We start from the raw sequence: 57671 nt of genomic DNA, 5'->3' as shown, positions 1-57671 counted from the left end.
CAACTCTTACTCGCCTGTTGATGGTTATGCCGATTTAAAGGAAGCCATCATCACTAAATTCAAACGTGATAACAATTTAACCTACACCCTTGCTCAAATTGTAGTGTCTACAGGAGCAAAACAAGCGCTAGCCAACATTGCTGGTGTGATGTTAAACAATGGCGATGAAGTTATTTTACCTTGTCCTTACTGGGTAAGTTACTCTGATATTGTAAAATTAAATGACGGTGTACCTGTAGAAGTAAAAACGACTATTGATACCGACTTTAAAATGACTCCAGAGCAACTTGAAGCAGCGATTACGCCTCAAACAAAAATGATTTGGTTCAGTTCGCCTTGTAACCCAAGTGGATCGGTTTATAGTAAATCGGAATTAAGAGCTTTAGCTGATGTACTTGTAAAGCACCCAAATATTTACGTGGTTTCAGATGAAATTTACGAACACATCAACTACGGTGAAGGTCATGCTAGTATCGCTGAGTTTGAAGATATGTATAACAATACCATTACTGTTAATGGAGTTTCTAAAGCCTTTGCCATGACAGGATGGCGTGTTGGATACATTGGTGCTCCAGAGAAAATTGCTCGTGCTTGTAACAAACTACAAGGACAAATAACAAGTGGTACAAACTGTATTGCACAACGCGCCGTAATTACAGCTTTAAACGAGCCACCAACTCGTGTACAATACATGATTGACGAATTTAAAGTACGTCGTGATTTAATCTTAGACCTTTTAAATGATGTTGAAGGTTTTAAAACAAACACTCCTGAAGGTGCTTTTTATGTTTTCCCTAACGTAACACATTACTTCGGAAAGACCTTAAGAGGAAAGAAAATTAACAACGCTACAGATTTCTCTTTATACCTATTAGAGGAAGCGCTTGTAGCTACTGTTGCAGGTGAAGCTTTTGGAAATCCAGATTGTATCCGAATTTCTTATGCTGCTTCTCAAGATCAAATCATTGAAGCGATTAAAAGAATAAAAGCTGCGGTAAGCAAATAAAACACTTACCCATTTTATAAAACAAAAAAGCTACTGTTAGAAATTCAGTAGCTTTTTTTTATGCACATTTTTCAGTGCTATAAATGTATGATTTGCAATTTACGATGAAAAAACATTAACGATTTCTCCAAAAGAAAGGTGTAAACAAAATAAGCACGGTAAACAACTCGAGTCTACCTATTAACATTAAAAACGAAGCCCACCATTTCCCCAAATCAGGTAATAACGCATAGTTATTAACAGGTCCGAAATCGCCAAATGCAGGCCCTACGTTTCCTAAAGTAGATGCCGCTAAACCAATAGCCGATTTAAACTCTAAGCCAAACATAGAGAACACTAAGGCTCCAATAATAAAGGACAACATATAAAGAATAAAAAAGGCTAAAACGTTAAACACAATAAATCGGTTAATCGCCTTTCCGTTATACCTTACTGGTACGATAGCATTTGGATGCAGGGTGCGTTTAAATTCTAAAAATCCGTTTTTAATTAAGATGAGATGACGTACCACTTTAACGCCACCTGAAGTACTTCCCGCAGAACCACCTAAAAACATGAGTCCGAAAAAGAAAACCACCAAAAATGGTGTCCATAAAGTATAATCGGCTGAAACAAAACCTGTTGTTGTAACTATCGAAAGTACCTGAAAAAGAGCATGCCTAAAGGCACTTTCTGCCTGTCCCCAAACAATAGGATGATGTATGGAGGAGATACTCAAATCGGCATGAAAATAAATGATAACTGCAGCAATTAAGGTAAAAATGGAGATGAATTTAAAGTACAATTTAAACTCTTCATCATGTAATATTTTCTGAAACCTCCCTTTAAAGGCAAAATAACTCAATACGAAATTGGAACCTGCTAGAAACATAAATAAGCAAATAATGTATTGTATAATAGGCTGATGATTCCAGTAAGCCACACTAGCGTTTTTAGTTGAAAACCCTCCCGTAGACAAAGTACACATCGCATGGTTAATCGCATCAAAAAACGACATTCCTGCTAAATTTAACAGAATAGTTTCTGCTGCCGTATAGCTAAAATAAATAAGCCATAAACGCTTCGCTGTATCCGTTATACGCGGGTGTAATTTATCACCACTCGGCCCTGGCGCTTCGGCTGCAAAAAGTTGCATCCCTCCAATACCTAACAACGGAAGTATTGCAATAGCCAAAACGATAATCCCCATACCGCCAATCCAGTGTGTTAAACTCCTCCAAAACAAGATACCTTTAGGAATGACTTCAATATCATTTAAGATAGAAGCCCCTGTAGTAGTATAACCCGACATGGTTTCAAAAAAAGCATCGGTAAAACTCGGAATACTTTCCGTTATCACATAAGGTAAGGTTCCCGAAAGCGACATGATTACCCATCCAAACGCTACCACAATATACCCTTCTCGCTTATTCATGACTTTCTCGTGGTTTCTTGTAAAAAACATTACGATAGCGCCAAGAACCATAGTTAATAGACCTGCTATGAATATTTGTGAAGTAACCCCGTCTTTGTAAAGTAAGCTAACCAAAGAAGAAACTAGCATAAAACCGCCATTAAACAATAATAGCAATCCTAAAAAGTGAAAGATAATTTTAAAATTGAGTTTCAAAATGAGTACCGATTAATAGGTCAAATTTAAATAAATAATTTTTCAACGCGTTTTATAGATTTCAATAAACAACAAACCACCACGCGATCTCCGGCTTGAATTTTAAAATTACCCAAAGCAATCATACCTACACCGTTTCTTATAACCCCTCCTATAATAGCCGATCTAGGAAAATCGATAGATTTAATAGATTTATTACAAACTGCAGAACTACTTTTAACCTCAAACTCCAATAGCTCAGCATTCAAATTACTCAGTTTGGTCATGGCTACCACTTCCCCACGTCGAATATATCTAAAGATATTATTGGCTGCTAATAACTTTTTATTGATTAAAGTGTCAATACCTATTGAATGTGACAGATCGAAATAATCCATATTTTCAACTAAAGCGATGGTTTTTTTAACCCCTTTAGATTTAGCGACTAAACAGGACATGATATTGGTTTCCGAATTTGGACCCACCGCAATAAAGGCATCCATATCACCAATATTTTCTTCATCTAACAAATCGGCATTACGCCCATCACTATTAATTACAAGTACTTTGGTTAATACGTCGGCTAAATCGAAGGCACGGTCTCTATCCCCTTCAAGTAATTTTACATTAAAACCTTTGGAGCTCAAATCGCGAGCCGTTTTAAAACCAATTTGTCCCCCGCCTAAAATCATAACATCTTTAATCTCTCGATTTACCTTTCCAGAGAGTTTACAAAGCTCTTCAGCACCACCTTCAGAAGTTATAAAAACCACACTATCGCCACGCTTAAAAACAGTATCGCCACGAGGAATGGTAGTATACTGAGTTCCAAAACGCTGAATAGCAATGGGTACAAAATGAATTTCAGGAAATATTTCAGCAGCTTCCTTTACTGTTTTTCCAACAAAATTAGCCGAACTCGACAGGGTTAATCCCGCCATGGTAAGTGCGCCTTCTTCAAACTCGTATGTTTCATTAAACGACGATTGTTTTAAAGATAATTCAATCTCGGATGCGGCTAAGGCTTCGGGAGAGATTAACTCGTCAATTCCAAATTTGGTAAATCCTACCTCATCTTTAAAATGAATAAACTCCGTATTAGAAATTCTGGCAATGGTACGATTGGCTCCTAATTGTTTGGCCAATACACAAACAGTAATATTAGTGGTTTCGCTGGAGGTTACGGCTATAAACAAATCACATGAATCGACACGCGCTTCTCTTAAAATAGCTATCGAAGTAGCATCTCCTTTAACAACACGAATGTCTAATTGATTATCGGCGTGTGCTAAACTTTTTTTATTTGGGTCTATTAAAGTTATTTCTTGAGATTCGTAAGACAATAATTTTGCCAAATGAAATCCAACTTCACCTGCACCCGCAATTATTATTTTCATTTTTCTGTTATCATAAAAAAGTAACACAAATATAGTATAAAATATAGGGCACCACATAAAATTGAAACAATATAATTATTTGGTTAGCTATTGTGTAAACCTTTACTAAAAGTTTATATTTGTCAAAAAAAAATTCAACTTGTCAAAAGTAAAACCATACAAAAACAGCGCTTTAGGTAAAAAAGAACAGGTCACTAAAATGTTTGATAATATTTCCAGTGATTATGATGGCTTAAACCGCGTGATTTCCTTCGGAATTGACATAAAATGGCGTCAAAAAGTAGTTAAAATCGTAAAAAACAGTAATCCAGATAGCATTTTAGACATTGCTACCGGCACTGGAGATTTAGCCATTAACCTTGCTGAAACAGATGCTACAAAAATTGTAGGATTAGACATTAGCAGCGGTATGTTGGAAATTGGCAAGGAAAAAGTTAAAAAGAAGGGCTTAGAGTCTAAAATTGAAATGGTTTTAGGCGATAGTGAAAATTTGCCTTTTAAAAATGATACTTTCGATGCTATTACCGTAGCTTTTGGTGTTAGAAATTTTGAAACTTTAGAAAACGGACTCAAAGAAATTTACCGCGTTTTAAAACCTAATGGAACTTTTGTGATTTTAGAAACCTCTGTTCCTACAAAAACACCATTTAAACAAGGGTACCGTTTATATACTAAAAATATTCTACCCCTAATTGGAAAAATATTTTCTAAAGACCGAAGTGCCTACAAATATTTATCGGAATCGGCTTCTGTTTTTCCTCATGGTGAAGCTTTAAACAATATTTTAAGAAAAATTGGGTTTATTAATGTTGAAGATTTTCCACAAACTTTGGGCGTGGCAACTATTTACAAATCATCTAAGTAAACATATGAAGCATTTTTTTGCACTAATCGCCTTCCTACTCATATTTCAAACTTCAAACGCTCAGCTTTTTAGCCGAGAAAAAGTGCCCTATGACGCCAATCAAGGGCGAGGATCTACTGACTACGATTTATTACGATGGGGCTATTATTTAGGAATGAACAGCTACGATTTTAATTTCGATTATCACGAAGACCTCACCGATATTTATGTTAAAAGAGAGCCTGGTTTTAGTGTGGGTTTAATTGGAAACTTACGCATCAATAAATTTATCGATCTACGTTTAGAGCCTGGACTTAATATTACAACTCGAGAATTACGTTATAGCGAAGATTATTTTGATGGCATGAGTTATACCGATGCAGACTTAGTTAGAGAAGTAAAATCGACATACATACACGTTCCTTTATTGATTAAAGTTTCTACAAAACGTATTAATAACTTTAAACCTTTTGTTGTGGGTGGTTTTTCTACAGCCATTAACTTATCAAGTAATCAAGATAACCCTGAAGACAATTCTAGCGGGCAATTTAGAACCAAAACATCCCCTTTATTTTATGAACTAGGCTTCGGAATTGATTTTTACTTATATAATTTCAAATTCACACCTTCGGTACGTGGTATTTTTGCGATTAGCGATGAATTGGTTAGAGATGAAGACCCTAACAGCCCTTGGACAAGCAATATTGCCAGTATGAAAACCCGCGGGGTATTTTTAAACTTTACATTTCAGTAAGATTGACTCTTGACTCTTGACTCTTGACTCTTGACTCTTGACTCTAAAGATGTTTTTTTTTCAATTTAACCTGCAATCATTTTTTACACCAATTAGCTCGAAAAGCCCTATAATCTAAACCTACAAACTTTATTTTGCACGCTTAAATTCACTTAAAAGAATAGCTGTTGCTGTGGCAACATTTAAACTTTCAGTCGCCTGTAAATCGCCAAATCTAGGAATCGACACTTTTTTAGTGATCACATTTTCAATGGCTTCAGAAATACCGTTAGCCTCGTTACCCATTACCAATACACCCTGTTCTGGGAGCGCGCTGGAATAAACATTTTCTCCTTCCATAAAAGCGCCAAAAACAGGCATGGTTTGATTTTCCAGAAAACGCTCTAAATCCAAATAACTCACATTAACACGAGTTATGGAGCCCATGGTCGCTTGTATAACCTTCGGATTGAAGCAATCGACAGTGTTTTTACTGCAAACCAATTCTTTAACACCAAACCAATCACACAACCGTATAATGGTTCCTAAATTCCCTGGATCTCTAACATCATCCAGTGCTACCACCAATCCGTTGGTTTGTATAGCTTTAATTTTAGGAATTTTAAAAAGCGCTAGAGCCTTATTAGGAGTAGTTAAGAAACTAATCTTTTTTAATTCGGCAGCTGTAATTAAAACTTCCTTTTCTGATTTGTCTTCAAAAGATTCTGTGGTATAGAGTTGGTAAAGTTCCAATTCAGAATTTAACAATTCAGCAATCCCTTTAAGGCCTTCAACAACAAAAAAACCATGTTGAAGCCTATATTTTTTTTGCTTTAAACTCGTTATTAATTTAATCTGACTCTTAGAAAGCATAATCTTTTTATAATTTCTATAAAGAAAAGAAAATAATTAAAAATTTTACTTAGTCCCGAATTAAATAAATACATTTTTTAGCTTAAATACCTTATTTTTGAAACATCATTAGCTTCAAAAACCAAAATCATTTAAAAACTCTAAATTAACAATTTTCATTTGAAAAACCAGCATTTTAAAATATTCATTTTAACATTATTTACAGGACTAATTTTTTCGTGCGACACTGTAAAGAGAGTTAATGAAGGAGCGCTGTTGTTAACAGAAAACGAAGTGTTTGTTAATGATAAAAAAGACAAGTCGGAAACCATTGAAAACCTACTCTACCAACATCCAAACCGAAATACTTTAGGCGTTCCTCTGCGCTTACATTTATATAATACGGCACGCCCCAATCGCGATTCTATATTTGAAGCTTGGTTAGACAAAAAACCGAAACGACCTGAACGTTTAAAAAAAATGTATTCACAAAAACAGGTAGACAATTTAAAAAAATCGGCACTTAACTTTAACAATTGGCTTAAAGAAAAAGGGGAAGCACCAGTAATTGTTAATGAAGCAAAATCAAAAAAATCGACTAATCGTTTGGAAGCCTACTATATTAACAATGGTTGGTTTAACGCAGAGGCGCAATACGAAGTTATAAAAAAGGAAAACAAGCGTGCCGAAATTAAATATAACGTTCAAACAGGAACCGCATTTATAATTGATTCGATTTCTGAAATCATTAAATCTCCTAAAGTCAAAACGCTTTATGAGCAATACAAATCGAAATCCTTATTAAAAACGAACGAACAATATAAAACCTCAAATTTCGACGAGGAGCGCAGTCGAATTTCTACCAGCCTAAGAAATTCTGGAGTATATCATTTTAATCAAGACTATATTACTTTTGAAATTGATACCATTGGTACGAACAAAAAAGTTAATGTTGGACTTACCATTCTAGATCGATCTATAAGGGATCACGACTCTGTTATTCGCCAACCTTTTGAAGTTTACACCATTAGAGATGTAAACGTAATTACCGATTACAGCTATGAAAACCGCGGAAAACCTTTTCAGGATTCCACTTCTTTTAATGGGTATAAATTCTATAGTTATAACAAAATGCGCCACAGCCCAAAAGCGATTGCCAATGCCATTTTTATAAAACCTGGAGATGTTTTTAGAGACCGCGATATGATAAGCACTTATAGGCACTTAAAAGAATTAAGAACGTTTAGATACCCAAATATTGAAGTTACCGAAAGACTAGATAACACCATTACAGATACCATTTTACTAACACCACTAAAGCGATTTAGTTTGGGGTTTAGCACCGACGTATCCACTAGTAACATTCAAACACTAGGCTTTTCTTTGAACCCGAGTTTGCTTATGAGAAACCTTTTTAGAGGTGCCGAAACCTTAGAAATTGCAGGAAAAGGCTCTGTTGGTTCCTCAAAAGACAAAAACAATCCGAATGATGCTTTTTTCGATATTATCGAATATGGTGTCGATTTTAGACTTACATTTCCGAGGTTCTTCTCCCCTTTTTACACCAAGCACCTCATCCCTAAATACATGTCGCCAACAACTAATATTAGTTTAACCATGTCCAGCCAAACCAATATTGGTCTCGATAAACAAACCTTTGGTGGTATTTTTAATTACAATTGGACACCTAATAAAACCGTAACCAATAGAGTTGACGTGTTTAATTTGCAGTATGTACAAAACCTAAATGTTGACGCATACTTCGATGTATATCAAAATTCATACGCATCGTTAAACGAAATTGCTCAAGATGTTAATTACATAGCACCTGATGAAAATTTAGCCATTCCAGACGGAGCCAATGATTTTATTGATTATGCAACAAGCAATCCAACACCTCCAGAGTTTTCTAATAGCCAGTCGGCAACAGTAAATAGCATCAGTGAGCGTAAAAACCGACTAACCGAAAACAACTTAATTCTTTCTTCTAGCTGGAGCGTTATTGTTAATGAGCGTCAGAGTCTTTTTGATGAAGATTATTATATTTTACGTTTTAAACTCGAACCTGCTGGTAACTTACTTTCCCTAGGCGCTGGTTTATTAAATCTTAAAAAAGACGATGAAGGCAGAAATAAACTCTTTAATGTCGCTTATTCTCAATTTATAAAATCGGAAGTTGAATACACCAAACACTGGGACTTAGGTAAAAAAAACGTGCTTGCCTTTCGTAGTTTTCTAGGAATCGCGATTCCTTATGGAAATTCCAAAAGCATTCCTTTTTCTCGAAGTTTTTTTGCAGGAGGCCCTAACGATAACAGAGCATGGACAGCGTACAGCCTTGGCCCGGGAAGTTCTCAAACCACTAACGAGTTTAACGAAGCTAATTTTAAACTAGCCTTTAATGCCGAACAGCGCTTCCATATTTTGGAGAAATTTTATGGTGCCGCATTTGTTGATGTTGGTAACATCTGGAACGTTTTAGATAATGTAACCGATGAAGGCGCCACATTTACAGGGTTTAAGTCCCTAGAAGACTTAGCCGTAGGTTCTGGATTCGGACTTCGATACGACTTTAGTTTTTTTGTTTTTAGATTTGATGTAGGGTTTAAAACCTATGACCCTTCTTATGGCCAAGAAAACAGATGGTTTAAAGATTATAACTTCTCAAATGCTGTATATAATATAGGTATTAACTACCCTTTTTAAGCTGCTTTTTAAGCTCATGTCACTACAACGTTTTAGTATCATTTTTGCTTTTTATCAAAGCAAAAGACCAATAAAATACTTAAAAATTGATTACTTTTATACTTTACTAACTTTGAATTATATTTTTTAAAAATGGGACACAATATTAAACCAGGAGTAGCTACAGGACAAGAAGTTCAAGCTATATTCAAACATGCAAAAGATAATAACTACGCACTTCCAGCTGTTAACGTTATAGGATCAGATACCATTAATGGTGTTTTAGAAACAGCTAGAGACTTGAACGCTCCTGTAATCATTCAGTTTTCAAATGGTGGTGCTCAATTTAATGCAGGTAAAGGTTTAAGTAACGACGGACAAAAAGCTGCTATTGCTGGTGGTGTTGCAGGTGCAAAACACGTTCATACCTTAGCGGAAGCATATGGTGTTCCTGTAATTTTACATACAGACCACTGTGCAAAGAAATTATTACCTTGGATTGATGGATTATTAGATGCTAGTGAAAAACATTTCGCTGAAACTGGAAAACCGCTTTTCAGCTCTCATATGATTGATTTATCTGAAGAACCTATTGAAGAAAACATTGCCATTTGCAAAACGTATTTAGAGCGTATGAGCAAGATGGGCATGACTTTAGAGATTGAGTTAGGTATTACTGGTGGTGAAGAAGATGGAGTTGATAATTCGGATGTAGATGATTCAAAATTATACACGCAGCCTGAAGAAGTTGCCTATGCTTATGAAGAACTAAGTAAAGTAAGTTCTCAATTTACAATTGCCGCTGCTTTTGGTAATGTTCACGGGGTTTACAAACCAGGAAACGTAAAGTTAACACCTAAAATTTTAAAGAATTCCCAAGAATACATTTCTAAAAAATACAATGTAGAACACAACCATATCGACTTTGTATTTCATGGTGGATCGGGTTCTACAGTAGAAGAAATTCGTGAAGGTATTAGCTATGGTGTAATTAAAATGAATATTGATACCGACTTGCAATACGCATTCATGACCGGTATTAGAGATTATATGGGAGAAAAATCGGAATACTTAAAATCTCAAATCGGAAACCCTGATGGGGATGACTCTCCAAATAAAAAATATTACGACCCAAGAGTTTGGCTTCGTGAAGGCGAAAAAACATTTGTAGCTCGTTTAAAAAAGGCTTTTGAAGATTTAAACAACGTAAATACTTTATAGTATCAAGTTAATTTTACTACAAATATCCATTAAAGGTTCTGCGATAAGCAGAACCTTTTTTTTACTACAAATTTGTTTTTCAACAATTTACAACAACTCCATAAGAAAACATGAATGTGATTACTAGAAATTTAAAAAAAGGCTTAATTTTGTAGTCAGACTTTTTCTTAATGGTTTAATGCGAATTTATTTCGGTTTAACACTAAAATTTTAGAAAAAAGCAGTCTTAAACATTAAAAATTGAAAACCATTTTTTTAGCCCAGCTGAAGAAACTAAAATATATTAAAGAATATGACTTGGTTTAAAAGAACAACAAAAGGTATCACCACCACTACCGAAGAGAAAAAAGACACACCTAAAGGTCTTTGGTACAAATCTCCAACAGGTAAAATTGTAGATACCGAAGAACTAGAGAAAAACTTCTATGTAAGTCCAGAAGATGGTTACCATGTAAGAATAGGAAGTAAAGAATATTTCGAAATCCTTTTTGACGATAATACCTTTAAAGAGCTTGATGCTAACTTAGAATCTAAAGACCCTTTAAAATTCGAGGATACCAAAAAGTATCCAGAGCGTTTAAAATCAGCTCAAAATAAAACCAACTTAAAAGACGCCGTTAGAACCGCTGTGGGTAAATCTAAAGGTAAAGATTTAGTTGTTGCCTGTATGGATTTCGCTTTTATAGGGGGATCTATGGGTAGTGTTGTTGGCGAAAAAATTGCTAGAGCGGCAGATTATTCTCTAAAGAATAACATTCCGTTGATGGTTATTTCTAAATCCGGTGGAGCCCGTATGATGGAAGCTGCTTTATCCTTAATGCAGCTTGCAAAAACCTCTGTAAAACTAGCACAATTAGCCGATGCTGGAATACCTTACATATCACTTTGTACAGACCCTACTACGGGTGGAATTACTGCTTCTTTTGCCATGTTAGGTGATATTAATATTGCAGAACCAGGGGCCTTAATTGGCTTTGCAGGACCTAGAATTGTTAAAGACACTACTGGTAAAGATTTACCAGATGGCTTCCAAACTTCAGAGTTTTTACTAGAACACGGATTTTTAGATTTTATTAGCCAACGTAAAGAATTAAAAAATAAGGTAAATCAATATTTAGATTTAGTACTTAATCAACCTTTAAGAGCGTAATTTTTTTAATCAATAAGATATAAAAAAGCCTGTTTTATTAATTAAAACAGGTTTTTTTATGCACTTTTAAAAAATATAGAAAAGACAGTCCCTTTACCCACTTCGCTATCAACCTTAACATGCCCACCTAAAGATTCTATGTGATTTTTAGTTATAAACAATCCAATACCAATAGCGTCTTTATTGTAGTGAAAGGTTTTATACATTTGAAATAGCTTATCGCCGTATTTTTCTAAATCTATGCCCTTACCATTGTCCTTTATTTTTAAAATGACAAACTCTGCTTCATTCGTTGTGCTCAATTCAATTTGAGGCATCCTATTTTCAGCTCTATATTTCATTGCATTAGTTAAAAAATTTAAAATAATACTATCTAAATAGGCAGGTATTGCTTTAATAGTCAAATCTTCATCTACATTATTAATAATAGTCGTATTCGTGTTTTTGGCAAAAGCGGCTACGGTATAAATAGCCTTATCGACATAATCGAATAGGTTTAAATGTTTAATCTCACTTGATGCCACAGGCTTTATTTTAGCCACTTCGGTTAAATGTGATACGGTTTCTTCCAGATTATCCACGGCGTTTGATAAGAGTTCAAAATTTTCATTCCCGGCTAACCAGCTAAATTCTTCCTCCAAAAACCCTTTAATAGTCGATAAATTTCCAGAATGCGACCTTAAATTATGGGTAATAATTTCGGCAAAAGCTGTTAGTCGTTCATTTTGTTCTCGAACAACACGCAACATTAATTTTAACTTATCTTGATTTCTCTTTCGGTTGGTAATGTCAGAAAACTGCCAAATCATTTGACCAGGAGTACCATCGGCATTTACAATTAGCGAAACCGATATTAGCACCCAAATAATTGAACCATCTTTATGAAAATAGCGTTGCCTAACCCGATACCTACTAATTTTCCCTTGAAGTAAATGCTCATATTTAACTTGATGCACCCCTAGATCTTCCCGGAAAATAACATTTTCAATGTTCATGTTGAACAACTCTTGTCTAGAATACCCAAAAAGTTCACAAACACTATCATTAACTTTTATCCAATCCCCATCCAAAGTAAGGATAGCGATACCATTATAAGTATTATTAAAGATTCTTTCTAAAGAATCGTAAGTATCTGGAAAGTTGTTGTGAGAAAATAGAGCCTTCATAGTTTATCCTAAACATTTATTAATTCATAAAAATTGAGCATGCTATATAATCTTTATTCTTAAAGCGTTTATTTAAACCCTTATGACTTAAAATTCTAACGAGGTAAATAATATTTCAAATCGTAATCCATTTAATCAGTAAAAGTTACGCAAAAAAAACAATCAAACCCAAAAAAGTTAGTATATTTGCCGCTCGAAAGAAAATCTTTCGTGTACATAAAAATCATTTACAATAATATTAGCATGTATTTAGCAAAAGAAGCAAAGGAAGAACTTTTCGCAAAACACGGTAAAGGAAAAAACGATACTGGTTCTGCAGAAGGTCAAATCGCGTTATTCACGCACAGAATTAATCACTTAACAGAGCACTTAAAAAAGAATCGTAAAGATTATAATACTGAGCGTTCGTTAGTAAAATTAGTAGGTAAGCGTAGATCTTTACTAGATTACTTAACTAAGAAAGATATCTTAAGATATCGTGCCATAGTAAAAGAACTAGGATTAAGAAAATAACATTAAAAAGGGGCTAATTTAGCCCCTTTTTTTTATCTTAGCCATTAGTTTTTGACTTTCCTATTTTCGAACTAAGATTTTCAAAAAACAGCTCTAACGTAAGAGTTTAAATCACGTATTGAAGAAGCTAATTACAGTTTTTCATTGGTCACACAACAACTACACACAACAACACAACGACCATTGTTTAATTTAGTATAAAATATTTATGATTCCACAAGTTTTTAAAGAGGTCATAGACCTAGGGGACGGTAGAGAAATCTCTATTGAAACTGGAAAATTAGCAAAACAGGCACATGGCTCTGTTGTTGTTCAATCAGGAAAATGTATGTTGTTATGTACAGTTGTTTCCAATTACAAATCTTCAGATGTAGACTTTTTACCGCTAACAGTTGATTATCGTGAAAAATTTGCTGCTGCAGGACGCTATCCAGGTGGTTTCTTCAAAAGAGAAGCACGCCCAAGTGATGGTGAAGTATTAACGATGCGTTTAGTGGATCGTGTTTTACGTCCGTTATTCCCAAAAGATTACCATTCAGAAACTCAGGTAATGATTCAATTAATGTCTCATGATCCAGAAGTTATGCCTGATGCGATGGCTGGTTTAGCGGCATCAGCTGCAATTCAATTGTCAGATTTCCCTTTTGAATGCCCTATTTCTGAAGTAAGAGTAGGTAGAATCAATGGAGAATTCATTATTAACCCTTCTTATACTCAACTTGCAGAAAGTGATATCGATATGGTTATCGGTGCATCAGCAGACTCTGTAATGATGGTTGAAGGTGAAATGGATGAAATTTCTGAAGAAGAAATGACCGAAGCTATCAAATTTGCACACGAAGCGATCAAAGTGCAATGTGAAGCCCAAGTAAAATTGGCTAAAGCTTTTGGTAAAAAAGATACGCGCGAATATGAGCCAGAACGTGAAGATGCTGAATTAGCACAAAAAATTCATGATATGGCATATGATAAAGTTTATGCTGTAGCCAAAGCTGGATCTTCAAAACATGAAAGAAGTGCTGCATTTGCAGAAATAAAAGAAGAAATAATCGCTTCATTTTCGGAAGAAGAATTAGAAGATTTTGGAGGATTAATCTCTAAATATTACAGCAAAGCTGAAAAAACTGCTGTAAGAGATTTAACTTTAAATGAAGGCTTACGTTTAGATGGTCGTAAAACAACAGACATCAGACCAATTTGGTGTGAAGTAGATTATTTACCATCAACGCATGGTTCTTCTATATTTACACGTGGGGAAACTCAAGCTTTAGCAACCGTTACTTTAGGAACTTCTAGAGAAGCTAATCAAATAGATATGCCATCTTTTGAAGGTGAAGAGCGTTTCTATTTACACTATAACTTCCCTCCTTTTTCTACAGGTGAAGCAAGACCAATTCGTGGAACATCTCGTCGTGAGGTAGGACATGGTAACTTAGCGCAACGTGCCTTAAAAGGTATGGTTCCTGAAGATTGTCCTTACACCGTAAGAGTAGTTTCTGAAATCTTAGAATCTAATGGTTCTTCTTCTATGGCTACAGTTTGTGCTGGTACTATGGCTATGATGGATGCAGGTGTACAATTAAAGAAACCTGTTTCTGGTATCGCTATGGGATTAATTTCTGATGCAGATTCTGGAAAATATGCTGTTTTATCTGATATTTTAGGTGATGAAGATCATTTAGGAGACATGGATTTTAAAGTTACAGGTACTGCCGATGGTATTACCGCATGTCAAATGGATATTAAAGTAAAAGGACTTTCTTATGAAATTCTTGTTAATGCTTTAAAACAAGCCAGAGATGGTCGTTTACATATTTTAGGAAAAATAACGGAGACTATTTCAACTCCTAATGCAGAAGTTAAAGATCACGCTCCAACGATGATTACACGTCGTATTCCTAATGAATTTATCGGTGCTCTAATCGGACCTGGTGGAAAGGTAATTCAAGAATTACAAAAAGAAACTGATACTACAATTGTAATTAATGAAGATCCTGTTACCGAAGAAGGTATTGTTGAAGTTCTTGGTGTAGGTAGTAAAGGTATTGATGCCGTTAATGCTAAAATCGATGCTTTAATGTTTAAGCCAGAAGTAGGCAAGGTTTACCAAGTTAAAGTTATTAAAATGCTTGATTTTGGTGCTGTTGTAGAATATACGGAAGCTCCAGGAAATGAGGTTTTATTACACGTAAGTGAATTAGCTTGGGAACGTACTGAAAACGTAACCGATGTGGTTAATATGGGTGACGTCTTTGATGTGAAATACTTTGGTGTAGACCCAAGAACGCGTAAAGAGAAAGTATCTCGTAAAGCTATTTTACCAAAACCAGAAGGTTATGTAGCAAGACCACCAAGAGACGATAAACGTTCAGGTGGACGTGATAACAGAGGTAATGATAATCGCGGACGTGATAATCGTCGTGACGATAGAAAACCTAAAGGAGACAGATAATATTTGATTCCTATATAGATTAAACCCCATAAAGCTAGCTTTATGGGGTTTCTTTTTGAGAGTTGTTTTTTAATTGAAAATAGCTTTTTTGATAGACTAGAATCTTATAATATGATTCTTATTATCATTAGAAACAATATCTAAAAATTAATAAGAAAATTAATAAGAAATAACCGATAGCCAGGAAACCTCCAAAAAACAAAGGCAAGGACTTATGGCGTACATTTTTAAATAATTTGGTTGTCATAATGTAATCAGCATTGAGAGTAATTAAATAAATGATCATGGTATTTAAAACTTAAAAGACCTACCAACCTAGGTTAAATCAGTTGGCTAAACCATCTTTTCAATTTTTAAACTTTTTTAATTTATTTCCTACAAATTAAACTCAAAAAACAAAGTATACCAACTACAACCAGGGAGACAAATGGGAGACATTTTAGGTTTTAGCCTAATTTTTTTCAAGTCATTGCGTTATAAACTATAAAAAACGATCTCCTTTTTATTTATCAAATCATTAACAGCTAACAGCAAATCTCTTTTCGCCAAGTATCCTATAACGAAATGAAAAAATGCCTAAATTTTAAATATAAATTCTCTTAGGGATTCGTGAGGCGGAATATTTAATTTTTGCTTCATTCTTTGAATCCCTTTTTTTACAGCCGCCAATGATACATTTAAAAAGAAAGAGATTTCAGAATTATTAAAACCCATCTTAATAAAAGATGCCAATTTTAAATTGCCATCAGAGAAAGAGTTATCAATTTCCAATAAACGCTTATAAAATAGCGGGTGAACTTCTTCAAAATGAACTTTAAACAATTGATATTGATATTCGTCTTTAAGATGCTTTTCAATAGAATCACTTAACTTTTGGAGTTGTCGGGTCGTGTTTTTTCTATCATCTCCAATTAACTTTTCTAAACGCCTATTCGTCTGCTCTAAAAATTGATTTTTGGTATCCAAAGAGAGGTAGTTGGTACTTAATAACCGATTCAGTTCATTGTTTTTAAGGGTGTTTTCGGTAAACTTCAAAAATTGACTATTACCAGAATTTAACCACATTACGGCAGTGGCATGGGTTAAGGTATTTAGAAACCCAAAAAAAACTGTATTTCATACAGGAATTAAAAACCGTATCTACAAGATTTACGGTAAAAAGGAAAACAGGTATATTGGACGCATCAGGTATCGCGTTTATTTCTAAAAGGACTGGGTCTAGACTAGAAATAGTATCGTAATCTATGATAATAATATTGGCCGAGTAACGTACAACATCCTTAGCCGATGCCACCACAATCAATTCAAAATTAAAAGCGTATAAATAAGATTTTTCCTTGTCAAATCTATTTTTAGAAATAAGAACTACACTTATTTATCTGTTTACCTGTGCACGTCTCTGCCGTACTAATTGCTAGTTAAGTATTCTAAAGCCACACTCATATCGGTAAAAAACTTAATTTTACTACCTGTTTGCGAGGTATAAACCTTTACTAGTAGCGATAAAAAATCACTAGATCCCACCAATACCGATTTTTTAATCTTTGGCTGTACCATTTTACCTAAAATAGCCATCTGTCTAGTGGTTCCCGGATTTGTTCTAGCACCTTTAAAATGCACCAAGGCTCTAACCGATTTATCGGGACGTTCTAGCCCCATGGCTACTGCCATTTCTATTTGATTAAGAATGTCTTTATCCGAATTCAAGCCTGAAAAATCGATATAAATATACTCCGTATTTAAGTGATACTTCCATTCAGGTCTATTTTGTGTATGTATGTTCATCAAGTATTCATTTGGGCAAACGATCTTCTAATCTACTATCAAAGCTAAATAAACACACTTAAACAATAAATATAAACTTAAAAATATACCTCATTAAAAAAAACACAAATACTCTTAAAACCCTGTAAACATAATATTTGAAACACTTTTAATTTTATAAATATGGATTTCGTTAAAATTATCGTAAAAAGAATCTAAACCCTCTTTCTAGTCGTATAAGAATAGACCAATACACGTTAAAAAATAAATGGAAAGATCTCAAAAACTGAACTCAAAACAAACACAAAATACGTATTCAAATAAAGATACATTACTACAGCACTGTATTTCAAACACAAAGAATTTTATCTCAAACAAAACAGGAAGAACATGGGGTTTTCTAGTATTGGCAAGCACCTTCTTATTAATGGCAAATGCTGTTTACCTCTTTTACTTATTACAAAGTGATTTTTATGATTTTAACATACAACAATCATCTTCGTCATTAGGTATGATTTTCTTGGCTATCTGTACGGGACTGCTCGTTTTTAAATTGAGTTTTTTCATATATACCTTATATAAATATTTTTGCTACAAGCCGATTGCATCGGTTTCAGATGAAGAGCTTCCAACTTGTACTGTAATCGTGCCAGCCTACAATGAGGGCAAACAGGTATGGGATACGTTAATCAGTTTAGCAGAGAGTGATTTCCCTGAAAACAAGTTGCAATTATTAGCTATTGATGATGGCAGTAAAGATGATACCTGGGAATGGATGCTTAAAGCAAAAAACATGTTAGGTGATCGTTTAGAAATTTATCAACAACCTAAAAATAAAGGAAAGCGTCATGCTCTATACCATGGTTTTAACCAAGGATCTGGTGAGATATTTGTTACCGTAGATAGCGATTCCATTGTAAACAAGGATACCATTAGACTTTTAGTAAGTCCTTTTGTAAACAATGAAAAATGTGGTGCTGTTGCTGGAAATATTCGAGTTCTAAATAATAAGAAAGCCTTACTACCAAAGATGCTTGATGTTAGTTTTGTTTTAAGCTTTGAATTTGTAAGATCGGCAGAAAGCACCCTTAACTCGGTACTTTGCACCCCGGGAGCACTTGCTGCTTACAGAAGTTCGGCTGTATTTGCGTGCCTTCCAGAGTGGATTAATCAAACTTTTATGGGCAAGCCTTCAGACATCGGTGAGGATCGTGCTTTAACCAACATGATTTTAAAACAAGGCAAACATGTCTTGTTTCAAAGAAATGCTTATGCATATACTAAAGTACCAGAAAAATATAAAGGTCTTTACAAGATGTTTATTAGATGGGGCCGTAGTAATGTTCGCGAAAACATAGAAATGTCTAAATATGTATTCACAAACTTTAAAAAAGAATCTAAAATCGGTACAAGATTATTATTTCTTAGTCAGTCGTCAGAAATTATAATGACTTATCCGTTCCTCATTTTTATGTTATTTTTTGTGATCTCACAGCCATTACTTTTTATTAGCTCAACTTTAGTAAGCACCTTAATTATTTCGACTTTCTCGATGTTATTTTACGCTAAACGCTATAAGGTTTCTGACTCATTCTGGGCATATACATACAGCGTGCTATATACCTTTGGCTTATTTTGGATTACGCCTTACGCTATTGCAACGGCAAGTAAAAGCGGCTGGCTAACACGTGAATTGGCTGTAAAAAAGTAAACTATTTCAAGTAATTTAAACGAGGAATAAAGAACTGGTTCATATAATTATCAGAAAAAAGACAAACTTTTTTGTAACATTATCTTATATACATACGTATAACTATTGAATGCCCTATTATTCACAAATTAATTTACAGGAGAATATTAAATGAGACAGCTAAAAATTACGAAGCAGGTTACTAATAGAGAAACAGCTTCGTTAGATAAATATTTGCAAGAAATTGGTAAAGTAGATTTAATTACTGCCGATGAAGAAGTAGAATTAGCACAGCGTATTAAAGCTGGTGATCAAGTTGCTTTAGAAAAATTAACAAAGGCTAATTTACGTTTCGTTGTTTCGGTTGCAAAACAATACCAAAATCAGGGTTTAACTTTACCAGATTTAATTAATGAAGGGAATCTAGGTTTGATTAAAGCGGCCCAACGTTTTGATGAAACACGTGGTTTTAAATTTATTTCTTATGCTGTATGGTGGATTCGTCAATCGATTCTTCAAGCTTTAGCTGAACAATCACGTATTGTACGTTTACCTTTAAACAAAATTGGATCTATTAATAAAATTAATAAAACATTTGCTTTCTTAGAGCAAAGTCATGAACGCCCACCTTCTGCCGAAGAAATTGCAAAAGAATTGGATATGACAATTAATGATGTTAAGGAGTCGATGAAAAACTCTGGCCGTCACGTCAGTATGGATGCACCTTTAGTAGAAGGTGAAGATTCAAACTTATATGATGTATTAAACAGTGGAGAATCTCCAAATCCTGATAAAGAGTTGTTACATGAGTCTTTACGCACAGAAATTGAGCGTGCTTTAGAAACCTTAACACCTCGTGAAGCAGACGTTATTCGTTTATACTTTGGACTAGGAAATCAACACCCGATGACCTTAGAAGAAATTGGTGAAACTTTTGATTTAACCCGTGAACGTGTTAGACAGATTAAAGAAAAAGCCATTAGACGATTAAAACACACCTCTAGGAGTAAAATTTTAAAGACTTATTTAGGTTAGTATTTCTACATAAATACGACTAAATTACCATAACAAACAGTTACTCATAACTGTTCGTTTTTTGATTGATGAAAGAACCCTCGGCTGATTACCGAGGGTTTATTCATTTATAACATATTAATAAAAATAAAATCATAACTACCCACATATTTTTAGTCTATAATCTTATATATTTACAACTAAATTAAATGCCCCTAAAGAAACAAAATGCTTAAAACCATATGCTACATTAGCGATTCAAATAGAGATGTTACTATCAACAACCTAAATGAATTATACTCAGCAGCTAAGGCTAATAATTCTAAAAATCATATTACAGGTGTATTGGTGTATAAAAACCATAATTTTTTACAGGTTCTAGAAGGCGCTCAAGAATTAGTGGATGAAACTTTCGAACGCATAAAGAATGATTCGCGCCATAATAATATTTTTAAAGTCATAAGCACCAGTATTGAAGGGCGAATTTTTGAAGATTATAATTTCGGATTTACAGTGATTGATGATAAAAAAGAACTTAAAAACCTCTATGAATATTTAGAATGGTTGAAACTAGGACACAACAAACTCGCCAATGAAGTTATTGGTATGGTCGAAAATTTTATTGAAAACTAGTCCCTTACCTAAGCCAAAACCATTATTTTTGTCGAAATTTTAACAAACAATTTAATGAGTTCTAAATTAATTGCTCCATCGGTTTTAGCGGCAGATTTTGCCAACCTTCAACGCGATATAGAAATGGTAAATGATAGTGATGCCGATTGGTTTCACATCGATATTATGGATGGTGTATTTGTGCCTAACATCTCCTTTGGAATGCCTGTTTTACAAGCTATTTCTAAACATGCAAAAAAAACAATTGATGTGCACTTAATGATTGTGGACCCTGATCGCTATATTAAAACTTTTGCGGAATTAGGTAGTAATATTTTAACTGTACACTACGAAGCTTGCACGCACTTACACAGAACCCTACAAGCTATTAAAGCAGAAGGCATGAAGGCTGGTGTTGCACTTAACCCACATACAAACGTTAACGTTTTAGAGGATGTTATTCAAGATATTGATTTGGTATGTATTATGAGTGTGAATCCTGGTTTTGGCGGCCAAAGTTTTATTGAGAACACTTATAAAAAAGTAAAACAATTAAAAGAACTAATTATAACTAGAGGTGCTAACACCTTAATAGAAATTGATGGTGGTGTGACCAACAAAAACGCGAAAGCATTAACAGATGCTGGTGCTGATGTGTTAGTTGCTGGGAGCTATGTTTTTAAAAGCAGTACACAAATTGAAACCATTAAAGACCTAAAGGCCATAGCTAATTCTTAAAAGCTAGTACTAATCGGTAATAAAATTTGCCCCGAAATGGTTTTTTAAAACTTTTCGGGGTTTTCTATTTTAAAATATGACAAAACAGTTAAAAAAACTCTTCTTTTTATGCGTTTTTTGGGGATGTGGAACACCCAAAAAAGTACCATTTAACGATTATGTATTCCAAACACAAAAACAAAAGGACAGCTATATTACGGCTTAAAATCAAGTATTAGAGCTTTGGGATACATCCTATACCGAGGAAGACATACCAACAAAATACGGTAAAGCACATGTTATTATCTCAGGAATCAAAAACAATAAACCGTTGGTTTTATTACACGGTATGGAATGCCAGCTCAACCATGTGGTACCCTAACATTAATGCTTTATCTAAAACACACCGCATTTATGTTATAGATTTTTTAATGGAGTCGGGAAAATCTACTTTAACCACAGAAGCCTTATCTAAAGACGAAATTGTGAATTGGTACCAAAGCATTTTCAACTACTACCAATTGAAAAATTTTGATATCGTTGCAGCATCTCGAGGCGGGTGGACCGCAACTTTATTAGCGCTAGAAGACCGTAATAACATAAACAAAATAGCCTTGTTGAGCCCTGTGCAAACTTTTCAATATATAGACGAACCCACTAAAACATCAAAAGCCCTATTTTTAAAACTTTTTCCTAGTAAAAACCAGTTTAAAAAGACTTTAGAAGTGTTCTCTATAAATCCGAATAAGATCAAATCTGTTTATAAAAAGCAATTTTATTTAGCCAATAAATATGCTAAATCAAATACAAGTTTACTTCAAATGCAACCTTTTTCAGATGATGAGCTAAAATCAATTAGCACCCCTGTACTTGTTTTAATTGGAGATAAAGATGTTATTAATTCTGAAGAAAGTATTGAAAAAGCTAAAACAAACTTAAAAAATAGCACCACAAAAATTATTAAGGAGGCTGGTCATTTTTTAAGTATTGATCAGTCTGAAACTGTAAACAAAACAATAGCTTCGTTTCTTAAAACTTAAAAACTTTATAGGCGAGGCTAGTTTATAAATCCAAAGCAGCTTTATCGGCGTCACTAAACTTTTTGGAATTCGAAATATAATCTCCAATATGCATTTTTAAGTGAGCGCTTTTAATTTCGTTGTAGTGCCTCATAATAAAAGCCTTGTCGTTTTCGATTTCCTGATTATACTTTAAAATTTTAGGGGTATTCTGCTGAATACTTAACCGTATAAAGCGCACTTCAATATTATTAGAATCCTTTTTAACCGCATATTCAACAAGATTGACGCCTTCAATGAAACCTTCCTTTTTCTCTTTTAGCGTTTTCGTGTTTTTAGCCTTAAGAGCTATAGAAGCTCCTTTGTAAGCAATCAATTCACTTCTATTTTTTTTAGTAACACTTTGTAAATCCCTAAAAAAGGTATTTACATTATCAGCATCGTGAGCAGCTACCTTATAAGCCTCTCGTGTTTTTTGTAAATCTACAGTCTGTACATTAATAAATACGGAAAAAATAATGGCTATTAGAAATTTCATGACTTGGAAATGACTTTATAGTTACTCGATAATTTTAAAGCTATAGTATCATCAAATCGTGTCGTATTTTTAACCCTATACCCTTCTTCTGTTTCAGAAATATCCAATTGCAACACCAAATCTGGGGTTTTCTCAGGATCAATAATAGACATAAATTTTATATTGCTAGAAGTCGTCATAAACAAGTGCTTTTCTACCACCTGCTCTGTTAATTCCTTTATGATTTGCATCATGCAAACACCTGGAGTTACGGGGTTGCCTGGAAAATGTCCTTTAAAAATATCGTGTTTGCTATTTATGGTAATTTGTGCCGTAGCTAGTTGCCCGTCTACCGACAAGTCCTTTACCGTATAAAAATCTTTTAATTGCATGTGTTAAAAATTGAATTGATAAAAAAGTCACAATTTAATACCGGAATACCTTGGTGTCTCATAATCTCGTTGTTCCGATTCAAAACTATTAAAAGTTACTGACAATCCTCCGTTAAAATCTTGTTTTCACAGAAAATAAAGCCGTGTTAATTTATAGATTTAAATGTCATTTTAAATTTTAAATTCAAGTGTTCTATAAGGATATGCCCTGCCCCGTGATCATCCATTTCAGAAAAAACAAATCGCACCTTTTCATTTCCGTGATTAACTCTTACAATTTTATGAAGTTTTTCATTAGTAAAATAATAATAGTCTTGGTTATCAATAACGGAATGATGTACTTTATCCTTTGCCAAAACATAAGTACTCTTACTCCTAATCGCTTCTGTTACTAAAACTTTAAAATCATTTTTTAAGATATTTATAAGTATTTTCTTGTCGAGATCCTTTAAAATATAATGCACTTTAAATGCTTCCTTTTCAAAGGAAAAATCAAAGATCGTCTTTCCCATTTCGGTAGTAAATACAATTCTATGACTTTCCAATCCCGTTTTTTTCACAATAAAAAGGCCTCCAAAAACATTATCATATACCTCTATTTGGGCCTTATAAACATAATCTCTATCTGGGTTGGAAAAAATAGGATTAGTAAGTGAGTCTTCAAGATCAATAACTGTAAAGCCTTGCTTTTTTGAATACGAAGCACAGGCCGATAAAAGAAATATCAGACTAATGATTAAAAACCGCTTCATCAATGGGCTGGTTTAAGGTTTTATTCGAAAATAAAATTTTAGTATAATCATTAGAATGCTCTATCATTTTAACTTCTGTTACATCGGCATGCCCATTAAAAGTAATGTGAAAGGACTTTATGAATTGTGCTAATTTTTCATCTTTCGGACTAAAATACACCAAGCTGCCCTCTTCAGTTTTAAAGTATTCCATGTGAAACTTATCCTTGTCGAACATATCCCCTTTTACGCTACTTATAATCAGATTATTTAATTGTTTAAACAATTTATTACGGCCTATATCAATATCACTTTTACGGCCTTCATCATTAATAAAAATTTTGTTTTCTTTAAATATAATAGCATATTTAAAAGGTGAAGAATAGGCCCATTTTACCATATGTGGAGCCTTAAAAGTTAAATGACCTGACGATTTAATGTCGTTATCTAAAAAATTCAAATGTTTTAATTGTACAAAATCACTAGAAATTGTTTGTACGTTGTTAGCCCGTGTTTTTACTTTCATTTTTAAGCGAGACGCCTCATCGGCCGTCATTTTGGTCTGAGCTTGCGCTGATAAAACAACAAAAAATAGAAAAAATATAATTTTACGCATAAGCTTTAATATCAAATAAGGTATCGATGGTTACCGCCGAAAATTTCTGTTGCTTCAAAAATAACAATAACTGTTCCAAAACCCGAATGGTTTTTTCGCTAGTATCGTGTAGCAAAATAACATCCCCTGCTTTCAAATTATTTAAGATACGTTTTAACACCACTTTTTCATCGCGTCCTGTGGTATCCAAAGAGCGTTTACTCCACCCCACCGCATGTAAGTTCAATTGCTTTATGGCTTTTTTTATATTGGGGTTTGTAACCCCAAAGGCCGGCCTATACAACTTAACTTTTAATCCAGAAATTTTTTCGATCACTCTAGAAGTGCACTCAAGCTCATTAATCACCCTTTGTGTTCCAAAAAAGCCAAAATTACAACTATGAGAATAGGTGTGATTCCCAACAACGTGACCTTCCTTTAATAGAGTTTTAAACACTTCTGGGTGGCTTTCTATATGTTTTCCGATGCAAAAAAAAGTGGCTTTGGCATCATATTGCTTCAAAAGCTGAAGCACCTTGGTGGTAAAGCTCGTATTAGGGCCATCATCAAAAGTGATGGCTATCTGTTTTTTTTTAGTGCTATAATTCGCATTTAGAGATTGAAAAAAATAATTCCAACCAATAAAAGCTGATCCAAAACCTGTGATTAGAAACCAAAGGAATAAACTAAAACCAAAATAAACTGGAGAAATAGAATCAAATAGAAATAAAATAAACAAACCCACGCTGATAAGGCCTGCTATTATATTTACAGATTTAAAATTTAGCATTGTTTAAGCAATGTAAAACTATGATTTTCACTACGATATTGATTATACAGCAACACGTTTTTAAAGCCTGTTGATTTAAAATTATTACGTTTTACCAGGGCCGGTAAGGTTTGAGATTGTATCGTTTTTGCCGCTAACCAAAATCCGAATGCAGAAGCTGTATTAAACTCCCCAGAAATATGCTTGTAATAAGCTTGTTGCGTTTTTTTAAAAACTCCTTGACTTAAAATATCGTAATAATCATCGTAGCCGGCATCTCCATTAGCTCCTAAAATGACCACATCAATATCACTAATTTCTAACTGATGGGACCCCAAAAAAGCTTCAAGAGTTTCAGTGAGTAGAGTTTTAGGTAAAGTATTAAACATTTTTACTCCTACCAATTCGGCATAGGTACTATTTTGTTTTTCATTTGACAACACAAAAAAATTGGCACCTTCACCATAAACAGCACCCGAAGTATGACTTTCAAACAATTCTGAGGCTTTAACGGCTTCTTTTTTAACATGACCAACTAAGGCCTGAAGCTTAAAGGTATGCTCGCCAATTTCATCGACGCCACCAACAAGAATCGTATTTTCTTCTTCATTTGATAGCAATAATTTAGCATCTAACAAAGCCGATTCAAAAGAATTACTAGCATGAACATAAGTAAAATTATAGCCTTTGCATTGCAGTTCTAAAGCCACCTGGCCACCTACGGTATTATGCGTAGACTGAATGAATGCTGTTGGGGTAAGGTATTGTTCGTCGTTATCAATAAGAGCACTTAAAAATTTCTCAGAATCACGAAGGCACCCCATCCCTGTTCCGGTTATGATCGCATCCACTTGATCTAAGCCCGATTCTTGAAGCGCAATTTTTGATGCCGCAATACTCATTTTTATACCTTTAGCCATACGTCTAGCGGCAGCAGGAGGTATAAACACCTTATAATTAGGATTTACAACAGGAAATACCACGGCTTCATGATCGATAAAATCATTTAAAAATTCGGCATTATCAAAAGTTTTTTGAGCCGAAACTGATGCCACGCTATTTATATATACCTGTTTCAAATTGTATGTTTTTATGATGTTTTAGTAAAAATAACCGTAGAACAATTTCCCCCAAAACCAAAGGAATTAGACATGATAGCATTTAAAGGCTTATGCTTTAGCTCCAATTGTGGGGTAATATCAAATTCCTTCATTTGAGTTTTAAAATTCAAATTAGGAAAAACGACATTGTTTTGTAAGGCTAAAACGGCGTATACGGCTTCAATAGCCCCTGCCGCAGCAAGTGTATGCCCAGTATACGCTTTAGTTGAACTAAAGCAAGGCACTTTATCTTCAAAAACTCGAATAATAGCTCTGCCTTCAGACAGGTCATTATTTCCTGTGGCCGTACCGTGCGCATTAATATAGTCGATATTATCGGGCTTAAACCCAGCAACTTTGAGGGCTTTTTTCATGGCTAAGGTCGCGCCATCGCCATGATCGGAAGAGGCTGTTTGATGAAAAGCATCGTTAGCATTACCATAACCTTTTACATAAGCAAGGACTTTTTTATTTTCCTTTTTCACGACTTCATCAGACTCTAAAACCAAATAAGCAGCAGCTTCTCCTAGGTTTAACCCTTTCCTATTTTCATCGAAAGGGGTGTTATAGGTATCAGATAAAATCATCAAAGTTTTAAAACCATTAATGGTAAATTTCGACAAACAATCGGTTCCGCCAACAACGACACGCTCCAATTCGCCCGATTTAATTAATCGCGCCCCCAACATGATGGCATTTGCTGCTGAAGAACAAGCTGTACTAATAGTAGTTACTAAACTGTTATCAATCCCTAATTGTTGTGCTATTTTTTGTGCGGAATCGCCGGCATTATGGCTTTCAATATATTTCTGAACACTTTTATCCTCGAGGTATTGGTAATAATACTTCTCGCTCATATCCATACCACCAACACTAGTTGAAGAAATTAAACCCGTTTGATAGGCTTTTATATTATCGATACCTGCATTCGCAACCGCTTCCTTTGCTGCTATAGCGCCTAATAAAGCCGTTCGTGTGAAATTACAATCAGAATCTAACCCAAGCCTTTCAATAAGTGCTTCGTTGGTATAGGCGATTTCACCAACCATAATATCGTTAACATGATTGGTTTGGATTTTAGAAATTCTAGTAATCCCTTTTTTACCATCCATTAAGGATTGAAAATTTTCTGAAACATTGTTTCCAATGGCAGAAATAATTCCCATTCCAGTTATAGCAACGCCTTGACTCATAAAACCTATTGGATAAAAAACTAATTGATAATGTTTAGAAAAATTGAGATCTATTAATTCGCATTACTTTACTCTGTGCTCCGTAATATAAGCAGCCATAGTATCAATAGATTCGAAAATAGCTTTTCCCTGTTTTGGGTCGGTTAATTTAATACCGTAATTTTTATCTAACATCACAATAAGTTCTAGAGCATCGATAGAATCTAAACCAAGGCCATCTCCAAAAAGAGGGTCATCATTTTCGATATCTTCAACATTTACATCCTCTAAATTTAATTGTTCTATGATAAACTCTTTCAATTCTTGCTTTAAAGCATCCATATTAATTATTGTATAATTTATTAATTTCGTGTTCGTTATGCGCCGTATTTCCATTAGAAGAAACCAAATACAAAAAGGCTTCATAATGGGTATCATCTTCAAAATCTACCCACCCACAAAGCACCTCATCGGCTTTGTTATTAGACAGTAAAATATCCGAATATATCTTTAAATGACGCGCATTAAACCCGTCAAAGATAAAGAAACTATTTTCGGTATTCAACTTATATTTTATGCTTACTTCTCCTATACAAATATTGGGTAATGTATAAACAAAAACCGCTGGACTAGGATAATAATTTGATGGATCTTGAATGGTTTCCTGATGTTTTCTATCGGTGTCTAAACTAGAAGATTTATTAGAGAACACTAAGGCAATATTTTGTTCTATACTAGGGTCTAATTTTTCATTTTTCAGTAAAACATCCGCAGCTAAAAAGGCTAATTTACTGAGCTTATCCATTTTAAAAAACTTCGGATATTTCGTTTTTTCTGATTTATAAGCCCCTTTTATAAATTCCGAAAAGGTATTTGAATGATCGGCATAGATCAGATGGCCATTTAAAGACAGCTCACCGTCCTTGATTTGACAATATGATTTTATTTTGTATGACTTCGACATGCTTATTTTTTATTAAAAGTAAACATGGTAGAATAGCCTCCAAAAGCCAAAACCTTTAGCAGGGTCAGGCTTGTATTTTTAACTTCCCGAATGACATCTATGGCTTTAATACTTTGATTTGACATATTTTATTTCACTTTTTTAAAAATTACAGCCGTATTACATCCTCCAAAACCAGAGGCTGTTTTTAAAAATATTTGCAAAGGCTTTTTAATGGTTTCCCCGATAACATTTAAAGGTTTTGAGACCCCTAAGGACTCAAAGCCTAAAGACTTATACAATGTTTGATTTTTTAAAGACTGCATTCCAATAATAGTTTCTACAAGTCCTGAAGCACCTAAAGTATGCCCGAAATAGCCTTTTAAACTATTAAGAGGTACCTGAGCTAAACCTATACGATTAAAGGCAATAGCCTCCATTTCGTCATTAAAAGGCGTTGCTGTGCCATGAGCAGAAACATAATCGATGGCATTGGAATTTATTTGCGCTTCTTTGAAGGCCGCTTGCATACTTCTAAATAAACCTTCACCTGTTCGTGAAGGTCCTGAAATATGATTGGCATCATTACATGAGCCCTCCCCTAAAATCTCAACAGCATCATCAGAAAGATGGTTTGAACTTCGTGTTACCAAGATTGAAGCGGCGGCTTCACCAATATTTATCCCCACTCTATGCGCATCATAAGGCTTACAAGGTGCTTGACTTAAAGCTTGAAAAGAATGAAAACCAGACCATGTAAAAGCACTTACAATATCGCCGCTTACAATAAATACGTGATCATAAATGCCGTGATTAATATAACGTTTAGCTATAGCTACCGATAAAACGCCTGAAACACATGCGTTTGAAACTACAATAGCCTCATTTTCAAAATTAAAAAACCTTCTAATTTCATTTCCTAAAGCACTTAAATAAGCCCGGTTTTTATCAAAAGTTTGAGTTGATTCTAAAACATCAATATTCCCCTTAGTAGTAGAAATTATGAGTCCGACACGAGCATCTAATGGTATGCTTGAAGCTTCAATAAGCTCATTTAAAGAGGATATCATCATTTGCTCCAAACGGGTGTGGGCTTTATGTGAATTTAATCTATTAAACTTTGATGCTAGCTTTTCTTGGTCAATTAAAGCGCCGCAGAAAGTTTCTTGAAATCCCGGTTCGTTTTCAACAACTTTCAGTCCGGTTTTTCCCGAAGCTATTTTTTTAACCACCTCATCGGTTGTAAACCCTAAGGGAGCTAGTATATGATTATATGATAGATAAACAGTACTCAATCGTAAAAGAATTATGAGGTTATAAAAGTCCTACTTGTTTTTTCCACGCCATAAAAAATTCGGGAATATTAAGCGATAACTCACCATTTCCAATATCATCAACAAAAACTTGAGTGGTTTCGCCCGTACAAACTACAAGCGCATCTTGATTGTATATTTCGTATCTAAAAATCATTTTTGCCGCTGGACTATCCACAAAAATGGTTTTAATGGTTGCTATATCACCATATTTTAAAGGTCTTTTGTGTTCGGTACTCGATTTTACAATAGGGGTAGCAAAACCATGATGTTTCTGATCTAAATACGAAATACCATGTTTTCTCCCGAAAGCCTCTCGGCCATCTTCAAAATACTTGATGTAATTTCCATGCCATACTATGCCCAAAGGATCAGTTTCTTCAAAGCGCACTCTCACCTGATTAGTGTGTACAATTTCTTTGTTTTTAGACGGCATTTTTCTTTTCATTATAAACTATGGCAATTAATGTGGTTGTGATAAAAAACAAAAATAACAGAATGATTTCTGGTAAAATTTCCACGACAGAAGTATTTCTTAAAAAGACATCAAGATAGGCATTTAAGCCCCAATTCATCGGTGAAATATTAGATAAGAGCTGCATAATTTCAGGCATAATAAAAACAGGTACCCATACACCGCCAAGTGCTGCTAGGATAACCACTAGCGTTGCTCCAAAAGGGGCCGATTGCTCTTGAGTGGTAGCAATGGTCCCTAAAAGTAGTCCTAAACCAATAGCGGCTAAACCTGTAAATACAGTTACGACAAAAAGCAAAAGCAATCTCCCAGAAACATCTAATGTTGGCAATCCTATTTCAGGAAATACAAATAAACCTACTAACAACATTAATACAAATTGTATAATGCATACGACCAAGTAAACCAAAGTTTTTCCACCTAAAACGGTAGCATACGAAACTGGATTGGTACGTAAGCGCACAAAAGTTCCTTGGTTTTTTTCTTTAACAATATTTATAGATAGTGGCACTATAATGAAGAAAATAGCAAAAAGCGTCCACGCTGGCACATTATGCTGAACAGAATTTGGCAGGATTTCTTGACCACCATTTTTTGCTGTAATTTCTTTAAAAGTAATAAAGTTTTCCGTTTCGAAAATCACTTCTGAAGGATCGTCGGTGATTTGTTTTTGAAAAGCCTTATAGATAGATTCCGTTTCGATTTTTGAAACCATTTTATCAATACCATTTTCCACTGAAGCCTTAAAAGACTGCTGAGTTGCGGGATCGAAATACAAACGCACTTCCTTTTTAGGGATATCAAGGGTATCTTCGGTGGGTGCATCCAGACCTATTTTAGCAATAATTCGATTTACATTTTGGTTAACTTTACGTTGTAAATCGGTCGATAAATTTTCAGGAATTACAATCGCTAGCTGATAGGTGCCTTTATAAACCAAATCCTTAGCTTCCTCTTCTGTTTTATCTAAAACCATTTTAAAAGCATTGGCGGTTTCCAAACCATTTTCGATCATTTTTGACACTTCACCTTTATCGTTATTTACCAATAAAATTGGAATATTCGTATCGGAAATGGTCTTAAAAGTGCTATCTTGAATAAGTGTTACCGTAATAATAAGTACCAATGGCATAATGAAAAGTATGGCCACCCCACCAATATCGCGACTTAATAGTAAAAGTTCCTTGTATGTTGACGCCCAAAGTTTATGCACTATCTCTTAATTCTTTACCGGTTAAACTTAAAAATACATCCTCTAAATTTTTAGCGTCATCAAACTTATCAATGAGCGCTTTGGGTTTGCCTTTAACCATAAGTTTCCCCTGATCAATAATGGCGACTTCGGTACAAAACAATTCGGCTTCATTCAAGTGATGTGATGTGTATATAATAGTTGTTCCATTGGCATTTAAACTTTGAAGAAAATCGATAATAACATTTTTAGACTGCACATCAACCCCAACGGTAGGCTCATCTAAAAACAAAACAGTGGGATCATGTAAAATACTAGCGATAAGATTAATACGTCTTTTCATGCCCCCAGAAAAGGTTTCAATTTTTTTATGAGCGAAAGCTAACAGGCCCAATTGTTCTAATTTTTCATAGATCTTACGATCTAGTTCTTGCCCCTTCAAGCCATACATACTTCCAAAATATTTTAAATTTTCAAAAGCTGTAAGCGTAGGATATAAGGCATACTCCTGTGGTACGATACCAATAAGTTGTTTGAGCTGATTTTTATGTTTTTTATAGGTAAGTCCATTAATGGTAAACGATCCTGAGGTGGGCTTTATTAACGAACACAACATAGATATTAAGGTTGTTTTCCCAGCGCCGTTTGGTCCTAGGAGTCCGAATATCTCATTTTTAGCAATAAACAAATCTAAATCCTTGACCGAATAAGCTTCGGCCTTATTATATTTTTTAGATAATTGTTCAATATTAATCATACTACACTGCCTTTCTTAAAGTTTTAAAAAATGCACGTTCTTTATCGGCAATGGTTTCCAACTGCGAAGCCACATCGTTATAGGCATCCATTTTAGCCTTTCTATTCCTATATATTCTTGAAGCATCCAGAGCAAAATCGCGCCATAAATCACCAATCACGGTCATTTCTTCAGACAATTCTGCTAGTTTTTCATTTTTCAATATCTTACTAGATTCCTGTAAAAAAGCGGCAAAAATGTAGCGAAAACCGCCTCCTCCTGTGCCAATCTCTTCTTGCATTCTAACAATCTGTCCCAGGTAGTGGTTTGCCTTTTTCACGCCATGCTTTTTAGGCCATTTTCTAATAAGTCGCGCTACCATTTTAATGCCCTTAACACCAATTATAGGAACAGGAGCTAACATGTCTTTGCAGGTATGTTTTATTCCTTTAATAATAGCTTTTTCTAAATCTAATTTTTCAGGAAATGCTTTTGGGTAATAAATATGCCCTTTAGGCGCCAAAGCTCCTTTAGCAAAGCGTACTTTTTCGAGTTGCTTTTCGGTTAAGGTGGTCACGGTTTCCATCACAGGATCGCTAATGAGGTAATGATCTCCTTCTTTACCATAAACCACTAAATTATGTGCATTAAAATGAAACCGATATTCATCAGGGAAATAAACCAGGTTATACACCCCTACTTGCAAGCCTACAGGATTATTATTTTTTAAATTTTGATCTAATCGTGCTTTGGCCTTGGCTGGACTTTTAAATTTTTCATGCTGAATTTTCACACCCACACGTTTTGCAAACCGCTTAAAAATTGCTCCAGGCATAGCTCTATAGGTTATCGCTGGCGCATGATTTACTTTTAAAAAAGGAAGGTAGCAATACAGTAAACCAGAACCTATACCAAACACCATGGGCTCACTAACATTAAAGCCATTATGCTTCATTAGGTTGGATACCACACCATTTTCACAATGTGCAGATTGGTGGTGCGTAAAATTAATCTCCATGCTTTATCTCTTTTAATTCCTCGATAGTTATCTCAAAAACATCGGCATATTTTTGAAGTATCTTATTTGAAAGCTTAGCAAAAACTTTGGGTTTAAAATGACGTTTTACACGCCACTGCCACATGCCTACATAACTGGCTAAAATAGGTACATCCATTTTATGAACTTCCATATAATACGCTAACGGACTTGTTTTGTTACGTATAACGTTTTGTCGGGCATTTTCAATACGCGCATTAATTTCTGCAATCGCATTATCTAAGGCTATGGTTTTAGGCTCCCACCCCGAACTATGTGCCGTCGTGTACTCGCCTTTTTCATTTACAGCATAGCACAACTCTTTAGATTGGGTAGACTCTAAATTACTTTTATCTTGAGGAACGTCTCGTTTTTTCATCTTGTAACTATTATTCTAGTTTTTGAATAAACAAATTTAAAACACAAGATAACAATTCTTTATTTGAAGATAAAACAGCACAAGACAGCGTACAAATACTGTAATCATCGGCATCAAATCTAGACAACAATTTAGCGTTTGATAGGATCGTTTCGCCTACCTTTGGGCAGGCCACAACTTTAACACTTTTTATAGCACTAATAAAACCGATAAGTTTAGTACCCTTACCTTCCACATCATTATCATCAAAATAACTTTTACCAACAATCGATGAGCATGTTTGAGCTGCATTTTCAATCAAACCAACCTCACTAAACACGCCGTTAACAACAAAAATATCATCAGTTCTAATGGTAAATGCCGTAGAGACATGTTCATCATCAATAGAAATCACTTTATCCACCATTAAAAATGGAGCCCTATGCGGTAAAAAGTTTTGAATATCTAAAGATTGAATATTATGCATCGGCTACAATTACGGTTTTCATTTCTGCACTGGCAAGCTTTTCACCGTGCGCATTAACCACTTCTACAGCTACCATGGTAAACCCATTAAACTCATGAAGGATATTAACCTTGGTTGTAATTATATCGTTTAAACACGGTAAGGCGTATACTTCTGCTTTTTTTATAGCCCCGATGTAACCAATAGGTGCTTTTGCGCCTTTTATAGAATAATCGAATCCGGTATGAAGGGCTACGGTTTGCGCCATATTTTCAATAAGACCAACTTCTAGCAAATGTCCTTCCTTCAAAAAAATATTATCTTCTAAAACTTTAAAGCTAGACACTACAAATTCTGCTGAAAATTGAAGTAAGGTATCAACCATAACAAAGGGCCATTTTTGAGGAATCAAATGCCCAATATTTCGAAGCGGTAATTGCAGCGTTCCCATAAATTAACAAACAGTTAAATAGGCGTAAGCAAAAGAAAATCTAGCACTTTCTGGAACCGAAAGCAATATTTTATCACCCTTTTTAAGTTTCCCTGAAGCGACCAATTCTTCCAACATCAAAAAAATGGAGCCCGCACCAACATTACCAACCTTACTTAAATTCATGAACCAGTTTTCCCAAGGAATTTCTACGCCTTGATCTACCATTTCCTGGTACAAACGTTCTTTGAAATAATAAGAGGAAATATGCGGTAAATAATAGTCGATTTCAGTAGGTTTTAAATCATGTTTTTTCAGTAGCTTTTTAAAACTATCGACGCCTTTAACAAGAATGTTTTCACTTAACAGCTTAACATCTTGCTTTACGGCAAACAATGATTTAGTACTCCATTCTGCCGAAGGATAATCGGTCCATGACTTCAAACGACCATCTTCTTGCTTATCGCCACCGGCATACATACAAGTCTCCATTTCAAAGGCGTATGAGTAACCTTCCATCCATTCAATTTTAAGCGGCTGTTTTCCTTTAGGCTCATTCTCTAATAAGAAAGCACCAGCCCCATCAGAAAGCATCCAACGTAAAAAATCTTTTTCAAAGGCTAAAATAGGATCACTTTCTAGAGATTTAAGATGGTTAATTTCCTCTTCATAGGTGCTAGACATCAGCCACGATGAAGATCTTTCAGACCCTGTACATACCGCATTATTAGTTTGTTCAGATTTCACAGACATAAAGCCATACTTTAAGGCATTCATACCCGAACAGCAAGCACCAGAAGGCGAATTAACTTCTAAATTTCCATTTTTTAAAGCTCCGTGAACCATTGAGGCATGCGATGGAATAAGCTGATCTGGACTTGTGGTACCACAAGATAACAACTCGATATCTTCTAATTTAAAATCGGAGTCACATAAATTGACTACAGCTTCCTTAGTGAGTTCGGCATTATTATGCGTCATCTCACCCTTTTCATTTATAGCATAATACCTGGTTGTAATTTGATTATTTCTTAAAACAATACGTCTTCCTTTTGAAGCTTTACCATTAAGTGTACCCAATTTCGACTCCATCTCGTCATTACTAACAGGATGATTTGGTAAAAACTTGGATATTCTAGTAATGTAAACGTCTTTCATACTTTGCAGTCTTCTATTTTAATTCTACCGATTCGTAATAGACTTTCTCTCGCTTGATTCTCCCTAAACTTGGTAGATAAGTAAGCAAAAATAAGATAAAAACGATAGGAGCAATGACCCAAATCGCAATTAACAAATATTTCGTGAATATTTTGACCCAAAACTTACGTTTTGGACTATCTATGCCCCCTTTAGATTTTAAAAACTTAGCCCATTTACTAAAAATAAGGTTACCTCGTTGGTCTGTAACCACTAAAAACGGTTTGATTTTTACGGCATCTTTTTTCAAAAGATTTTCCTGCAAAGCACTATATTCATTAATTTTTACATGATTTAATATAACCTCTCCAAACTTAGAAGCTTCATCAATATCGGATTGAGAAACACCTGGTTTGGGAAAAATGTTTAAGAAGCGTTCTTTTTTTCCAGAAAACATCCACTGCACAATAGTTATCACGCTCACATGATTAATATGCCGATCCACCAAGGCAATATTACCCACCAATTTGGCTTTCAAACCTTTAAGCTGACGCTTTAATTTTTCTTGAGCCATAATCCACATATTTCGACTACCACTAACAGTAATTACCGGGGTATTTTTTAGCAGTTTTTCGGCATCGGTGCTTTTAAGAAAAGAATTGATTGGAATAGACGGTGTTAGATACCACACTTGATACCCTAAAACAATTAAATCGTAAGTTTTATTTAAAATGTCTTGAGGAACAGGGTGTATTTTTGCAGGTTCTTGAAGAAAGGATTCTGGAAAAACCCCCATAAACTTTTCTTTGGTCCATGGAAAAGGAAAGTCCTCCACCATTTTTATATTATGAAAATCGATAGTCACAGCATCATCCTGTTGCATGGGAGCTACGATATTTTCCAGAATTTCGGTAAGTTGCCCAGATTGGGAATAATGTATAACTAAAATATTTCTCAATAGTAATTATTTTTTATGTGTGTTCCAAAAGTAAAAATAGTTAAACCATTGTAATGGGTACTGGCTTAAAATCCAAGTTAAACTTTCTATATATTCTTTTAGTAAAGCCTTAGCATCACGTTGTTTAAATTCGGCTTTTCTGGTATATAGATGATAATGTGTACGTGTTTCTTTCATCACATAAACAAATAACACAGGAACCGGTAATCGCGAAGATATTAAAAAAGGTCCTGCGGGGAAGGCTGCTTCCTCATTTAAAAAGATTTCCGATAAATATTTAGCCCCTTTAACGTAGCGATCGCCGGTAATACATACCAATTCATTTCTTGCTAGCGCTGCATTTATTTCAAAAATATGAGATAAATCTTCTTGAATATATATGAGGTTTACGTTGGGTTTGCTTGTAATAGATTGTAAGTAGGCTTTAATATCCGAATGTTCAGAATCGGTAGTAAGAATATTAATAGCAGCTTTCTCTTCTAGCTCTCCGAAAAAATATTCGGCAATTTCAAAATTCCCAACATGAGCACTAATTAAAATGCCCCCTTTTTTATTTTTCAAAGTTTTATTAATAAGCTCTATACCATCAAAATGGTAGGTAAACTTATCCCTTAAACCCGATTGAATAGCAATTTTATCTATAATGGTTTGGCCAAAAACATAATAACTTTTGAAGATGCTTATGATACTTTTTAGACTCGAAAACTGTTGTCGCTTTCTGAAGTAATTATAATTTGCTTTTGTATTTCCCCAAGCAAAAATAAAAAAGTAAGACGACACAAAATACAAGACAAAATAAGCAACGCCCAAACCTAATTTCCTAATACAAAACACAAAGATTTTATACCCAAGAACAGTACCTCTTGACTGCCCTCGCCATTCTTTTAACATAGAATAATTAGCTTAATTTATTTATATTTTGGGTTATAAAACCCCTGTAATGCTCTCTCTCTTTTCAAATTCTTTACCAAGAAAACCGTTGTTTTTTTACCATATCGACTCTATCCATGGTATAATATCACGTTTACAATCATTAACCCAGTACTTGCGTCAATTTAAAAATTGAGATTGACAAAAGTACATCATTTTTTCATCTTAAGATTTGTGTATTAAATTTAATTATGACCTCTGTTATTGGCCTTAAAAGAAGATAAAGACGGTTTTATTAAGCCCTTCAAGCTCCTACAAACATCTTTAATAAGACATTAAAAAGCATCCTATTGTATTATTGAAATGCGCGAAATAAATTTAAACGACTAGATATAAACAACGTTTTATAAAACTTCGTAAAATTATAGCGTAAGGACTTCAAAATGCTTTTTATATTTTGGAAACTTTATAAATGCCATGCCCCTCATTACCTAATTTACGAAATCTACTTGATACCATAAATACATTTTATTAAACAACCTTAAAGGCAAGTATCCCTAGCAAACAAAACAATTATACCCTAAATTAATGTCTTGCTAAAAATTTCAGAGGAATACGTAACACAAAAACGTACAACAAAAAATTAATTATTAATAATTCGTTGATTGCTTGATTTCAATTACTAAATTTCGCTTAATTTTGAGTGCTCATTCAATGCTTACCTAATTTTTGAATATGAAATTAAACCGTATCAACGTTGATGTTTTAATTATCGGCGCAGGGCCTTCAGGTTGTGTAGCCTCGGCTTACCTTAATAAAAAAGGCATCAAAGTTAAAGTTGTTGAAAAAAGTAAATTCCCTCGTTTTGTAATTGGCGAAAGTTTGCTTCCCAAGTGCATGGCACATTTTGAAGAAGCTGGCTTACTTCATGTTTTAAAAGACCACGGTTTTGAGATTAAAAGAGGGGCGCGCTTTTTAAGAGATGACATTGTATGCAACTTTGATTTCAGTAAAAAACACACACCTGGATGGGATTGGACTTGGCAAGTGCCTCGTGCTGATTTTGATGAACTTTTAGCAAACGAAATTCAAAAACAAGGTGTAGATTTGAGTTTTGATCATGAAGTGATCGATGCCAAATTTAATGACGAAGGCATTTCGATAACCACCATAAAAGACGAAAACGAACAATTGTATGAAGTTAAAGCAAAATACATTATTGACTCTAGTGGTTACGGTCGTGTATTACCGCGATTATTAGGGCTAGACAAACCGTCGTCTATTCCAGAACACTCCTCTATGTTTACCCATCTAAAAGACATAAACCGACCTGCCGGAGAAGAAGGCACATTAATTACTTTTGATGTTTTAGATCGCGACACTTGGTTTTGGGTGATCCCTTTTTCCAATGGCGACACCAGTATTGGTTTTGTTGGAAAAACAGAACTTATTGAATCGTATGAAGGCGACATGAAAAACATGCTGAAGCTTTCAAAATACTACCACAAACGTTTTGAAAATGCAGATTTTAAGTTTGCCCCTATCAGCATAAAAAACTATGCGAAATCGGTAACACAACTTTTTGGAAAAGGCTATGTTTTAACAGGAAACAGTGCCGAATTTTTAGACCCTGTTTTTTCGTCGGGAGTTACTTTCGCCACCGAATCGGCTTTAAAATCGGCTAAATTAATTGTAACAGAATTAACAGAACGCCCTGTAGACTGGCAAACCGAATACAGCGATTACATTATGAAAGGAGTTAATGTTTTTGCCACATACGTTAAAGAATGGTATACGGGAAATCTACAAACTTTATTTTTTCACCGACCTGAGAACCCCGAAATAAAAAAACAAATTTGTGCGGTTTTAGCTGGTTATGTTTGGGATGAAACCAATCCGTTTGTAAAAAAACACGATAGATTAGTTAAAAATTTGGCGCATATTATTCATATGAATCAAGGGCAATAAAAGCTTAAGAACCCCCATCACACCAACGTTTTATTCTGATTTTTAAAGCGTTGTAGGCGCATTCAGAATTTAGCTCAATTGAGTAATACTCAGATATTAAAAACCAAGAATTGATTAAATATCAGTCTTGGTTTTTTGTTTTTTTATTAAAATCATACTGTGTAATAGTTTTGAGGTGGTAACAAGACATAGCTATCCCTGTAAAATTTTATAATAACTAAAATTTAGGCCGCTATTTGAACTCGTTTTTTTTGCATTCGCCTACCAATTTCTAGAGCATTTGCGGTATGTATTCCAAAGAATATCCAAAGGGTTTCGGTAGCTTTTGTTTTAGCTTTTATGCGTTTGAGATGGTAATGTTCCTTTTCCTTTCCAAAACTTCCTTCTAATCTAGTTGCTCTTTCTTTGGTAATTGCTGATTTAAGTTGTTTCTCTTGCTTATAGTTTTTAGGAAGTTTCCCTTTACGCTTGAAGTCTGTTTTGATATTGTTTTTAGTTACAAAATTTCTATTGTTATTGGTAGCATATATAGCATCTGCACCTACTATTTTCACTTTCCTTTTTGTTAGTGATTGTGTCTTGTAAACAGAGCTCTTTAGCCGTGTATCTTCATTAAAAGCATTAAAACTTAAGTGTTCTATAAAATTAATACCATCTATTTGTAGTTTGTTAACCTTGGCTCCATATTCAACAGGCTTGACCTCTTTTCCTCGTACGATAGGTCTGAGGTAATCCTTATCAATACTCACAATTCTATCTTTGGGAGAGATTCCTGTTTCAAAATACGCTTTTTGCTGGGTATAAACTATTTTTAGTATGGCCACACGGCGGTAATAGTTTTTTGTAAATTGAACTTTGTAGGTATCTCGAAGCTCTTGTTCGAATTTTATAAACTTGTCAAGCAGATGTAGTAATGATCTTGTGAGTGGTTTTCGTTTTTTGTTAGTTTTTCGACGCATTTTACTAAATTCTGTATAACGATGCTTCCATTTTCTATATTTAGAACGCTGCATTTTTATACCTAAAATTTTACAGGTTTCTCTAAGCTGCTTATATAGCCAATTTACAGCTTCCCATAGTAATTTTTGAGGTGTAGGATAACGACACTCACTCTCGTAACAAGTAGCGTCAACAGTAATTTGGTTCTGACAATCAATATGATTATTCCAATGATTAAACAAGTCCTTTTCTAATAAATTGATATCTAGCTTGTCTGCCAATTCACAACGTATTTGACTGACTATTTTAAAATTAGTAAGTCTATTAAAACCCAAGTGTATGTCACAGAAAAACTGATAATCAATATTACTATTGAGTTGCTCTATAAGTCTCCTATCTGAGCTACAAGTGTAATGCTTTAAAAACATCAATGCTATTCTGCCTTTGGGACTAAACAGCATTTTGCTACCTGTAGTTTTTTCTTTAATACCAAAAGTATCAACTAAAGAATCCCATGGAATTGCGCTGTAAATTTTCCCTAAATCACTTTCTAAAAATCGACGGTAATAAGCATCAAAGTTTTCTGTAGAAGATAAAAATGAAAACTCATGCTGAAATTCACTAATTTTCTGTATTTTCATAAATGTAAGAATAAGAAAACCCCGTTTTTGGCTCTCAATAGCCCTTTTCGGGGTTTTTATGTACTTAAATTTACGTAAAAATACCTGTATTTACAAGGGATAGGGCATTTTCTGAATACGCCTTCAAAAACACAAAATTTTGGATAAACTCTTGCGGTGGCGCGGGGAACAACACAAAAGACAGAGGTGTTTTGCTTTTCGCAAAATGCTGGGTTTTGTGTTGTGGGTAATAAAAAAAGAGCCTTCCGAAAAAGACTCTTAAAATATAAAATTAATGATCGTGATTTGAATGCCCTTCTTCCTTTTTATCTCCAGATTGATTCATCATCATTTCATGATCGTATTGACAACAACCTTGCAATTCCTTATAAGCTTCTTCACTACCTGCAACTTTTTCGGTGTCGTAACCTGAAGCTGCTATTGCCTTATGAATTGCCATGGCATCCGTTTTGCTTTCATCAAAAGAAACGTCAATTTTTTTCTTATCAACATCCCAGTTAGCACTTGCAACACCTTCTACACTATTGACCGCCTTTTCAATGGTATTTTTACACATACCACAATTACCTCTAACACCAAAGGATATGTCTGTATATGCCATTTCCTTTGGCATTTCAGTAGTTGGAGTTTCTATTTCTTTTTTAGTTTCGTTTTTACAACTTGTTAAACCTAATGCTGCTATTACCGCTACGCTTAAAATTACTTTCATTGTTTTAAAATTTAATTATTACTACTTAATTTATTATTCTATGACTTGTTTTACTTCACCGCAAGTTATCATGGCACTACCAAAATATGGGTTAACTACTTTTTTTTCTCTACTCAACCAATATGCACCATTATTGTTATCTGCCATCGGACAAAATTCCACATAAACTTTCTCATTAACCCCAAACAGCTGTACTGCAGTTATTAGTGGTGTTGTGAGGTGTTTGAAATCGTTTCTTTGCTCATTTATATCTGAGGTTTTAGAAATAGACGTTGCAGAGGGTTTTATTTCTTTCATTAGTGACATCCAATGATTATGCGCCTCACCTTTAAGCAATTTCATATCTACCCGACTTAAACTAGATAATAATGAGGATGCTGTTTTGGAACTTCCTTCTGAGTCATCTTTTACTAACGCATCTTTTAATTTGATATAGTCGTTAAACACAGCTTTTAATTGTTCTTGAAATTTCTCTGAAACAGTTACACGTTTATTTATACCAGAACGCTCATTTTCGGTACTGGAATTATTTTTTTCCATTCCAGAATGTCCTTCATGACCTGTCATTGTTTTACCACCATGCTTATTCATCATAGATTTTTTACCTTGTAATTGTGCTGCTGCATCAACTGTAAATGTGCCATTGGTTACTATTTCATCACCACTACTTAACCCTTCTAGCACCTCATAATTAGCATCTATTTTACTACCTAAAGTCACTTCTTTCAATTCAAAAACAGGTTCATTAAGTGATGTTTTGATGTATACAACAGAGCGTTCGCCTGTCCAAAGCACTGCTGAAGCTGGAATGGTTATGGTTTCATTGGAATTGGCTTTAACACTTTTAATTTCTGCGGTTACAAACATACCTGGCTTAAAAAGGGCTTCCTTGTTATTTAAAACTACTCGTAAATCTATAGTACGTGTATTAGTATTTAAAACAGGATCAATAAAGTCAACTTTTCCTTTAAAATCTTTATTAGGGTAAGCGTTTGAAATCACATTAATTTCTTGACCTTTTTTAAATTGTTCAATTTGATTTTCATACACATCAAAGTTTGCCCAAACCGTATTTAGGTTTGTTATATCAAACAAAGCTTGCCCTTGTTTAATATAATCGCCCTGTTCTATCAATTTTTTGGTAACTGTACCTGAAACCGTGGCGTGTATAGGGAAATTTTCAATGACTTTACCTGACGTTTCTATTTGGTTGATTTGGTTTTCAGAAAGTTTCCAAAGTTTTAATTTATTACGTACCGCTTTGTACAAGGTAGGTTGTGACTCTTTTAAGGAAGCTGCAGTAATCAATTCTTGTTGTGCTGCATACAGTTCTGGCGAATAAATAGAAGCCAACAATTGTCCTTTACGCACTTTTTCACCTGTAAAACTAATATTTAAGCGTTCTATTCTACCAGAAAAGTAACTGACCTGAACAACATTGGTTTCTTCGTTTTCTACTATTTCACCTGATAGTTTAACGATTCCATCAGCTGTTAAATCTTTACCTACAACTGTAGTTTGAATATTAGCCAATGCCATCGCATTTTCAGTAAGTTTAAATTGATCTGCAAGTAAACCATCTGCTACAGCTTCGGCAGGAATTAAATCCATACCACAAATAGGGCAATCGCCCGGTTCAGGTTGCATAATTTGTGGATGCATTGAGCAGGTCCACATTTGATTGGTTTCTGCAACCTCATCGTGATTATGAACTTTTTCTTGTTTAGACGAACCACTAAAAAGCAACCATCCCAACAATAGACCAGTGGCAACTAAGCCTATGTATATCACTATTTTATTATTTTTCATTTTCTAATCGTTTTATCATTCCTTTCATTTCTTCTATTTCTTTACGCTGTGCTTTAATGATATCTTCAGCCAATTTTTTAACTTCTGGGTCTTTTATATCTGCCCTTTCACTTGTTAAAATGGCTATAGAATGATGTGGAATCATGGCTTTCATCCAGAGTACATCACCAATTATTGGAGCTTGCGTTCTTACTAAACCTAATGCGCTTACAAACAGGATAAAACTTCCTGCAAGTATTGCTATATTCTTTTTTTATCATTATACATTTTTCGCATAAAAAACCACATAATGACTGCCATTGTAGAAATCCCTAAACAGGTCATATAGAAACGTGTTAAGCTAAACCAAACATGATCTATTGCATACGTATTTAAATACATCGTTATATACATTGCTACAAAAGAGCAAGCCAACATTAAAAAGAAAGTTTTATAACTTCCCTTTTTATGATTATCCTTTGAATTTTTCATAATTATTTGATTTTATAGTTAAATTTTAATTGTTCTTAATCTTAAAGCATTTGCTATTACTGAAACCGAGCTAAAACTCATGGCTAATGCTGCAATCATTGGAGACAATAAAATGCCAAAAAATGGAAATAACACTCCCGCTGCAATAGGCACACCTAAAGTGTTATAAATGAGGGCAAAAAATAAATTCTGTTTAATATTTCTCATAACAACATGACTCAAGTTTTTTGCTTTCACAATACCATGTAAGTCACCTTTAACCAATGTTATCATGGCACTTTCAATAGCTACAGATGTACCCGTTCCCATGGCAATACCAATGTCACTTTTAGCCAATGCTGGTGCATCATTAATACCATCACCTGCCATGGCAACTACTTTTCCTTTTTCTTGAAGTTTTTCTACTTCTTTAAGTTTATTTTCTGGAAGCATACTGGCTTTAAAATCTGCCAAATTAAGTTCTGCTGCTACAGCTTGTGCTGTATCGTAATTATCGCCTGTTAACATGATGACTTCAATACCGTTACTTTGAAGTTCTTTAATGGCTTTTGCACTAGTTTCCTTAATTTTATCACCTATAACAACATACCCAATAACAGTTTCTCCCAATGATAAATATGACACTGTTTTACCTTGCTTTTGATAAGATTTAGCCTTGGCTTCCATTTTAGATGTGATGTCTGCCTTCGCATATTCCATCATTTTAGGGTTTCCTAATGCTACATTTTTATCATTAATCACAGCTTCAACACCTTTTCCTGTGATGGCACTAAAATTATCTGATTTTAGTATTTCTACCTGATGCTCCTTTCCGTATTTCACAGTCGCTTCGGCTAAAGGATGTTCGCTATTCGTATTCAATGAAACCATGTATTGAAGTACTTCTTTCTCATTGAAATCCGCTCCAAAAGCACCTATAGTTTCTACTGTTGGTTTACCTTCTGTGATCGTACCTGTTTTATCGATAATTAAAGTATCTACCTTATCCATTTTCTCAAGTGCTTCGGCGTTTTTAATTAACACACCATTTTGAGCCCCTTTGCCTACACCAACCATTACAGACATTGGTGTTGCTAACCCTAAAGCACAAGGGCATGCAATAATTAGAACTGCTATGGCATTGACAAACGCATATACATACACCGGCTCTGGCCCCCAAATGGCCCAAACAATAAATGTAATTACAGAAATGAGTACGACCACTGGCACAAAAAATCCAGATACTTTATTAGCTAAATTTTGAATTGGAGCGCGACTTCTGCTCGCATCGTTAACCATATGAATGATTTGTGAAAGCAACGTATCGCTTCCTACCTTTTCAGCTTTCATCAAAAAGGATTGATTGCCATTAATGGTTCCACTACTAACTTTATCATCTTGTGATTTGTTCACAGGAATAGGTTCCCCTGTTATCATAGATTCATCAATGGTTGTTTCGCCTTCGGTAATCACACCATCAACAGGTATTTTATCACCAGGTTTTACTTTGAGAATATCATTTAATGCGATCTTATCAATACTGACTTCAATCTCTTCACCATCTATTATTTTTACAGCTTTATTGGGCGCTAACTTTAATAGTTCCTTAACTGCAGAATTGGTTTTACTATGAGCACGCGCTTCTAAAAGCTGGCCTAAAAGCACCAAGGTTAGAATTACTGTTGCTGCTTCAAAATAAACATGCACTGCACCCGATTCTGTTTTAAACTGTGCAGGAAATACATTTGGAAAAAACATGCCAAAAACACTAAACAACCAAGCTACACCTGCTCCTATTCCAATAAGTGTAAACATATTTAGATGCCATGTTTTTATACTTTTGTAGGCACGCTCAAAAAACATCCATGTTGCATAAAACACGACAGGAATAGACAGAGCGAATTGCATCCAATTCCAATATTTTTGCTCCATAATGTCATACAATGGATTATTGGTAAGCATCTCACTCATTGCTATCAAGAAAATTGGCAATGTAAAAGCAATGGCTATTTTAAACTTCTTCAATAACTTTTTATAGGTTTTCTCTTCTGCTAAACTATCGGCTTCCAAGGGCACCAAATCCATTCCACATTTAGGACAAGCACCTGCTTCATCTTTTATAATTTCTGGATGCATAGGGCATGTCCATTGTTCTGAATGTAAAGTTGAAAGGTTTTGTTCTTCAACCAAATCCATGCCACAAACAGGACAGTCTCCTGGTTGGTTATAAGTTTTATCGCCTTCGCAATGCATTGGACAATAAAAGGTGCCTGTACCCTTACCTTTTGGCTTTGGCGCTTTTTCCTCTTTGGTATGTTGGTGTTCTCCTTGGTTATGAATACTGTAACTGCCGCCATCTTCCTCTAACGCTTTTTGAAACGTTTCTAGAGGAATATGAGAATCCATTTCGATGGTTGCTTCAGCCTTTTCTAAATTAACAGAAGCCTTTGACACACCTGAAACTTCTGATAGTGTTTTTTCTACGTGACTGCGACAGCCGTTGCATGTCATGCCGTGTATGTGATATGTATGTTTCATTTGTTTTTTTTTATGTTCTCAATGGTCAGATGTCATTAATTCTTTTAAAAAACCTTTAATAGGTTCATATTAATACAACCGCTCATTTCATTATTACTGAATTAAATAATTAACTATAGTGCTTTGTACATAGTAACTTTTGATAGACTCTATTTGGTTCATTTGAAACTTGAGTTGTAGTTCTTGAATATCTAAAACATCATTAAAATCTATGGTTCCTGTTTCGTAACTTTTAATTAAAATATCCTCTGCGTCTTTAGCTTGTTTTAAATTCTTGGTTTGCGTTTCAAAACTTATTCTAGCAGAAATACGATCGTTAATCGCTTTGCTTAAAAGTGTTTCCAAGATGTTTAAACGTTCTTGCTTTTGAGTTTTTAATTCTTGCTGCGCTAACACATTTTGTTTCGTTTGAGACTTATATTTTTTATTAAAAATTGGAATTGAAAGTGTAACCATAGGCATCACAATATCTTTACCGTTATCGGAGAAATTCATGTCTGGTCTTGGCTCTATATTTATGTAGTCCAAACCAAAACCAATCATTGGGCTACTTTCTTTTTGATTTAGTAACTCTGAGTGTTCTATGGATTGATATAGTTTATCGTACTTCAACAATTCTGGGTGCAACTCTAGATTATTTGTACTCATTTCAAAGTCTTCTGAAGGCAACATTAAATTATCTACTACCACTACAGCGACATCACTTTTCCTATTCAAAAGCTTATTAAATTTAGTTTGTTCAGCTAAAAATTGTTGATGCAATACATCTTTTAATTGTTTCATTTCATTTTGACGCATTTGCAATCGCAACACATCTACAGCAGATGCTTTACCAACCTCAACAGCTGTTAATGCTAATGTTTCATAAGTTTCTAACAACTTGATATTTTCCTGTAACACTTCTTGCTTTGCTTTATTAGCATATAAATTATAATAAGATTGTGATACAGAAGCCATTAATTTTCGCTTAGCAATAACAATGTCTTCAAATTTTGCATCAGCTAAAGCATTAACGTAATTTTCTCGTGAGGTAATTGAACCAAACCAGGGTATCATTTGTTTGGCCGACAATTTAAATCGCTGCGCCCCAGTACGTGTTTCTGGTTCACTTACAAAGTAACCTACCCCAAATTCTGTATTAGGAATGGTATTAACTTCATTCACTTTTTCTGAAGCTATGCTGTATTGCAATTCAAACTTTTGTATTTCTGGATTGTTGTTCAATGCTTCATTAACAAGTGTTTCCAATTCCTGTGCATTAGAAATACTAAAAATGAATAAACCTAGTAGTGTATAAATTAGTCTTTTCATTTGTTTACTCTTTTTAACTTAAACTCTTCTCTCCAGCTATATAAAACAGGTACAATAAAATAAGAAGTAATGTCAATTACCATACCTCCAAAAATTGGAATTGCCATAGGTATCATTATATCACTTCCTTTACCTGTGGATGTTAGTACAGGCAAAAGCGCCAAAATTGTAGTAACGGTTGTCATTAAACACGGGCGAATACGTTTTCCTGCTGCTTGCAAAGCAGCCATTCTAATATTCTTTTTATCAGTTGGTTTGTCTCGCTCAAAAGTTTGCGTGAGGTATGTTGCCATGACCACACCATCATCGGTAGCAATACCGAAAAGCGCAATAAACCCAACCCAAACAGCCACACTTAGATTGACCGTTTTCATATTAAATAGGTCCCTCATGTTTTCACCAAACAAACTGAAGTTGAAAAACCAATCTTGACCATACAGCCATAGCATAATAAAACCACCAGCAAAAGCCACTGCTATTCCAGTAAATACCATTAATGAGGTGGTAACAGATTTAAATTGAAAATAAAGAATTAAGAAAATAATAATCAGGGCTAATGGAACAACGACAGACAATGTTTTTTCTGCTCTTAATTGATTTTCATAAGTTCCTGTGAATTTATAACTGATACCTTTTGGAACCGTCAATGCTCCTGAATCAATTTTCTGCTGAAATAAGGCTTGCGCATTTTCAACCACATCAACTTCTGCAAACCCATCTAATTTATCAAACAACACATACCCAACTAAAAAGGTGTCTTCACTTTTTATGACTTGCGGACCTTGCTCATACCGGATGGTTGCCAATTCACTTAAAGGCACAGGACTTCCTTTTTCAACAGGAATATAAATACCTTTTATAGCTTCAGGGTTACTACGTAATTCTCTTGGATAACGTACACGAACAGCATAACGTTCTCTACCTTCAACAGTTTGGGTTAAAGCCATACCTCCTATGGCTACTTTTAGTACGTTTTGCACCGTTTCAATTGACACACCGTAGCGTGCTATTTTTTCTCTATCAATATCAATTAGCAAATACGGTTTTCCAACAATTCTATCTGCAAAAACAGCTTCAACTTTAACACCTTCTGCGTGTTTAAGAATACTTTCTAATTGCAAACCAAATGCTTCAATTTGTTTTAAATCTTGGCCTTTTACTTTTATGCCCATTGGTGCGCGCATACCTGTTTGAAGCATGACCAACCTGGTTTCTATGGGTTGTAATTTTGGTGCAGAAGTAACACCAGGTAGTTTGGTAACTCTAACAATTTCATTCCAAATATCGTCTGGTGATTGAATTTCTGGGCGCCAGTTTCTGTAGAACTCTCCGTTATCATCTTCAATTAATTGAGAACTTTTGATGTCATTTATATTGACATTTTTAGTGTTATTAGGATTTGCTATATAACCACCGGCTTGTAACTCGAATAATCCATCCTCATTTACTTTATAACGTTGTTTTTTTCCTTCGGAATCTCGCAGATATTCTGATTTGTATTGAATGATATTTTCATACATGGACAAAGGTGCAGGATCTAAAGCTGATTCGGTTCGACCAGCTTTTCCAACTACAGTTTCAATTTCTGGAATTGTGGCTACAGCCATATCTAATTGCTGAAGTACTCTTTTGTTTTCTTCTACCCCGAATGAGGTAATGAGGTTGGCATTAACAAAAACGAACCTTCATTTAAAGACGGCATAAATTCCTTTCCTGTGTTATTCATTATCCAAATTCCAGAAATAAGCACCGTAGTTGGTATCATTAGAAACAAAATTTTATTAGCTAAAGCCCAGTTTAAAATCTGTTCGTAATACTTTCTAAAAATTGAAAATATCCCTAAAATCCCGAAGCAGATAATAGCTACAAAAATTAAGTTTATAAAGATACTTCTATCAAAACCTAGTGGTCTCCAATATTCTGCAAGAAGGAAAACAATAGCAGCACATGAAATGATAATATTTACAAGGTTGCTGTTTTTTTTGTTCAGTTTACCCAAAACACTCAATAATCCTGTAACCCCAAAAGCCACTAATATGGCACCTAACCAGTAACCAAATGCCATAAACACGATTCCTGCGACTATTAATACACCGTTTAAAATGTATTTATACGACTTTTTAAAGCTAGTTTTCCTGAATAAATAAGCTGCGAAAGGAGGGATTAAAAACAAAGCTATAACTAATGAGGCAGACAGCGCCATGGTTTTAGTAAAAGCAAGAGGTCTAAAGAGTTTCCCTTCTGCTCCAATCATAGTAAATACCGGAACAAAACTGATAATTGTAGTTAATACTGCAGTCAAAATAGCGCCAGATACTTCTGCTGTTGCATTATATATCACTTCATTTGTAGTTAACGCTGTACCGTCTTCTCGCAGGCGTAATTTATCATCATCAAGATGGCGAATCATATTCTCTGCAAGTATAACCCCTACATCTACCATGGTACCAATAGCGATAGCAATACCCGAAAGCGCCACAATATTAGCATCTACATGAAACAGTTTCATGGTAATAAAAACCATTAATACAGCAACAGGCAGTAACCCAGAAATTAAAATGGATGCTCTTAAATTGAAAACCATCACAATAATAACCAGAATAGTAATTAATATTTCTAAGGTTAATGCTTCATTAAGAGTTCCTAAAGTTTCTTGAATCAATTCTGTTCGGTCATAAAATGGAACAATGGTTACTTGAGAAGTGCGGCCATCTGCCAGTACTTTTGTTGGCAACCCTCCTTTCAATTCTTCAATTTGTGATTTTACATTGTTAATGACTTCCATGGGATTAGCACCGTATCGTGCCACAACCACACCACCAACGACTTCTGCACCTTCCTTATCCAATAAACCTCTTCGGGTTGCTGGTCCCAATGATACTTTACCAATATCTTTAATTTTAATTGAAGTAAAATCTGCGGAAGTAACAACTGCATTTTCAATGTCTGAAATAGACTTTACATAGCCCAAGCCACGCACTAAATATTCGGCTTGATTGATTTCTAAAGTCTGCGCACCAATATCCTGATTACTACTTTTAACAGCTTTTACGATCTGATTTAAGCTTATGTTATATTGACGCATTAACTCCGGATTGACATCCACTTGATACTCCTGAACATACCCTCCAATAGAAGCTACTTCAGAAACGCCACTTGCTGAAGACAAAGCGTACTTTACATAGTAATCTTGAATACTACGCAATTCATGTAAATCCCAACCACCAGTAACTTTTCCGTTTTCGTCGCGTCCCTCAAGCGTATACCAAAATATTTGTCCTAATCCTGTTGCATCTGGACCCAAAGCAGGATTAACACCTTCGGGCAATAACCCACTTGGTAATGAGTTTAGTTTTTCTAGAATACGACTTCGACTCCAATAAAATTCTATATCTTCTTCAAATATGATATAGATGCTTGAAAAGCCAAACATTGAAGAACTACGAATGGTTTTTACTCCAGGAATACCAAGCAACGAAGTGGTTAATGGATAAGTAATTTGGTCTTCTATATCTTGGGGTGAACGACCATCCCACTTTGTAAATACTATTTGTTGATTTTCGCCAATATCTGGTATGGCATCAACAGCCACAGGATGACTTGGCAAAAATCCTGTATCCCAATTAAAAGGTGCATTTACCGTTCCCCAGCCCACAAAAAGGACGAGCAATAGCACGGCAACGAGTTTATTCTCGATAAGAAATTTGATTGCTTTATTAAGCATATTATTTGATTATTAAACAGTTAGACATTGGTTGGATACCTAATAACCTTTAAAATAATCGACTGAATTCGTTTCTATTTCCTTTATATTTCAATATAAAATAGAACCGTAACTTTGGCTATGCTTATATTTTCTATTTCATCTAAAGAAAATATAATTCAAATTCATAATCAATCATTTTAAAGTTCATTCGGTATTAAGAAAACACCGAATACAACAAAATATCCTTATGACATACAGCCATAGGATAAAACAGTCTATTGTTTAAAAATCAAATTAAATAAGTCTCGTCGATTTTGAAGATTTCTTTTATGACGAGTGGCGGCTTGTATTCTTCGTAAGAAGATACATTGTTATCTAAACCTTCAAAAAGATTAATGTAAGTATAAACGAAGGTGGCGATAAAAACTTGTTGCTCAAAAGTAATTTTATCAAGTTGAAGTTGTAGTTCGTCTTGACCATCGACTAGCAATTGCACATCATTACAGCAGTTCTTTTTAGTAATCGAACAACCTTCGGTTAAAGGGTTTTGCATTTCCATTCCACAACCTTTCGCTTTATGGAATATAGCTGTTTCAACCAAATTATCCCCACAATAATGCATATTGAGCGTAAATGACAATGTAGAGAATAACACTACAAAAGCCATTAACACGGACATTATTTTATGGGTTACTTGCTTCATACTGAATGCGAAGTTACAAAATTTAATAATATGTTGATTTGATTAACAAAAGTTTAAACTATTAATCCCAATGCATGCGCTGCAACCTAACCGCATTCAAAATAGCCAATAATGCCACACCTACATCAGCAAAAACAGCTTCCCACATGGTAGCCAAACCACCTGCTCCTAAAATCATTACAATTACTTTTACCCCAAAAGCTAATACGATATTTTGCCAAACGATTTTACGTGTGGAACGACTAATTTTAATAGCCTTTACCACTTTTGAAGGTTGGTCTGTTTGAATAATAACATCTGCTGTTTCAATAGCGACATCGCTTCCTAAACCGCCCATTGCTATACCTATATCACTTGCTGCTAAAACTGGCGCATCATTAATACCATCACCAATAAATGCAATTTTGTTTTCGGGGTTTTGCTTTAAAAGTTCAACTTCTTTCAATTTATCTTCAGGTAATAATCCGCCTTTGGCATGTTCGATATTTAATTCGGAAGCCACCTTTTGAGTAATGGAATCTTTATCACCAGAGAGCATCATGATACTGTTAACACCAACCTTATGTAGGGCAGAAATTGTTTCTTTTGCATCATCTTTTAATTGATCTGCAATAACCACATAACCTGCGAATTTATTATCTATAGCAACTAATACAATGGACTCTACAATAGATTGGGTTTCGGTTGGTACATCAATTTTATTAGCAGTCATCAACGCTTTATTTCCAACTAAAACAATCTTGCTATTTATGTTACCTTTTAATCCTTTTCCAGCTATTTCAGTAACGTCTGAAGCTTTATAAGCTGAACTTTCATCTTTATATTCTAAAATAGCCTTTGCGATGGGATGCGTGGATTGCTCCTCCATAGCCATTAGGTACTTCATAAATTCTATTTCATCCCATCCAATAGCTTTGATTTCTTTTATTTTAAAAACACCTTTAGTAACCGTTCCTGTCTTGTCCATTACCAAAGTATTTACCTTGGTCATGACATCCAAGAACGAAGCGCCTTTAAATAAAATTCCATTTTTTGAAGCCGCTCCCAAGCCACCGAAATACCCCAAAGGAATAGAAATAACTAATGCACACGGACAAGAGATTACCAAGAATATTAATGCTCTATATAACCAATCTCTAAAGACATAATCATCTACAAAAAAATACGGCAGCAACGTAACACCTATTGCTAAAAACACAACTATAGGTGTATAAATACGTGCAAATTTTCTAATGAACAATTCGGTTTTAGATTTACGAGATGTTGCATTCTGCACCATATCGAGAATACGTGCAATGGAACTATCCTTAAATTCTTTGGTGGTTTCTATTTCAATGACACCATCTAAATTGATGCTTCCTGCAAATACCTTTTCTCCTTTTAAAATCGTACTTGGTTTACTTTCTCCTGTTAATGCTGCTGTGTTGAATGAACCTTTGTCGGAAAGTAGAATACCATCTAAAGGGATTTTTTCTCCAACACGTACTTGCACTTTTTCACCAATTTGAACCGTTTCTGGATTTACAGATACATAATCATTATTTCGATATACTAAGGCTTCATTTGGTCTGACATCCAATAAGGCTTTTATATTTCCTTTCGCCCTGTTTACTGCTGCATTTTGGAATAACTCACCTACTGCGTAAAATAACATAACCGCAACACCTTCTGGGTATTCGCCAATAATGAATGCTCCAATAGTAGCCAAAGACATTAATAAAAACTCTGTAAACACATCACCTTTTTTAATGCTCTCCCAACCCTCTTTAACTACAGGTAACCCCACTGGCAAATAAGCTATGCCATACCAAATAATACGCACCCAATCCTTGAAGAAGTTAACATCAAAATAATCTAAACCAATACCAATAATAAGCATTGAAAAACTTATGATTGCTGGAATATAGGCTTTAATATTACTTGAACTGCCACTATGATTGTGACCATCATCGTGACTATGTTGCTCTTCTGAATTTGGTTTTAAATCTCTTAAATTGACTTTCTTTTTTTTCATCTCATTTGCATTAAATTCTTAATATCATCAGGAATAGGCATAGGCTTTAATGGAGGCACATTGGCACCTCCGGTATTACCAAGAGGCACGTGGTTTATAAATGATTTCCAACCACCAACAAGCAACCTTAATATTTGTCCGAATACTTCTTTAGTATCTTTTTGCATCATACCAAACTTTAGCATTAACCAATGCGAATTCATGTGCTGAACAGGATAAGATTGGCCAATAATATGACTTCTTTCTAAATGATACCAAGCCTTGCTATACTGCTTAACTCTTAAATAGTAGCGATAATATTTCAATTCTTTATGGTAGACTCGTTTAAGATGTTTTGGAATTTTTACATTAACCGTCATGTCCTTTACTTTTGATTAAAAGTAGTTTAATAATTCGTGCAATGGAAGTGCAATTATTGTCCGCTACATTTATCACAAACACCTTTAACCACCAAGTTTACATTTTCGGAAACAAAGCCTTCGGGGACTTTAATTTGCGGAATTTTATGTTCTGTTAAGCAAATGGTTTCACCACAGTTATTGCAATGAAAATGCAAATGTAAATCGGTTTCAATTTCGCAATTACATCCAATTTCACACAAAGCATATTTTGTAATTCCTGTACCATCATCTATTTGATGTACAATGGCATTGTCTTCAAAAGTTTTTATGGTTCTGTATAAGGTTGTTCTATCTGCTTTTTCAAAAGTTTTTTCTATATCACTTAAGGTCACCGCTACTTGTTTATTTACAAGAAACTTATAAATTAATAAGCGCATTGCCGTAACGCGAATATTTTTTGACTCTAATAATTGTTCGATTGTTTGCATAATTAATGTGCGTGTTCTGCTTCTCCCTTTTTCATTTCTGCTATAAGGTAATAGGCATTATTATAAGCAAATTTTATATCTGGTTTAATTTCTTCCACAAATTGGATAGCTACCCAATCGCCATCTTTTGCGCCCAAAATCACTTCTATAGGTTTAAAAGCCCACGCTTCATTTTCCCTTTCAGCGGAAAACGCAAAAAATTTATCACCCTCTTTTACTATCGCACTTTCGGGCAAGGCCATAATTTCCGAATTTTCTATTAAGATTTTCCCTTGTATATACATTCCGGGAATAAGGCTATTTTTTTTATTTTCAATCTCTGCGTGCACATGTACCGCTTTAGGGTTGTCTTCAAATGTTTTACTTACCGAATAGATTTCTGCTGTTAGTTCTTTACGCTGCATTGTTTGGACATTAAAGATTACTTTTTGACCTTTTTTTACTTTATGCACATCTTTTTCAAACACCATTAAATCTGCATGAACGTGATCTGTATTTACGATTTCAAAAAGTTCGGTTTGGGGTTCTACAAATTGCCCTGTTTTGACTTCAACCTTTTGAACAAAACCATCTATTGGGCTTCGCAATGAAATACTTTGTACTATAGTTCCATTTCGTACAGCTAAGGTATTAATATTTAATAGTTTCAACTGGGCCTCCAAACCTTTTACCATAGCTTTAGAAGCCTCATATTCGGCTTCAGCTTTTTGAAAATTTGCACCAGAACCAACTCCTGCATCATATAATTTTTGCTGACGTTCGAAATTCTTCTTTAAAAAATTACTATTGCTAAAAGCATTCAAATAATCGGTCTGTATTTTTATTATGTTAGGATGCGATAGATAAGCAACAACCTGACCTTTATTTACTTTATCTCCTTCAATTACTTTTATTGATACGACATTTGCACCAACTACCGAAGTTATTGCCGCTTCACTTTGCGGAGGCACTTCTAATGTACCATTGGCTTCTACATAACCACTCATATTACGCATGGCTAGGGTGTCTATTTTCATTTTTAACGCATCAAACTGATTTTGTGATAGCATCACTTCTTCTTCATCATGGTGGTCATCATTTTCTGGCTTTGCATCTTCATTATGTGCATGACCATCACCGTCATTATGGCTTTCTTTATTTCCGCACGCTGTTGCTATAATTGATACTATAAAAAGTGTGAGGATTATATTTAGTATATTTTTCATTGTCTAAAATTTTGTAAGTGTATTGACCTTTATTTACAAATACCCATTATGGGCTTCATTTTCTTATTGATTAAAATATTGTAGTTGAAATATGCTTTCTAGATAGTTTACTAAAGCTATTTGTGCTTGCAGTTCTGATTGAATTGCTTCATTTATAAGTTGCGTGAAAGCTGTGTAATCAATTTCGCCTTCTCGATAAGCAAACAAAGCTCCTGTTTTTTGATCCTTAATAAGTGGTAATACCTCATTCTTATAGAACAGCCAGGTCGTTTCCCATTTTTTGTAATTCTCTTTGGCTTGATTAAATCTAGATTGCACTTCCTGTTGTTTAAACAGCATATTGGTTTCGGCAATTTGTTTATCGATCTGTGCAGTTCTAATCTGTGATTTAGTTGTACCAGATAAAAACGGTATGGAGATACCTGCTTGATAGGTATAAAATCCAGAATTCCCATTAACCTTTTGCAAGCCACCTTGAATATTGAATTTTGGCAGGTTTTCAGCTTTAGCAGCTTTATAGTTTGCTTCGGCTTCTGCTACTTGAAGTTGCGAAAACGCATATAAAGGGTGCGCTTCTAAATTAAAGGTATCTACATTTATTTCGCTCGCTATATCAATGTTATCTGACACAGTATAAAGTACATCTGAAACCAGCCAAAGGTTTAATTGCTGTAATGCTATAGTGTATTCACTTTTTGATTGCATTAACTTACTTCTTATCTGTAAGGCTTGGTTTTTAGCAGCGGAATATTCCAATTTTGATATAGCTTCTACTTCATAATTTAATGCTACTGCATTTTCAAAGTTTACATAAATGGAATCCAGCTCTTTATATAGATTATAATTTCGCTTACTTTTAAAGGCATTTGCCCACATTTTTTTAACTTCCAACTCTAATTCCAACTCTGAAAGCTGAAAAGCTTTTTCTGCTAATTGAATACGTTGCTCAAATAATTTTTGTTTTGGTGCTATGCCAAATACATCAATATTTGACTGACCAAGACCAATAGTCGTGTAAATACCAGAATCATTCTTTAGTTCTTCTCCCCCTGTAAAAATTTGTGTGGTACCAAAATCGAAAGCCGTACCTTTTAACTGTTTCTGCTTATCAATTTCAAGCTGTCGTTGTTTTAAGCTTGGATAGTTTTTTTTGGCCAAGTTCACAGCTTCTTGCATAGAAATTGTAGGCAACTTGTCTGTTTCTTGCTGTGCGTTTCCAGATATTGGGAACAAAAA

At 34.5% G+C, this 57671-nt stretch carries 53 protein-coding genes and 2 pseudogenes (2 of these 55 cut by a window edge); 14 read left to right on the top strand and 41 right to left on the bottom strand.

Annotated features, from left to right (window positions below):
• Nucleotides 1-1006: the 3' portion of a pyridoxal phosphate-dependent aminotransferase gene (locus C1A40_RS11335; protein ID WP_102995989.1), read on the top strand. Its footprint begins 182 nt before the window's first position; 1006 of the gene's 1188 nt are visible here — the last part of the coding sequence; its start codon lies off the left edge, out of view; it ends in the stop codon at nt 1004-1006.
• A gap of 115 nt (nt 1007-1121) precedes the next feature.
• On the opposite strand, the gene C1A40_RS11330 is transcribed toward C1A40_RS11335, so the two are convergent.
• The gene (locus C1A40_RS11330) at nt 1122-2549 is read right to left on the bottom strand and encodes a TrkH family potassium uptake protein (protein ID WP_241910392.1); all 1428 of its coding nucleotides are present in this window, start codon (nt 2547-2549) and stop codon (nt 1122-1124) included.
• Nucleotides 2550-2641: 92 nt separating this feature from the next.
• Complete coding sequence (trkA, locus tag C1A40_RS11325) at nt 2642-4048, bottom strand: Trk system potassium transporter TrkA (protein ID WP_102995987.1); 1407 nt, start codon at nt 4046-4048, stop codon at nt 2642-2644.
• 82 nt (nt 4049-4130) lie between these two features.
• Between trkA and ubiE the strand changes: the two genes are divergently transcribed.
• Together ubiE and porT are read left to right on the top strand one after the other, a co-directional pair.
• Nucleotides 4131-4856: a bifunctional demethylmenaquinone methyltransferase/2-methoxy-6-polyprenyl-1,4-benzoquinol methylase UbiE gene (gene ubiE, locus C1A40_RS11320; protein WP_102995986.1), complete on the top strand. Its 726-nt coding sequence runs from the start codon at nt 4131-4133 to the stop codon at nt 4854-4856.
• A gap of 4 nt (nt 4857-4860) precedes the next feature.
• On the top strand, nt 4861-5589 hold the full coding sequence (gene porT / locus C1A40_RS11315; RefSeq protein WP_102995985.1) for a type IX secretion/gliding motility protein PorT/SprT: 729 nt from the start codon (nt 4861-4863) through the stop codon (nt 5587-5589).
• A 129-nt stretch (nt 5590-5718) separates the two neighbouring features.
• Here porT and C1A40_RS11310 read toward each other — a convergent pair whose 3' ends face one another.
• Nucleotides 5719-6441, bottom strand: coding sequence for a TrmH family RNA methyltransferase (locus C1A40_RS11310; protein ID WP_102995984.1), 723 nt, complete (start codon nt 6439-6441; stop codon nt 5719-5721).
• A gap of 159 nt (nt 6442-6600) precedes the next feature.
• Between C1A40_RS11310 and tamL the strand changes: the two genes are divergently transcribed.
• The 3 genes from tamL (at nt 6601) to accD (ending at nt 11476) form a co-directional block, all read left to right on the top strand.
• Nucleotides 6601-9126 carry a translocation and assembly module lipoprotein TamL gene (gene tamL / locus C1A40_RS11305; protein WP_102995983.1) on the top strand — a complete coding sequence of 842 codons (2526 nt, stop codon included), beginning with the start codon at nt 6601-6603 and terminating at the stop codon, nt 9124-9126.
• Nucleotides 9127-9258: 132 nt separating this feature from the next.
• Nucleotides 9259-10326: a class II fructose-bisphosphate aldolase gene (gene fbaA / locus C1A40_RS11300; protein WP_102995982.1), complete on the top strand. Its 1068-nt coding sequence runs from the start codon at nt 9259-9261 to the stop codon at nt 10324-10326.
• A gap of 292 nt (nt 10327-10618) precedes the next feature.
• Nucleotides 10619-11476 (top strand): acetyl-CoA carboxylase, carboxyltransferase subunit beta, encoded by an 858-nt coding sequence (gene accD, locus C1A40_RS11295; protein WP_102995981.1) that lies wholly within the window; start codon nt 10619-10621, stop codon nt 11474-11476.
• Nucleotides 11477-11532: 56 nt separating this feature from the next.
• On the opposite strand, the gene C1A40_RS11290 is transcribed toward accD, so the two are convergent.
• Nucleotides 11533-12642 carry a sensor histidine kinase gene (locus tag C1A40_RS11290; protein WP_102995980.1) on the bottom strand — a complete coding sequence of 370 codons (1110 nt, stop codon included), beginning with the start codon at nt 12640-12642 and terminating at the stop codon, nt 11533-11535.
• A 243-nt stretch (nt 12643-12885) separates the two neighbouring features.
• On the opposite strand from C1A40_RS11290, the gene rpsO reads away from it, so the two are divergent.
• Together rpsO and C1A40_RS11280 are read left to right on the top strand one after the other, a co-directional pair.
• A complete protein-coding gene (rpsO, locus tag C1A40_RS11285) occupies nt 12886-13155 on the top strand; it encodes a 30S ribosomal protein S15 (protein WP_102995979.1) in 270 nt (89 codons plus the stop codon).
• 208 nt (nt 13156-13363) lie between these two features.
• Nucleotides 13364-15607: a polyribonucleotide nucleotidyltransferase gene (locus tag C1A40_RS11280; protein WP_102995978.1), complete on the top strand. Its 2244-nt coding sequence runs from the start codon at nt 13364-13366 to the stop codon at nt 15605-15607.
• Nucleotides 15608-16183: 576 nt separating this feature from the next.
• Here C1A40_RS11280 and C1A40_RS11275 read toward each other — a convergent pair.
• The 3 genes from C1A40_RS11275 to C1A40_RS11270 all read right to left on the bottom strand — a co-directional run bounded on the left by C1A40_RS11275 (nt 16184) and on the right by C1A40_RS11270 (nt 17392).
• Nucleotides 16184-16642, bottom strand: a complete 459-nt coding sequence (locus C1A40_RS11275; RefSeq protein ID WP_206748202.1) for a helix-turn-helix transcriptional regulator — start codon at nt 16640-16642, stop codon at nt 16184-16186.
• 10 nt (nt 16643-16652) lie between these two features.
• A complete protein-coding gene (locus C1A40_RS18175; protein WP_158651341.1) occupies nt 16653-16901 on the bottom strand; it encodes a hypothetical protein in 249 nt (82 codons plus the stop codon).
• A 113-nt stretch (nt 16902-17014) separates the two neighbouring features.
• The gene (locus C1A40_RS11270; protein ID WP_102995976.1) at nt 17015-17392 is read right to left on the bottom strand and encodes a hypothetical protein; all 378 of its coding nucleotides are present in this window, start codon (nt 17390-17392) and stop codon (nt 17015-17017) included.
• 247 nt (nt 17393-17639) lie between these two features.
• On the opposite strand from C1A40_RS11270, the gene C1A40_RS11265 reads away from it, so the two are divergent.
• The 5 genes from C1A40_RS11265 (at nt 17640) to C1A40_RS11245 (ending at nt 22444) form a co-directional block, all read left to right on the top strand.
• Entirely contained in the window at nt 17640-19082 is a 1443-nt protein-coding gene (locus C1A40_RS11265; protein ID WP_102995975.1) for a glycosyltransferase family 2 protein, read from the top strand.
• Nucleotides 19083-19232: 150 nt separating this feature from the next.
• Nucleotides 19233-20096 (top strand): sigma-70 family RNA polymerase sigma factor, encoded by an 864-nt coding sequence (locus C1A40_RS11260; protein ID WP_027137161.1) that lies wholly within the window; start codon nt 19233-19235, stop codon nt 20094-20096.
• Between the two features lie 207 nt (nt 20097-20303).
• A complete protein-coding gene (locus C1A40_RS11255; RefSeq protein WP_102995974.1) occupies nt 20304-20708 on the top strand; it encodes a BLUF domain-containing protein in 405 nt (134 codons plus the stop codon).
• A gap of 54 nt (nt 20709-20762) precedes the next feature.
• On the top strand, nt 20763-21425 hold the full coding sequence (gene rpe / locus C1A40_RS11250; RefSeq protein ID WP_102995973.1) for a ribulose-phosphate 3-epimerase: 663 nt from the start codon (nt 20763-20765) through the stop codon (nt 21423-21425).
• A gap of 275 nt (nt 21426-21700) precedes the next feature.
• Complete coding sequence (locus C1A40_RS11245; RefSeq protein WP_241910390.1) at nt 21701-22444, top strand: alpha/beta fold hydrolase; 744 nt, start codon at nt 21701-21703, stop codon at nt 22442-22444.
• Nucleotides 22445-22466: 22 nt separating this feature from the next.
• On the opposite strand, the gene C1A40_RS11240 is transcribed toward C1A40_RS11245, so the two are convergent.
• The 21 genes from C1A40_RS11240 to C1A40_RS11145 form a co-directional block, all read right to left on the bottom strand.
• Entirely contained in the window at nt 22467-22961 is a 495-nt protein-coding gene (locus tag C1A40_RS11240) for a hypothetical protein (RefSeq protein ID WP_102995972.1), read from the bottom strand.
• On the bottom strand, nt 22958-23332 hold the full coding sequence (locus C1A40_RS11235; RefSeq protein WP_102995971.1) for an ApeI family dehydratase: 375 nt from the start codon (nt 23330-23332) through the stop codon (nt 22958-22960). The genes C1A40_RS11240 and C1A40_RS11235 overlap by 4 nt, the downstream gene beginning before the upstream one ends.
• A 146-nt stretch (nt 23333-23478) precedes the next feature.
• Complete coding sequence (gene lolB2, locus C1A40_RS11230) at nt 23479-24084, bottom strand: flexirubin biosynthesis protein LolB2 (protein WP_102995970.1); 606 nt, start codon at nt 24082-24084, stop codon at nt 23479-23481.
• Nucleotides 24062-24679, bottom strand: a complete 618-nt coding sequence (gene lolA2 / locus C1A40_RS11225; RefSeq protein WP_241910389.1) for a flexirubin biosynthesis/transport protein LolA2 — start codon at nt 24677-24679, stop codon at nt 24062-24064. Before lolA2 ends, lolB2 begins: the two co-directional genes overlap by 23 nt.
• Complete coding sequence (locus C1A40_RS11220) at nt 24672-25448, bottom strand: polysaccharide deacetylase family protein (protein WP_102995969.1); 777 nt, start codon at nt 25446-25448, stop codon at nt 24672-24674. The genes lolA2 and C1A40_RS11220 overlap by 8 nt, the downstream gene beginning before the upstream one ends.
• Nucleotides 25442-26506, bottom strand: a complete 1065-nt coding sequence (locus tag C1A40_RS11215) for a beta-ketoacyl synthase N-terminal-like domain-containing protein (RefSeq protein WP_102995968.1) — start codon at nt 26504-26506, stop codon at nt 25442-25444. Before C1A40_RS11215 ends, C1A40_RS11220 begins: the two co-directional genes overlap by 7 nt.
• A gap of 11 nt (nt 26507-26517) precedes the next feature.
• Nucleotides 26518-27720, bottom strand: coding sequence for a beta-ketoacyl-[acyl-carrier-protein] synthase family protein (locus C1A40_RS11210; RefSeq protein WP_102995967.1), 1203 nt, complete (start codon nt 27718-27720; stop codon nt 26518-26520).
• Between the two features lie 63 nt (nt 27721-27783).
• Nucleotides 27784-28041, bottom strand: coding sequence for a phosphopantetheine-binding protein (locus C1A40_RS11205; protein WP_102995966.1), 258 nt, complete (start codon nt 28039-28041; stop codon nt 27784-27786).
• Nucleotide 28042: 1 nt separating this feature from the next.
• Complete coding sequence (locus tag C1A40_RS11200; RefSeq protein WP_102995965.1) at nt 28043-28663, bottom strand: 3-oxoacyl-ACP synthase; 621 nt, start codon at nt 28661-28663, stop codon at nt 28043-28045.
• A gap of 2 nt (nt 28664-28665) precedes the next feature.
• Nucleotides 28666-28788 carry a hypothetical protein gene (locus tag C1A40_RS18655; protein WP_277871375.1) on the bottom strand — a complete coding sequence of 41 codons (123 nt, stop codon included), beginning with the start codon at nt 28786-28788 and terminating at the stop codon, nt 28666-28668.
• 3 nt (nt 28789-28791) lie between these two features.
• Nucleotides 28792-29937, bottom strand: coding sequence for a beta-ketoacyl-[acyl-carrier-protein] synthase family protein (locus tag C1A40_RS11195; protein WP_102995964.1), 1146 nt, complete (start codon nt 29935-29937; stop codon nt 28792-28794).
• Between the two features lie 19 nt (nt 29938-29956).
• A complete protein-coding gene (locus tag C1A40_RS11190) occupies nt 29957-30403 on the bottom strand; it encodes an acyl-CoA thioesterase (protein WP_102995963.1) in 447 nt (148 codons plus the stop codon).
• Nucleotides 30381-31643: an ABC transporter permease gene (locus tag C1A40_RS11185; RefSeq protein ID WP_102995962.1), complete on the bottom strand. Its 1263-nt coding sequence runs from the start codon at nt 31641-31643 to the stop codon at nt 30381-30383. The genes C1A40_RS11190 and C1A40_RS11185 overlap by 23 nt, the downstream gene beginning before the upstream one ends.
• The gene (locus tag C1A40_RS11180) at nt 31636-32379 is read right to left on the bottom strand and encodes an ABC transporter ATP-binding protein (RefSeq protein WP_102995961.1); all 744 of its coding nucleotides are present in this window, start codon (nt 32377-32379) and stop codon (nt 31636-31638) included. Before C1A40_RS11180 ends, C1A40_RS11185 begins: the two co-directional genes overlap by 8 nt.
• A 1-nt stretch (nt 32380) precedes the next feature.
• Nucleotides 32381-33376 carry a BtrH-related acyltransferase DarH gene (gene darH, locus C1A40_RS11175; RefSeq protein WP_102995960.1) on the bottom strand — a complete coding sequence of 332 codons (996 nt, stop codon included), beginning with the start codon at nt 33374-33376 and terminating at the stop codon, nt 32381-32383.
• Nucleotides 33366-33773 carry a flexirubin biosynthesis protein DarG gene (gene DarG / locus C1A40_RS11170; RefSeq protein ID WP_102995959.1) on the bottom strand — a complete coding sequence of 136 codons (408 nt, stop codon included), beginning with the start codon at nt 33771-33773 and terminating at the stop codon, nt 33366-33368. The genes darH and DarG overlap by 11 nt, the downstream gene beginning before the upstream one ends.
• Before the next feature lie 10 nt (nt 33774-33783).
• The gene (locus tag C1A40_RS11165) at nt 33784-34239 is read right to left on the bottom strand and encodes a hotdog family protein (protein WP_102995958.1); all 456 of its coding nucleotides are present in this window, start codon (nt 34237-34239) and stop codon (nt 33784-33786) included.
• Nucleotides 34232-34669, bottom strand: a complete 438-nt coding sequence (locus tag C1A40_RS11160) for a hotdog family protein (RefSeq protein ID WP_102995957.1) — start codon at nt 34667-34669, stop codon at nt 34232-34234. The genes C1A40_RS11165 and C1A40_RS11160 overlap by 8 nt, the downstream gene beginning before the upstream one ends.
• A 3-nt stretch (nt 34670-34672) precedes the next feature.
• The gene (gene darB / locus C1A40_RS11155; RefSeq protein WP_102995956.1) at nt 34673-35806 is read right to left on the bottom strand and encodes a dialkylresorcinol biosynthesis protein DarB; all 1134 of its coding nucleotides are present in this window, start codon (nt 35804-35806) and stop codon (nt 34673-34675) included.
• Nucleotides 35807-35819: 13 nt separating this feature from the next.
• Entirely contained in the window at nt 35820-36743 is a 924-nt protein-coding gene (locus C1A40_RS11150) for a hypothetical protein (protein ID WP_102995955.1), read from the bottom strand.
• Nucleotides 36744-36749: 6 nt separating this feature from the next.
• Nucleotides 36750-37634, bottom strand: a complete 885-nt coding sequence (locus C1A40_RS11145) for an LpxL/LpxP family acyltransferase (protein ID WP_102995954.1) — start codon at nt 37632-37634, stop codon at nt 36750-36752.
• Between the two features lie 714 nt (nt 37635-38348).
• Here C1A40_RS11145 and C1A40_RS11140 point away from each other — a divergent pair.
• Nucleotides 38349-39581, top strand: coding sequence for an NAD(P)/FAD-dependent oxidoreductase (locus C1A40_RS11140; protein ID WP_102995953.1), 1233 nt, complete (start codon nt 38349-38351; stop codon nt 39579-39581).
• A gap of 224 nt (nt 39582-39805) precedes the next feature.
• Here C1A40_RS11140 and C1A40_RS11135 read toward each other — a convergent pair whose 3' ends face one another.
• The 13 genes and pseudogenes from C1A40_RS11135 to C1A40_RS11075 all read right to left on the bottom strand — a co-directional run.
• On the bottom strand, nt 39806-41161 hold the full coding sequence (locus tag C1A40_RS11135; RefSeq protein ID WP_102995952.1) for a transposase: 1356 nt from the start codon (nt 41159-41161) through the stop codon (nt 39806-39808).
• A 271-nt stretch (nt 41162-41432) separates the two neighbouring features.
• Nucleotides 41433-41870, bottom strand: coding sequence for a heavy-metal-associated domain-containing protein (locus C1A40_RS11130; RefSeq protein ID WP_102995951.1), 438 nt, complete (start codon nt 41868-41870; stop codon nt 41433-41435).
• A gap of 33 nt (nt 41871-41903) precedes the next feature.
• Nucleotides 41904-43679, bottom strand: a complete 1776-nt coding sequence (locus C1A40_RS11125) for an efflux RND transporter periplasmic adaptor subunit (RefSeq protein ID WP_102995950.1) — start codon at nt 43677-43679, stop codon at nt 41904-41906.
• Nucleotides 43669-44150, bottom strand: a pseudogene (locus C1A40_RS11120) (DUF305 domain-containing protein). Before C1A40_RS11120 ends, C1A40_RS11125 begins: the two are co-directional and overlap by 11 nt.
• An 18-nt stretch (nt 44151-44168) precedes the next feature.
• On the bottom strand, nt 44169-46667 hold the full coding sequence (locus C1A40_RS11115; RefSeq protein ID WP_102995949.1) for a heavy metal translocating P-type ATPase: 2499 nt from the start codon (nt 46665-46667) through the stop codon (nt 44169-44171).
• A gap of 93 nt (nt 46668-46760) precedes the next feature.
• Nucleotides 46761-47978, bottom strand: coding sequence for a TolC family protein (locus C1A40_RS11110; protein WP_102995948.1), 1218 nt, complete (start codon nt 47976-47978; stop codon nt 46761-46763).
• Nucleotides 47975-51702: pseudogene (locus tag C1A40_RS11105) on the bottom strand (efflux RND transporter permease subunit). The gene C1A40_RS11110 and the pseudogene C1A40_RS11105 overlap by 4 nt, the downstream one beginning before the upstream one ends.
• Nucleotides 51703-51973: 271 nt before the next feature.
• Nucleotides 51974-52387, bottom strand: a complete 414-nt coding sequence (locus tag C1A40_RS11100; protein WP_102995947.1) for an HYC_CC_PP family protein — start codon at nt 52385-52387, stop codon at nt 51974-51976.
• A gap of 61 nt (nt 52388-52448) precedes the next feature.
• Nucleotides 52449-54401: a heavy metal translocating P-type ATPase gene (locus C1A40_RS11095; protein ID WP_102995946.1), complete on the bottom strand. Its 1953-nt coding sequence runs from the start codon at nt 54399-54401 to the stop codon at nt 52449-52451.
• Nucleotides 54398-54760: a DUF3703 domain-containing protein gene (locus tag C1A40_RS11090; RefSeq protein ID WP_102995945.1), complete on the bottom strand. Its 363-nt coding sequence runs from the start codon at nt 54758-54760 to the stop codon at nt 54398-54400. The genes C1A40_RS11095 and C1A40_RS11090 overlap by 4 nt, the downstream gene beginning before the upstream one ends.
• A gap of 53 nt (nt 54761-54813) precedes the next feature.
• Nucleotides 54814-55230: a Fur family transcriptional regulator gene (locus tag C1A40_RS11085; RefSeq protein ID WP_102995944.1), complete on the bottom strand. Its 417-nt coding sequence runs from the start codon at nt 55228-55230 to the stop codon at nt 54814-54816.
• Between the two features lie 2 nt (nt 55231-55232).
• Nucleotides 55233-56435, bottom strand: coding sequence for an efflux RND transporter periplasmic adaptor subunit (locus C1A40_RS11080; protein ID WP_102995943.1), 1203 nt, complete (start codon nt 56433-56435; stop codon nt 55233-55235).
• Between the two features lie 63 nt (nt 56436-56498).
• On the bottom strand, nt 56499-57671 hold the end of the coding sequence (locus C1A40_RS11075) for a CusA/CzcA family heavy metal efflux RND transporter (RefSeq protein ID WP_102995942.1). 3162 nt of this gene lie beyond the right edge of the window; only the last 1173 of its 4335 coding nucleotides appear in the window; the start codon falls outside the window, past its right edge — the gene reads right to left on this strand; the stop codon is at nt 56499-56501.

Origin of the sequence: Tamlana carrageenivorans (genome assembly GCF_002893765.1) — a bacterium.
Classification (GTDB): domain Bacteria; phylum Bacteroidota; class Bacteroidia; order Flavobacteriales; family Flavobacteriaceae; genus Pseudotamlana; species Pseudotamlana carrageenivorans.
The sequence above is the reverse complement of the archived record's forward strand: the minus strand, read 5'-3'. Positions and strand labels throughout refer to the sequence as shown.

Coding starts and splice junctions, on each gene's coding strand:
- C1A40_RS11205 (WP_102995966.1), bottom strand. CDS start 28,041: ATGGATGCTTTAAAGCAAGAATTGAAAGAGTTTATCATAGAACAATTA.
- C1A40_RS11110 (WP_102995948.1), bottom strand. CDS start 47,978: ATGAAAAGACTAATTTATACACTACTAGGTTTATTCATTTTTAGTATT.
- C1A40_RS11090 (WP_102995945.1), bottom strand. CDS start 54,760: ATGACGGTTAATGTAAAAATTCCAAAACATCTTAAACGAGTCTACCAT.
- C1A40_RS11095 (WP_102995946.1), bottom strand. CDS start 54,401: ATGAAAAAAAAGAAAGTCAATTTAAGAGATTTAAAACCAAATTCAGAA.
- C1A40_RS11080 (WP_102995943.1), bottom strand. CDS start 56,435: ATGAAAAATATACTAAATATAATCCTCACACTTTTTATAGTATCAATT.
- darB (WP_102995956.1), bottom strand. CDS start 35,806: ATGAAAGACGTTTACATTACTAGAATATCCAAGTTTTTACCAAATCAT.
- C1A40_RS11100 (WP_102995947.1), bottom strand. CDS start 52,387: ATGAAGCAAGTAACCCATAAAATAATGTCCGTGTTAATGGCTTTTGTA.
- C1A40_RS11085 (WP_102995944.1), bottom strand. CDS start 55,230: ATGCAAACAATCGAACAATTATTAGAGTCAAAAAATATTCGCGTTACG.
- C1A40_RS11125 (WP_102995950.1), bottom strand. CDS start 43,679: ATGAAAAATAATAAAATAGTGATATACATAGGCTTAGTTGCCACTGGT.
- C1A40_RS11190 (WP_102995963.1), bottom strand. CDS start 30,403: ATGAAAAGAAAAATGCCGTCTAAAAACAAAGAAATTGTACACACTAAT.
- C1A40_RS11160 (WP_102995957.1), bottom strand. CDS start 34,669: ATGGGAACGCTGCAATTACCGCTTCGAAATATTGGGCATTTGATTCCT.
- porT (WP_102995985.1), top strand. CDS start 4,861: ATGAAGCATTTTTTTGCACTAATCGCCTTCCTACTCATATTTCAAACT.
- C1A40_RS18655 (WP_277871375.1), bottom strand. CDS start 28,788: ATGTCAAATCAAAGTATTAAAGCCATAGATGTCATTCGGGAAGTTAAA.
- C1A40_RS11280 (WP_102995978.1), top strand. CDS start 13,364: ATGATTCCACAAGTTTTTAAAGAGGTCATAGACCTAGGGGACGGTAGA.
- rpsO (WP_102995979.1), top strand. CDS start 12,886: ATGTATTTAGCAAAAGAAGCAAAGGAAGAACTTTTCGCAAAACACGGT.
- C1A40_RS11180 (WP_102995961.1), bottom strand. CDS start 32,379: ATGATTAATATTGAACAATTATCTAAAAAATATAATAAGGCCGAAGCT.
- DarG (WP_102995959.1), bottom strand. CDS start 33,773: ATGAAAAAACGAGACGTTCCTCAAGATAAAAGTAATTTAGAGTCTACC.
- C1A40_RS11140 (WP_102995953.1), top strand. CDS start 38,349: ATGAAATTAAACCGTATCAACGTTGATGTTTTAATTATCGGCGCAGGG.
- C1A40_RS11165 (WP_102995958.1), bottom strand. CDS start 34,239: ATGCATAATATTCAATCTTTAGATATTCAAAACTTTTTACCGCATAGG.
- C1A40_RS11260 (WP_027137161.1), top strand. CDS start 19,233: ATGAGACAGCTAAAAATTACGAAGCAGGTTACTAATAGAGAAACAGCT.
- C1A40_RS11255 (WP_102995974.1), top strand. CDS start 20,304: ATGCTTAAAACCATATGCTACATTAGCGATTCAAATAGAGATGTTACT.
- C1A40_RS11210 (WP_102995967.1), bottom strand. CDS start 27,720: ATGAGTCAAGGCGTTGCTATAACTGGAATGGGAATTATTTCTGCCATT.
- C1A40_RS11130 (WP_102995951.1), bottom strand. CDS start 41,870: ATGAAAGTAATTTTAAGCGTAGCGGTAATAGCAGCATTAGGTTTAACA.
- darH (WP_102995960.1), bottom strand. CDS start 33,376: ATGGAGATTAATTTTACGCACCACCAATCTGCACATTGTGAAAATGGT.
- C1A40_RS11290 (WP_102995980.1), bottom strand. CDS start 12,642: ATGAAGGCTCTATTTTCTCACAACAACTTTCCAGATACTTACGATTCT.
- lolA2 (WP_241910389.1), bottom strand. CDS start 24,679: ATGCGTAAAATTATATTTTTTCTATTTTTTGTTGTTTTATCAGCGCAA.
- C1A40_RS11270 (WP_102995976.1), bottom strand. CDS start 17,392: ATGAACATACATACACAAAATAGACCTGAATGGAAGTATCACTTAAAT.
- C1A40_RS11245 (WP_241910390.1), top strand. CDS start 21,701: ATGTTATTATCTCAGGAATCAAAAACAATAAACCGTTGGTTTTATTAC.
- trkA (WP_102995987.1), bottom strand. CDS start 4,048: ATGTGGTGCCCTATATTTTATACTATATTTGTGTTACTTTTTTATGAT.
- C1A40_RS11135 (WP_102995952.1), bottom strand. CDS start 41,161: ATGAAAATACAGAAAATTAGTGAATTTCAGCATGAGTTTTCATTTTTA.
- C1A40_RS11200 (WP_102995965.1), bottom strand. CDS start 28,663: ATGTCGAAGTCATACAAAATAAAATCATATTGTCAAATCAAGGACGGT.
- C1A40_RS11220 (WP_102995969.1), bottom strand. CDS start 25,448: ATGCTAAATTTTAAATCTGTAAATATAATAGCAGGCCTTATCAGCGTG.
- C1A40_RS11115 (WP_102995949.1), bottom strand. CDS start 46,667: ATGAAACATACATATCACATACACGGCATGACATGCAACGGCTGTCGC.
- C1A40_RS11145 (WP_102995954.1), bottom strand. CDS start 37,634: ATGTTAAAAGAATGGCGAGGGCAGTCAAGAGGTACTGTTCTTGGGTAT.
- rpe (WP_102995973.1), top strand. CDS start 20,763: ATGAGTTCTAAATTAATTGCTCCATCGGTTTTAGCGGCAGATTTTGCC.
- C1A40_RS11330 (WP_241910392.1), bottom strand. CDS start 2,549: ATGCTAGTTTCTTCTTTGGTTAGCTTACTTTACAAAGACGGGGTTACT.
- fbaA (WP_102995982.1), top strand. CDS start 9,259: ATGGGACACAATATTAAACCAGGAGTAGCTACAGGACAAGAAGTTCAA.
- C1A40_RS11265 (WP_102995975.1), top strand. CDS start 17,640: ATGGAAAGATCTCAAAAACTGAACTCAAAACAAACACAAAATACGTAT.
- C1A40_RS11235 (WP_102995971.1), bottom strand. CDS start 23,332: ATGCAATTAAAAGATTTTTATACGGTAAAGGACTTGTCGGTAGACGGG.
- C1A40_RS11310 (WP_102995984.1), bottom strand. CDS start 6,441: ATGCTTTCTAAGAGTCAGATTAAATTAATAACGAGTTTAAAGCAAAAA.
- lolB2 (WP_102995970.1), bottom strand. CDS start 24,084: ATGAAGCGGTTTTTAATCATTAGTCTGATATTTCTTTTATCGGCCTGT.
- C1A40_RS11240 (WP_102995972.1), bottom strand. CDS start 22,961: ATGAAATTTCTAATAGCCATTATTTTTTCCGTATTTATTAATGTACAG.
- accD (WP_102995981.1), top strand. CDS start 10,619: ATGACTTGGTTTAAAAGAACAACAAAAGGTATCACCACCACTACCGAA.